General features: G+C 68.2%; 47 protein-coding genes (2 of these 47 only partly in view). 31 read left to right on the forward strand and 16 right to left on the reverse strand.

All coding sequences use genetic code 11. The features are described 5' to 3' along the window. Positions 1-250 carry the 3' end of a methyltransferase gene (locus AB0M24_RS21175; RefSeq protein WP_363770099.1) on the forward strand. It extends 752 nt beyond the left edge of the window, so only the last 250 of its 1,002 coding nucleotides appear in the window; the start codon falls outside the window, past its left edge; its stop codon occupies positions 248-250. 57 nt (positions 251-307) lie between these two features. After that, complete coding sequence (locus AB0M24_RS21180) at positions 308-1,177, forward strand: aminoglycoside phosphotransferase family protein (RefSeq protein ID WP_363770102.1); 870 nt, start codon at positions 308-310, stop codon at positions 1,175-1,177. On the opposite strand, the gene AB0M24_RS21185 is transcribed toward AB0M24_RS21180, so the two are convergent. Then, positions 1,154-2,038, reverse strand: a complete 885-nt coding sequence (locus AB0M24_RS21185) for a helix-turn-helix transcriptional regulator (RefSeq protein WP_363770105.1) — start codon at positions 2,036-2,038, stop codon at positions 1,154-1,156. The two genes, AB0M24_RS21180 and AB0M24_RS21185, sit on opposite strands and share 24 nt — an antisense overlap. On the opposite strand from AB0M24_RS21185, the gene AB0M24_RS21190 reads away from it, so the two are divergent. The 9 genes from AB0M24_RS21190 to AB0M24_RS21230 all read left to right on the forward strand — a co-directional run bounded on the left by AB0M24_RS21190 (position 2,037) and on the right by AB0M24_RS21230 (position 19,177). Further along, positions 2,037-2,789: a nuclear transport factor 2 family protein gene (locus tag AB0M24_RS21190; protein ID WP_363770108.1), complete on the forward strand. Its 753-nt coding sequence runs from the start codon at positions 2,037-2,039 to the stop codon at positions 2,787-2,789. The two genes, AB0M24_RS21185 and AB0M24_RS21190, sit on opposite strands and share 2 nt — an antisense overlap. A gap of 422 nt (positions 2,790-3,211) precedes the next feature. Continuing rightward, positions 3,212-3,499 carry a hypothetical protein gene (locus AB0M24_RS21195; RefSeq protein ID WP_363770111.1) on the forward strand — a complete coding sequence of 96 codons (288 nt, stop codon included), beginning with the start codon at positions 3,212-3,214 and terminating at the stop codon, positions 3,497-3,499. Positions 3,500-4,367: 868 nt separating this feature from the next. Beyond that, positions 4,368-10,868: an SDR family NAD(P)-dependent oxidoreductase gene (locus AB0M24_RS21200; RefSeq protein WP_363770263.1), complete on the forward strand. Its 6,501-nt coding sequence runs from the start codon at positions 4,368-4,370 to the stop codon at positions 10,866-10,868. After that, the gene (locus tag AB0M24_RS21205) at positions 10,856-14,533 is read left to right on the forward strand and encodes a beta-ketoacyl synthase N-terminal-like domain-containing protein (protein ID WP_363770115.1); all 3,678 of its coding nucleotides are present in this window, start codon (positions 10,856-10,858) and stop codon (positions 14,531-14,533) included. The genes AB0M24_RS21200 and AB0M24_RS21205 overlap by 13 nt, the downstream gene beginning before the upstream one ends. Beyond that, on the forward strand, positions 14,533-14,793 hold the full coding sequence (locus tag AB0M24_RS21210; RefSeq protein ID WP_045315192.1) for a phosphopantetheine-binding protein: 261 nt from the start codon (positions 14,533-14,535) through the stop codon (positions 14,791-14,793). The genes AB0M24_RS21205 and AB0M24_RS21210 overlap by 1 nt, the downstream gene beginning before the upstream one ends. After that, positions 14,786-15,553 carry an alpha/beta hydrolase gene (locus tag AB0M24_RS21215; RefSeq protein WP_363770118.1) on the forward strand — a complete coding sequence of 256 codons (768 nt, stop codon included), beginning with the start codon at positions 14,786-14,788 and terminating at the stop codon, positions 15,551-15,553. The genes AB0M24_RS21210 and AB0M24_RS21215 overlap by 8 nt, the downstream gene beginning before the upstream one ends. Beyond that, a complete protein-coding gene (locus AB0M24_RS21220; protein ID WP_363770121.1) occupies positions 15,550-16,677 on the forward strand; it encodes a nucleotide disphospho-sugar-binding domain-containing protein in 1,128 nt (375 codons plus the stop codon). Before AB0M24_RS21215 ends, AB0M24_RS21220 begins: the two co-directional genes overlap by 4 nt. Next, complete coding sequence (locus AB0M24_RS21225) at positions 16,674-18,407, forward strand: methyltransferase domain-containing protein (RefSeq protein WP_363770124.1); 1,734 nt, start codon at positions 16,674-16,676, stop codon at positions 18,405-18,407. Before AB0M24_RS21220 ends, AB0M24_RS21225 begins: the two co-directional genes overlap by 4 nt. Next, on the forward strand, positions 18,404-19,177 hold the full coding sequence (locus AB0M24_RS21230) for a hypothetical protein (RefSeq protein ID WP_363770127.1): 774 nt from the start codon (positions 18,404-18,406) through the stop codon (positions 19,175-19,177). Before AB0M24_RS21225 ends, AB0M24_RS21230 begins: the two co-directional genes overlap by 4 nt. Here AB0M24_RS21230 and AB0M24_RS21235 read toward each other — a convergent pair. Further along, positions 19,155-21,386 carry a glycoside hydrolase family 3 N-terminal domain-containing protein gene (locus AB0M24_RS21235; protein WP_363770130.1) on the reverse strand — a complete coding sequence of 744 codons (2,232 nt, stop codon included), beginning with the start codon at positions 21,384-21,386 and terminating at the stop codon, positions 19,155-19,157. The two genes, AB0M24_RS21230 and AB0M24_RS21235, sit on opposite strands and share 23 nt — an antisense overlap. Before the next feature lie 295 nt (positions 21,387-21,681). Further along, positions 21,682-22,191, reverse strand: a complete 510-nt coding sequence (locus AB0M24_RS21240; protein WP_363770133.1) for a hypothetical protein — start codon at positions 22,189-22,191, stop codon at positions 21,682-21,684. 64 nt (positions 22,192-22,255) lie between these two features. Here AB0M24_RS21240 and AB0M24_RS21245 point away from each other — a divergent pair, with 64 nt between their 5' ends. Further along, a complete protein-coding gene (locus AB0M24_RS21245; RefSeq protein WP_363770136.1) occupies positions 22,256-23,437 on the forward strand; it encodes an asparagine synthetase B in 1,182 nt (393 codons plus the stop codon). Here AB0M24_RS21245 and AB0M24_RS21250 read toward each other — a convergent pair. The 5 genes from AB0M24_RS21250 to AB0M24_RS21270 all read right to left on the reverse strand — a co-directional run bounded on the left by AB0M24_RS21250 (position 23,400) and on the right by AB0M24_RS21270 (position 29,769). Further along, positions 23,400-26,477, reverse strand: coding sequence for a S8 family serine peptidase (locus tag AB0M24_RS21250; RefSeq protein WP_363770139.1), 3,078 nt, complete (start codon positions 26,475-26,477; stop codon positions 23,400-23,402). The two genes, AB0M24_RS21245 and AB0M24_RS21250, sit on opposite strands and share 38 nt — an antisense overlap. A gap of 105 nt (positions 26,478-26,582) precedes the next feature. Further along, a complete protein-coding gene (locus tag AB0M24_RS21255; protein ID WP_363770143.1) occupies positions 26,583-27,983 on the reverse strand; it encodes a hypothetical protein in 1,401 nt (466 codons plus the stop codon). 4 nt (positions 27,984-27,987) lie between these two features. Further along, a complete protein-coding gene (locus tag AB0M24_RS21260; protein ID WP_363770146.1) occupies positions 27,988-28,464 on the reverse strand; it encodes a GNAT family N-acetyltransferase in 477 nt (158 codons plus the stop codon). Positions 28,465-28,474: 10 nt separating this feature from the next. After that, a complete protein-coding gene (locus AB0M24_RS21265; protein WP_363770150.1) occupies positions 28,475-29,092 on the reverse strand; it encodes a TetR/AcrR family transcriptional regulator in 618 nt (205 codons plus the stop codon). Between the two features lie 89 nt (positions 29,093-29,181). Next, a complete protein-coding gene (locus AB0M24_RS21270; protein ID WP_363770153.1) occupies positions 29,182-29,769 on the reverse strand; it encodes a D-alanyl-D-alanine carboxypeptidase family protein in 588 nt (195 codons plus the stop codon). A 276-nt stretch (positions 29,770-30,045) separates the two neighbouring features. Between AB0M24_RS21270 and AB0M24_RS21275 the strand changes: the two genes are divergently transcribed. The 4 genes from AB0M24_RS21275 (at position 30,046) to AB0M24_RS21290 (ending at position 34,287) form a co-directional block, all read left to right on the forward strand. Further along, a complete protein-coding gene (locus tag AB0M24_RS21275; RefSeq protein WP_363770156.1) occupies positions 30,046-30,408 on the forward strand; it encodes an SSI family serine proteinase inhibitor in 363 nt (120 codons plus the stop codon). Positions 30,409-30,527: 119 nt separating this feature from the next. Further along, positions 30,528-31,619: an ionic transporter y4hA gene (locus tag AB0M24_RS21280; protein ID WP_363770159.1), complete on the forward strand. Its 1,092-nt coding sequence runs from the start codon at positions 30,528-30,530 to the stop codon at positions 31,617-31,619. A gap of 67 nt (positions 31,620-31,686) precedes the next feature. Then, entirely contained in the window at positions 31,687-33,078 is a 1,392-nt protein-coding gene (locus AB0M24_RS21285) for an FAD-binding oxidoreductase (protein WP_363770162.1), read from the forward strand. 78 nt (positions 33,079-33,156) lie between these two features. Further along, positions 33,157-34,287 carry a lipase family protein gene (locus AB0M24_RS21290; RefSeq protein WP_363770165.1) on the forward strand — a complete coding sequence of 377 codons (1,131 nt, stop codon included), beginning with the start codon at positions 33,157-33,159 and terminating at the stop codon, positions 34,285-34,287. Here AB0M24_RS21290 and AB0M24_RS21295 read toward each other — a convergent pair. Beyond that, positions 34,271-34,669, reverse strand: coding sequence for a hypothetical protein (locus AB0M24_RS21295; RefSeq protein WP_363770168.1), 399 nt, complete (start codon positions 34,667-34,669; stop codon positions 34,271-34,273). The two genes, AB0M24_RS21290 and AB0M24_RS21295, sit on opposite strands and share 17 nt — an antisense overlap. Positions 34,670-34,722: 53 nt before the next feature. On the opposite strand from AB0M24_RS21295, the gene AB0M24_RS21300 reads away from it, so the two are divergent. After that, positions 34,723-35,280, forward strand: coding sequence for a TetR family transcriptional regulator (locus AB0M24_RS21300; RefSeq protein ID WP_363770171.1), 558 nt, complete (start codon positions 34,723-34,725; stop codon positions 35,278-35,280). On the opposite strand, the gene AB0M24_RS21305 is transcribed toward AB0M24_RS21300, so the two are convergent. Continuing rightward, positions 35,246-35,695 (reverse strand): DUF3291 domain-containing protein, encoded by a 450-nt coding sequence (locus AB0M24_RS21305; protein ID WP_363770174.1) that lies wholly within the window; start codon positions 35,693-35,695, stop codon positions 35,246-35,248. The two genes, AB0M24_RS21300 and AB0M24_RS21305, sit on opposite strands and share 35 nt — an antisense overlap. A gap of 25 nt (positions 35,696-35,720) precedes the next feature. Between AB0M24_RS21305 and AB0M24_RS21310 the strand changes: the two genes are divergently transcribed. Together AB0M24_RS21310 and AB0M24_RS21315 are read left to right on the forward strand one after the other, a co-directional pair. Further along, a complete protein-coding gene (locus AB0M24_RS21310) occupies positions 35,721-36,650 on the forward strand; it encodes a D-2-hydroxyacid dehydrogenase family protein (protein WP_363770177.1) in 930 nt (309 codons plus the stop codon). A gap of 33 nt (positions 36,651-36,683) precedes the next feature. Next, positions 36,684-37,136 carry an SRPBCC family protein gene (locus AB0M24_RS21315; RefSeq protein ID WP_363770180.1) on the forward strand — a complete coding sequence of 151 codons (453 nt, stop codon included), beginning with the start codon at positions 36,684-36,686 and terminating at the stop codon, positions 37,134-37,136. Here the strand turns inward: AB0M24_RS21315 and AB0M24_RS21320 are convergent. Next, positions 37,133-37,297: a hypothetical protein gene (locus tag AB0M24_RS21320; RefSeq protein WP_363770183.1), complete on the reverse strand. Its 165-nt coding sequence runs from the start codon at positions 37,295-37,297 to the stop codon at positions 37,133-37,135. The two genes, AB0M24_RS21315 and AB0M24_RS21320, sit on opposite strands and share 4 nt — an antisense overlap. 293 nt (positions 37,298-37,590) lie before the next feature. Here AB0M24_RS21320 and AB0M24_RS21325 point away from each other — a divergent pair, with 293 nt between their 5' ends. The 8 genes from AB0M24_RS21325 to AB0M24_RS21360 are packed head-to-tail and all read left to right on the forward strand — an operon-like array spanning position 37,591 to position 47,599. Next, positions 37,591-38,679, forward strand: coding sequence for a mandelate racemase/muconate lactonizing enzyme family protein (locus AB0M24_RS21325; RefSeq protein ID WP_363770186.1), 1,089 nt, complete (start codon positions 37,591-37,593; stop codon positions 38,677-38,679). A gap of 22 nt (positions 38,680-38,701) precedes the next feature. Beyond that, the gene (locus AB0M24_RS21330) at positions 38,702-40,657 is read left to right on the forward strand and encodes a CBM35 domain-containing protein (protein ID WP_363770189.1); all 1,956 of its coding nucleotides are present in this window, start codon (positions 38,702-38,704) and stop codon (positions 40,655-40,657) included. Between the two features lie 27 nt (positions 40,658-40,684). Further along, the gene (locus AB0M24_RS21335; protein ID WP_363770192.1) at positions 40,685-41,647 is read left to right on the forward strand and encodes a sugar ABC transporter permease; all 963 of its coding nucleotides are present in this window, start codon (positions 40,685-40,687) and stop codon (positions 41,645-41,647) included. A gap of 9 nt (positions 41,648-41,656) precedes the next feature. Next, the gene (locus AB0M24_RS21340) at positions 41,657-42,538 is read left to right on the forward strand and encodes a carbohydrate ABC transporter permease (protein WP_363770195.1); all 882 of its coding nucleotides are present in this window, start codon (positions 41,657-41,659) and stop codon (positions 42,536-42,538) included. Next, positions 42,535-44,691 (forward strand): glycoside hydrolase N-terminal domain-containing protein, encoded by a 2,157-nt coding sequence (locus AB0M24_RS21345; protein WP_363770198.1) that lies wholly within the window; start codon positions 42,535-42,537, stop codon positions 44,689-44,691. Before AB0M24_RS21340 ends, AB0M24_RS21345 begins: the two co-directional genes overlap by 4 nt. After that, positions 44,685-45,590: an acetylxylan esterase gene (locus tag AB0M24_RS21350; protein ID WP_363770201.1), complete on the forward strand. Its 906-nt coding sequence runs from the start codon at positions 44,685-44,687 to the stop codon at positions 45,588-45,590. The genes AB0M24_RS21345 and AB0M24_RS21350 overlap by 7 nt, the downstream gene beginning before the upstream one ends. Next, positions 45,587-46,927, forward strand: a complete 1,341-nt coding sequence (locus AB0M24_RS21355) for a sugar ABC transporter substrate-binding protein (protein WP_363770204.1) — start codon at positions 45,587-45,589, stop codon at positions 46,925-46,927. Before AB0M24_RS21350 ends, AB0M24_RS21355 begins: the two co-directional genes overlap by 4 nt. Positions 46,928-46,969: 42 nt before the next feature. Next, complete coding sequence (locus AB0M24_RS21360) at positions 46,970-47,599, forward strand: GntR family transcriptional regulator (RefSeq protein WP_363770207.1); 630 nt, start codon at positions 46,970-46,972, stop codon at positions 47,597-47,599. Positions 47,600-47,958: 359 nt separating this feature from the next. Here AB0M24_RS21360 and AB0M24_RS21365 read toward each other — a convergent pair whose 3' ends face one another. From AB0M24_RS21365 to AB0M24_RS21385, 5 genes are all read right to left on the reverse strand, one after another. Beyond that, the gene (locus tag AB0M24_RS21365; RefSeq protein WP_363770210.1) at positions 47,959-49,164 is read right to left on the reverse strand and encodes a DUF222 domain-containing protein; all 1,206 of its coding nucleotides are present in this window, start codon (positions 49,162-49,164) and stop codon (positions 47,959-47,961) included. A 456-nt stretch (positions 49,165-49,620) separates the two neighbouring features. Next, positions 49,621-51,240, reverse strand: coding sequence for a chaperonin GroEL (groL, locus tag AB0M24_RS21370; protein WP_059362828.1), 1,620 nt, complete (start codon positions 51,238-51,240; stop codon positions 49,621-49,623). Positions 51,241-51,459: 219 nt separating this feature from the next. Then, positions 51,460-52,677 (reverse strand): serine/threonine-protein kinase, encoded by a 1,218-nt coding sequence (locus tag AB0M24_RS21375; RefSeq protein WP_363770214.1) that lies wholly within the window; start codon positions 52,675-52,677, stop codon positions 51,460-51,462. 57 nt (positions 52,678-52,734) lie between these two features. Next, positions 52,735-52,938, reverse strand: a complete 204-nt coding sequence (locus tag AB0M24_RS21380; protein WP_065915056.1) for a cold-shock protein — start codon at positions 52,936-52,938, stop codon at positions 52,735-52,737. A 78-nt stretch (positions 52,939-53,016) separates the two neighbouring features. Further along, positions 53,017-53,658 carry an AIM24 family protein gene (locus AB0M24_RS21385; protein WP_363770266.1) on the reverse strand — a complete coding sequence of 214 codons (642 nt, stop codon included), beginning with the start codon at positions 53,656-53,658 and terminating at the stop codon, positions 53,017-53,019. Between the two features lie 82 nt (positions 53,659-53,740). Between AB0M24_RS21385 and glp the strand changes: the two genes are divergently transcribed. The 4 genes from glp to pssA all read left to right on the forward strand — a co-directional run. Beyond that, the gene (glp, locus tag AB0M24_RS21390; protein ID WP_363770218.1) at positions 53,741-54,934 is read left to right on the forward strand and encodes a gephyrin-like molybdotransferase Glp; all 1,194 of its coding nucleotides are present in this window, start codon (positions 53,741-53,743) and stop codon (positions 54,932-54,934) included. A 13-nt stretch (positions 54,935-54,947) separates the two neighbouring features. Further along, positions 54,948-56,357, forward strand: coding sequence for a M48 family metalloprotease (locus tag AB0M24_RS21395; protein WP_363770221.1), 1,410 nt, complete (start codon positions 54,948-54,950; stop codon positions 56,355-56,357). Between the two features lie 203 nt (positions 56,358-56,560). Beyond that, entirely contained in the window at positions 56,561-57,256 is a 696-nt protein-coding gene (locus AB0M24_RS21400) for a phosphatidylserine decarboxylase (RefSeq protein WP_363770224.1), read from the forward strand. Then, positions 57,253-57,671, forward strand: the 5' portion of a protein-coding gene (gene pssA / locus AB0M24_RS21405) for a CDP-diacylglycerol--serine O-phosphatidyltransferase (protein ID WP_363770269.1). The gene runs 550 nt beyond the window's last position; the window shows 419 of its 969 coding nt (coding positions 1-419); the start codon lies at positions 57,253-57,255; its stop codon lies beyond the right edge, outside the window. Before AB0M24_RS21400 ends, pssA begins: the two co-directional genes overlap by 4 nt.

Here is a 57,671-nt window from a genome sequence, read left to right on the forward strand (position 1 = left end):
CACGTGCGTGCGGATCCTGTCGCGCTGTGCTGAAGCCGGGAACGCCGGCGCCAGGGTGTTCGTGGTGGAGGCGTTGCGGTCCGGCGGACTCTCGTTCGTGCCGCTCATGGACCTGCAGATGTTCATGCTGGTCGGAGGCAAGGAACGCGACGAGGACGAGTTCGCCGCGCTGTTCTCCCGAGCGGGTCTGGACTACGTCGGCGCCCGTCCGACGGCCAGCGTCTTCCACGTGATCGAGGCCAGGAAATAAAGCGGTTGCCGCGTCCGGAGGCTCGGTGTTGCATGACACCGAGCCTCTGGGGGTGGAATGCAGGACGCGGTGTTCGCGACCGACGTGTCGCTTGTGGACGAACTGATCCGCACGCAGTTCCCGCACTGGCACGGTCTCCCGATCACACACGTCGAACACGGCGGCACAAGCCACGCGATCTACCGCCTCGGCGACGACCTGGCGGTCCGGCTGCCGAACCGCGGGTGGTCGATCGGTCAGGCCGAACGCGACTCGGAAATCCTCGCTCGTGTAGCCCAGCACCTCCCGATCGCCGTGCCGGAACCGGTGGGCCTGGGAGAACCCGGCTCCGGTTTCCCGAACCGCTGGTCCGTCGTGCGCTGGCTGTCCGGCTCGACCGCCACCGTGGACGAGGTCCGATCCGACACCCCTGTTCGCCTGGCGTCGTTGATCCACGCGTTGCAGAGCCTAGAGGTGACCGGCCAGCAATGGCGGCCCCATCGCGGCAACGCGGAACAGGAAAAGTACGACGACGACGTGCACCGGGGAATCGCTCAGCTGGGCGGCGATCCACGACTGACCGCGATCTGGCAGGAGGCACTCGACGCGCCACGCTGGGATCGCGCTCTCCGATGGCTGCACGCAGACCTGCACAGCGGCAACATGCTGTTCACCGACGGCACCCTGACCGGAGTGATCGACTGGGGCTGTGCCGGCATCGGCGACCCAGCGGGCGACCTGATGCCGGCATGGCTGTTCTTCGACGCCGCGGGCAGGCGCGCGTTCCAGCGTGAGCTGAACTTCGACGACGCGACGTGGGCCCGGGCACGCGGCTGGGCCCTGAACCTGGCGGTGGTCGGCCTGCCGTACTACCGCGACACCAACCCGGTGTTCGCGGCCATCTGCCAGCACACCCTCGACCAACTACTGTCGGAACACGCCGGGTGACATGCCGGCCTCACGGGTGAAGAACTTGGTGAAGTTCGTAGCCTCGCTGAACCCGAGCCGATGCCCGATCGCCGCCGACGACAGACCGGTGTGCACGAGCAACCGCTTGGCCTCCAACACAACCCGCGCGTCGATCAACGCTTTCGCCGACCGCCCAGTAGCTTCCTCGCAGATCCGGTTGAGGCTACGGGCCGAGTAACCAATCCGGGCGGCGTAATCAGCGGCGTTGCGGGTGCTGCTGAACGACCGCTCCAACTCCTGCTGAAACCGCTCAAAACGCGCGTCGCCGCGCCCAGCATCGTGCGCGTCCAGCCGGGCGATCCGAAGCAGCAACACACCCAGCAACTGCCTGAGCAAGTCGTCGGACTCGCCCCCGCGCTCGTACTCCTGCCGCAGATCCCGCGCGCTCCGGTCAAGCACTTTGCGCTCAGCCTCCGGAACGCGCCACAGAACCGGACCGAACGGGCTGAGCAACGGCCGGACACGGTCGAGCGGCGGCGGAAACGCAGGCGTGAACAACACCATGTGCGCGTTCAACGTCCCAGCCGGCAGGCGCAGCACCCTGCCGGGACTCACGTGCAAGAGCGTGCCAGGCCCGCACGGGTGATCCACGAAATCGACCATGGCGGTCCCATGCCCCGACGTAACCAGGAACAGCTGGTGAAAGTCGGTCCGGTGCACCTGCGCAAGGGTGTCCTGCCTCAGTCTGCGCCGGAGCTGGGCGAGGTCGAGCGCCTCGAGCCCCATCCGCGGGCGGTCGGGGTTGCTGAAGCCGAACTCGGCGAGCTGTCCACTTTTGACCATGGTGGAGCCGGATCCTACCTCGCCCGCGGACGGTTTCGGCGCGATCGTTGCCGCCATGGACAACAAAGAACTCGTTCTGAAGGCCACCGGCGAACTGTTCGGCGACAAGGATCCGTCCGCAGTGGACCGCTGGGTCGCCTCGAACTACCGCCAGCACAGCGCACTAATCGGTGACGGCCCCGAGGCGCTGCGCTCACTCATCGCGGGACTGCCCTCGGGCTTCCGCTACGAGCTGGCCCGCGTGATCGCCGACGGCGATCTCGTTGCCCTGCACGGCGTCTACCACGGCTTCGCGCCTGAGCCACTGGTGGCGTTCGACCTGTTCCGCGTGGAGGACGGCAAGCTCGCCGAACACTGGGACGCGCTGACACCACTTGTGCGGGAGACGGCCAGCGGACGTTCCCAGGTGGACGGTCAGGCACAACCTTCCTCCGTCGACACCTCGGTTTCCCGGTCGCTGGTCCTGGAGTTCGCGCAGCGGGTGCTGCAGGACGCCGACTACTCGGTGCTGACCGACTACATCTCGACCGAGACGTACCTGCAGCACAACCCCGAGGCGGCTGACGGCCTGACCGGGTTCGGCGCCGCGGCGGCTCGCTGGGCCGGGCAGGGCAAGCACCTCCTTTACAAGACCATTCACAAGGTCGTGGCCGAGGGCGACCTGGTGCTGCTGCAGTCGGAGGGCGAGTTCGGCGAGCCGGTGGCGTACTGGGACCTGTTCCGCGTCGCCGACGGCAAGATCGTCGAGCACTGGGACGTCCTGACACCGATTCCTGCCTCTCTGCCCCACGAGAACGGGCTGTTCTGATCGCGATCGCGTTGCTGCCGTTGCGCGCCTTCCTTATGCGGCGGTGAAGATGACCATGTTTCCGGGACATCTACCTGACGGCCTCAGGCGCGGATCCGGACGAATGTCACCCGTTCGAGTGGCGAGCTGGTGGTGTGTGGGCTCGTTCCCGCTGCACTGCCCGGCCAAGGAGCGCTGCGGGTGGAGGTGAGGCGCCGTCACCGCTGGACCCAGGTGACGGTGAAGCGTTGGCACCGCTGGACCCAGGTGACGGTGAAGCGTTGGCACCGCTGGACCCAGGTGGCAGTGAGGCGTTGGCATCGCTGGGCCCCAAGGACCGTAAGGTCCCAGCACGCTGGATCCCAGGTGGCAGTGAGGCGTCGGCACCGCTGGGCCCCAGGGGTCGTAAGGTGCCGACACCGCTGGGCCCCAGGTGACCGAAGGTGCAGGCATCGCTGGACCCTGAGCTGCTCGCTGTGCTCGGCGTGCTCCAGAGTGGAGAGCGCTCTCTGGTCGGCGTGCGGCTCGGCTTGCTGCTCGTCGGCGGTGGGAACGCGTTGCGCAGGCTCGACAGGTCGCTGTTGGCCAGCCACTTCTTTGGGCAGTCGTCGTTCGTGACGCATTCCGTTGTGCCGTATCGAGGGCTCGTGCCTGTGGGCACCTCACTGCCGTTGGACCTGTTGGGGGCCGTTGGCATGCGGGCTGTCGACGGGGGGCGGGCGTGGCGCTGAACTTCCTGCGCTCCCAGGCTGGTTCGTCAATCGTCGTGTTGGAGAGGGCGCTGTCGGGCGGCCACGATCATGGCCGCTCGTGATGGCTGGGCGACCCGGAACATCGCGGTTGACCGGCGCGAGACCAGGTTGCGGGCGGCGCGAGAAGAGGTTGTGGGCGGCGCGGGGTACGGCGCGACCGACGTGATCGACGTCGGCGTGGACGACCCGGTCGAAGTCGTGCGTGAGGTCTGTTGGGATTGCGCTCGCACGCGGCGGAACGTCGCGGCGTGGTCGCGGCGGAGCACGAGCAGCTCTCCTCCACGAGCAGTTCGCCGTGCGGCTGGAGGCGTTCGCGAGGGGTGAGGAGGCCGACGGCGGACTGCGGTCTGGAGTGCGCCTGGTGGGTGGCGGTGTGTCGCCAAGCTGTGGACTCCGTGGGCATGCGTGAGCTGTGGTGCGTCGGCAGGGGTGCGGGTCGAAACGCGATCACCTCGGTGCGTTGTAGGGCAAGCGGGTCGTGGGCGGACGGGGTGGTGAGGGATGCAGCACGTCCCGCACCGGGCAGGGCGGGTTGCCGTTCGATGAACTGATTGCGCGCCACCCTGTCGAGCTGATCAACGCGGCGGTGGCGGTGGCGGAGGCGGGGGAGCGGGCAAACCGGTGCTGCTGATGCCATAGCACGGCGCGCCATCCGCGAATTGGCGTAATGGGGCCCGCCATCTGGGGCCATTCGTCAGGTTACGTATATGAGAAAGTTTCATCACCCCCCTCGACGGCGCCAGTGGTTTGTGCGTACGGTGAGCCCCGCGTCGTACTGGCGAGTAGGTACCTAACTGAATTCCTTTCTCCCCACCCCCTGCACGGTGAGGAAGCGAGCGCAGTGAACATGCTGTCGGATCGAGATCGGGTGCTGTGTCTGAGTCCGTTCAGCGCCCCCAACCCGGCCCTCGTGGTCGCGGCCGGACGAGCGGGTGGGCTTGGCGTGCTCGACGCCGGGCCGCACCTCGCGCGTGACCTGAGCCGGGTGGCCGCGCGTCATGCCCGTGCGTTTGGCGTACGGCTGCACGGGCCGCTCCAAGCGGAATTGCCCGACGAGGTCGACACGGTTGTGGTCGATCTTGTTCGACATGTCCCGAACCTGGCTGAGCTGGGTGAACGGCGTGTGCTCGCCATGATCACCTCGGTGGCGGAGGCTGTTGAGGCGATCGAGTTCGGGGCCACCGGGTTGATCGCCAAGGGTGCCGAGGCGGGCGGCCGGGTGGGTGGTTCGCCCGCGTTCGTGTTGCTCCAGCAGGTGCTCGCGGTCACCGATCTGCCTGTCTGGGTGGCGGGATCGATCGGTCCGGACACGGCTGCCGCGGCTGTTGCCGGTGGGGCTCGCGGAGTGGTGCTGGAAGGGCAGCTCGCACTGGTCGCGGAGGTCCGGAAACATATTTCCGGTGAAATTGTGAACGTGCTGCGAGCGATGGACGGCGCTGACACCGTTGTGAACGACGGGTTGCGCGTACATGTTCGTCAGAACACGCTTGAAATTGGTCAGGAAGGCGCGTTCGCGGAATTCAATCGCGTCTCGTTTGGGACCGTCGGAGGCGTCGTCGGCGCGATTCAGCGGGCCATTCACGCCAATCTGGTACGGGCGGGCGAACTGCGCTCGATCCGGGCTGACGGACCGTTCTGCGACCGCGTTCCGGGGCTGTGTTACCCGATCGCGCAGGGGCCGATGACCCGCGTCAGCGACCAGCCGGCGTTCGCGCGGGCCGTGGCCGAGGGTGGGGCGCTGCCGTTCCTCGCGCTCGCGTTGATGGAGGGCTCGGCGGTCCGCGAGCTTCTCGAACAGACCGCGCAGAACCTCGGTGACCGGCCTTGGGGCGTCGGACTGCTCGGCTTCGCGCCCGCGGAGCTGCGTGAGAAACAGCTCGAAGCGGTGCTCGCGGTCAGGCCGCGGTACGCCATTGTCGCCGGGGGCACGCCGACGCAGGCACGTGAGCTGGAGGCCGCCGGGATCGAGGCGTTCCTGCACGTGCCGTCGCCCGCGCTGCTCAAACGGTTCCTCGACGAGGGTGCGCGCAAGTTCGTCTTCGAGGGCTCGGAGTGTGGCGGGCACACGGGTCCTCGATCCAGCTTCACGTTGTGGCAGCAGCAGATCGACGTCCTGCGCGGCCGCGAGAAGGACGTCACGGCGTTGTTCGCGGGCGGGATCCACGACGCCCGGTCGGCCGCGATGATCGACGCGATGACCGCGCCGCTGGCGGCGAACGGTGCGGCGATCGGCGTTCTCGTCGGCACCGCGTACCTGTTCACCGAGGAAGCCGTCACGCACGGCGCGATCCAGCCGGTGTTCCAGCAGGTCGCGCTGGAATGCGAGGAGACCGCTCTCCTGGAAACGTCGCCGGGTCACGCGGTCCGGTGCGCGCAGACGTCCTATGTGGACGCGTTCGAAGAGGCGCGGAAGAACCTCGAGGACCTGCCGAAGCAGGAGAGCTGGGAGAAGCTCGAACAGCTCAACCTCGGACGCCTCCGGCTCGCCAGCCGTGGTCTGGTCCGCACCGATGACGGACTGAAAGCGGTCGACGAGGACGAACAGCGCCGCGAAGGCATGTTCATGATCGGCCAGGTCGCCACGCTGCGGCACGAACGCACCACGATCGCCCAGTTGCACGCGGACATCGTGTCCGGGGTGCTGCCGGAAGCCTCTCAGGGCGGCACGACCGCGGAACCGCTGGACATCGCCATCGTCGGCATGGCCGCGATCATGCCGGGCGCGAAGGACGTGGCCGAGTTCTGGGCGAACATCCTGCGCGGCACGGACTCCGTCACCGAGATCCCTGAGGACCGCTGGTCGCCGGAGCGCTACGACAGCCCGTTCAAGTGGGGCGGCTTCATACCGCGCACGGCGTTCGACCCGCTCGCGTACGGCATCCCGCCAGCCTCGCTGACCTCGATCGAACCCGCGCAGCTGCTCGCGCTGGAGGTCTCGGCGCGCGCTCTCAAAGACGCCGGCTACGCGACGCGGGTGTTCGACCGGGAACGCGCCTCGGTGATCTTCGGGGCGGAAGCCGGCGCCGACCTCGCCAACGCCTACACGGTCCGCACCGCGTTGCCGGCACTGGGAATCCGCGACCTCGACGACCACCTGCCCAAGCTGACCGAGGACTCGTTCCCCGGCGTGCTCGGCAACGTGATCTCCGGCCGCGTCGCGAACCGGCTGGACCTCGGCGGTGCCAACTACACGGTCGACGCGGCCTGCGCGTCGAGCCTCGCCGCGTTGGACGTGGCGTGCAAGGAACTCGTCGGCCGCACCAGCGACATGGTGCTGTGCGGCGCGGTCGACCTGCACAACAGCGCGCACGACTACCAGATGTTCGCGTCGGTGAAGGCGTTGTCCGCCAAGGGACGTTGCGCCACGTTCGACTCCGCGGCGGACGGCATCGCGCTCGGTGAGGGCGTGGCGTGCGTGGTGCTCAAGCGGCTGGACGACGCGGAACGCGACGGCGACCGGGTCTACGCGGTGATCAAGGGCATCGGCGCGTCGAGCGACGGCCGCTCGATGGGCCTCACCGCACCACGTCCGGAAGGCCAGCAGCGAGCGTTGAAACGCGCCTACGCATCGGCAGGCCTGCCGGTTTCCGACGTCGGGCTGGTCGAGGCGCACGGCACCGGAACCGTTGTCGGCGACCGGACCGAGCTCAAGTCGCTCACCGAGATGTTCGCCGGGAACGAACCCGGCACCTGCACGATCGGCTCGGTGAAGTCGCAGATCGGCCACACCAAGTGCGCCGCGGGCCTCGCCGGCGTGATCAAGGCGGCGCTGGCCGTGCACACCGGGCTGCGGCCGGGAACGCTGCACGTCAAGCAGCCCAACGCCTTCTGGAACGCCGAGACCAGTCCGTTCGCGTTCGGTCACCGCACATGGAAGTCCGCTAACCGCGTCGCGGGCGTGAGCGCGTTCGGCTTCGGCGGCACGAACTTCCACACCGTGATTGCGGGCTACGACGGCGCCGACGAACCCTGGCACGGCCTCACCCAGTGGCCTGCCGAGCTGTTCCTCATCCGAGGCGATGATCAGGCAGCGGCACAACGAGAAGCCGCTCGTCTCGCCGCACTGGTCGACGACCGAACCCCGTTGCGTTCGCTCGCCGCCGCGTGTGGCCACGGAACGGTGCAGGCCGCGTTCGTGGTCAGCGATCACGACAGCCTGCGCAAGGCTCTCGCGGACGTCGAGGCGTGGCGTGCGGGCTCGGTGAAACTGCGCGAGGGAACGCGGCCACTGGTCGCGTTCCTCTATCCAGGTCAGGGCAGCCAGCGACCGGGTATGTTGCTCGATCTGGTCACAGCGTTCCCACGGCTGCAGGACTTCATCGACGCCCGGTACGAGAGCGTGATGTACCCACCGGCCGCGCTGACCGCCGACGACATCGCCCGTCAGCGCGCCGAGATCACCGACACGCGGATGGCTCAGCCGACGCTCGGCATCGCGGGCCTCATGGTCACGGCGCTGCTGGAATCCGTTGGTGTGAAGCCGGATCTGGCCGGTGGTCACAGCTACGGCGAACTGGTCGCACTCGCCGCCGCCGGTGTGTTCGAGCCCGCCGACCTGCTCGACCTCAGTGCTGCCCGGGCCGAGGCGATGCTGGAGGCGGTCGGAGAGGATCCCGGCACCATGGCCGCGGTGTCGGCGCCGCTCGCGGACGTCGAGGCGCTGCTGCCGTCGGATGTCGTGGTGGCCAACCACAACGCACCCGACCAGGTCGTGATCTCCGGACCGACCGAGGCTGTCCACAACGCCGTCGAGGTGTTGCGCACAGCCGGGCTGAGCGTGAAGAGCATCCCGGTCGCCGCCGCGTTCCACAGCCCGCTGATGGCGGGCGCGCGTGACCGGTTCGCGGCTCGGCTGCAGGCCATTTCCATCAATGAGATGCATATCCCGGTGTGGTCGAACGTCACCGCCGAGCCTCACACCGATGTCCGAGACGGCCTGTCGGCGCAGCTCGCGGGCCGGGTGCGGTTCGTGGACCAGATCGAGTCGATGTACGCGGCGGGCGCGCGGATCTTCGTCGAGGCCGGCCCCGGCGGCGTGCTGACGTCGTTGGTCGGCAAGACCCTCGGCGACCGCCCGCACCAGGCGTTGCGCTGCGACGACCACGTGACGTTCCTGCGCACGCTGGCGGAGCTCGCGGTCGCCGGCGTCGAGGTGGACGCCGCACCGCTGTTCGAGGACAGGGCCGAACCCGCCGCGGTCGTGCCGCCACGGCCGGGCTGGTACGTGGATGGAGGTCTCGTGCGGGACGCGAACGGCGACGCCCTACCCGGTGGGCTCAGGCCCGCCACCGAGTTCCCGACCCTGAAACTCGGGTCCGGCCTGGGGCGCGACGAGATCATCGAGAAGTTCCTGGACGGCATGCGCGATGCGGTGAGCGCCCAGCGCGACGTCCTGCTGAGCTACCTCGGCACCGCACCCGCCGCTCCGATCCCGGCTCCTGCCGCGCCGATGCGGGTGATCGAGCAGCCGACGTCGCCTGAGCCCCAGGTGGCGGACGTCGCGACGGTGGTGCTGCGCACGATCAGTGCCAGGACCGGCTATCCGATCGAGATGTTGCAGCCGGGCCTGGATCTGGAAGCGGATCTCTCGATCGACTCGATCAAGCGGACCGAGATCGTCGGCGAACTGGCCCAGGAGCTGGGTGCGACCGGCGGGATCGAGGAGCTGGCGCAGCTCAAGACGATCGAAGGGCTGGTCGGCTGGTTCGGGACGGTCACGAGTGCTCCGGTTGCGGTCGGGTCGAAGGACGTGCGGGCGGTGGTGCTGCAGACGATCAGCACCCGGACCGGCTATCCGATCGAGATGTTGCAACCGGGCCTCGACCTGGAAGCGGACCTGTCGATCGACTCGATCAAGCGCGCCGAGATCGTCGGTGAGCTGGCGTCGGAGTTGGGTGCGCTGGGCTCGGTGGACGAACTGGCGCAACTGAAGACCATCGACGGGATCGTCGGCTGGTTCGGCACGGCGCCTGCAAGTACTGCCAACTCGGAGTTGGTGGTACTTGCAGACGCCCCGAAGGCCGGGCGGCTGGTGCGGTTGGTGCCCCAGGTCGTGCCGTGCGAGCCCGCCGAGCCCGTCGACCTCACCGGCAAGACCGTCCTGATCATCGACGACAACGGCATCGGCCTCGAACTGGCCGACCTCATCGAGAAGCAGGCCACCCGCCCGCGGATCCAGCCGGCGTTCCCGGAGGACCTGACCGGCATCGACGTCGTGGTCAGGCTCGGCGGACGGCTCCCGGAGGCGTTCAGCGAGGTCAAAGCCTGTGTCACCAGCGGAACAGCGCTGGTCGTGGTGACCACGGGCGGCGGCACGTTCGGCTTCGACCACGCCCCGGACGAACTGCCGGCGGACATCGGTCTGCACGGCCTGATCCGCACGGCCGCCCTGGAGTACCCGGATCTCGTGGTGCGCGCGGTCGACGTCAACTCCAAGGAGAGCCACCGCGACATCGCCACGGCGTTGCTCGCGGAGATCGGCCCCGGCCCGGCGGTCGTCGGCTACCACGCGGGCAAGCGCCAGGTGATCGAGGCAATCGAAACCGAACTCGAGACCAGCACACTCAACCTGGACGCCGACAGCGTCGTGCTGCTGACCGGTGGCGCGCGAGGCATCACCGCGCTGGCCGCGACGGCAATTGCGGAACGCACCGGCTGCCACGTCGAACTGCTCGGCCGCACCCCGATCGCCTCCGAAGACCACCGGCTCACCCACGCCGCGACCGAGCCCGAACTGGTCAAGGCGTTGTTCGAGCTGGGCGAGAAGGACGACGTCCCGGCGAAGGCCCGCAAGGTCCTGGCCGAACGCGAAGTCCGCCAGACCATGGAACGGTTGCGCGCCAAGGCTTCGAGCGTCCGGTACCACGAGTGCGACGTCACCGACGCCGACGCGGTGAGCAAGGTGATCGAGGACGTCATGGCGCGGTTCGGGAAGATCGACGGCGTCATCCACGGCGCCGGAGTCCTGGACGACAAGCTGATCGAGGCCAAGACACAGCAGCAGTTCGACCGCGTCTGGGCAACGAAGGTCAACGGAGCCAAGGCGTTCAACGACGGCTTCCTCGTGCTGTTCGGCAGCGTCAGCGGGGTGTTCGGCAACCGCGGCCAGGCCGACTACTCGGCCGCGAACGACGCGCTGGACCGGATGGCCCGGTTCTGGGGCACGCACCGCAAGGTCGTCGCCGTCGACTGGGGTCCCTGGGCCGGCGCGGGCATGGCCGTGAACCTGGCCGACGAGTACGCGCGGCGCGGTATCCCGCTCATCGAGCCGCAGCAGGGTGTCGACGCGCTGCTGAACGAGATCGCCGGAGGAGCCGAAGTCCAGGTGGTCTACCGATGGGAGGCATAGCGATCGTCGGGATCGGCGCTGTTTTCCCCGGCGCTCCCGATGCCACGACGTTCTGGCGCAACATCGCCTCGGGCGTCGACGCGATCGGGCAGATCCCGGCCGGACGCTGGGACCCGGCGACCTACTACGACCAGGGCAGCACGTCGGGCGACAGGTTCTACTGCCGCAAGGGCGGTTTCGTCGACGACCTGGCGGAGTTCGACCCGACCAGGTTCGGCATCATGCCGTCCACAGTGGACGGCGCGGAGCCGGATCAGCTGCTCGCTCTCGCCACGGCGGCGGAAGCCATCGCGGACGCGGGTGGGGAAACCGCTCTCCCGTCCAGGGACCGGGTCGGCGTCGTCGTCGGGCGTGGCGGCTACCTGACGCCCGGCTGCGCGCGCCTGGACCAGCGGGTGCGGCTCGCGGACGAGGTGGTCTCGGTCGTCCGGGATCTGTTCCCGAACCTCGCGGGCCAGGATCTCAGCACGGTCCGCCAGGCGATCCGGGAGAAACTCGGACCGGAGCAGCCGGAAGCGTCGATCGGCCTGGTGCCGAACCTCGCCGCGTCCAGGATCGCCAACCGGTTCGACCTCAAGGGCACGTCGTACACGGTGGACGCGGCCTGCGCGTCCGGCCTGGTCGCGGTGGAGCACGCCGTCCGCGAGCTCCAGGAGGGCCGCGCGGACGCCATGCTCGCCGGAGCGGTGCACGTCTGCCACCACCCGACGCTGTGGAGCGTGTTCACCCAGCTCAGGGCACTCAGTCCCACCGAGCGCATCAAGCCGTTCGACGCAGCAGCGGACGGCACGCTGCTGTCCGAGGGTGTCGGCATGGTGCTGCTGAAGCGCCTGGAAGACGTCGGCGACGAGCGCGTCTACGCCGTGATCCGAGGCATCGGTACGGCCAGCGACGGCCGTGCGACCAGCATGATGACGCCCAACCCCGAGGGTCAGCTCCTCGCCGTGCGACGGGCCTGGGACAACGCCGGACTCGACCCGAGAACAGACGCGCCCGGCCTGATCGAAGCCCACGGCACCGCGACTCCTGCCGGTGACGCCGCGGAACTGGCCACGATGATCAACGCGTTCGGTGCCGAGGGCGACGAGATCGGCATCGGCACGGTGAAGTCGATGATCGGCCACGCAATGCCCGCCGCCGGAATGGCCGGATTGATCAAGGCCGCGCTCGCCCTGCACCACAACACCGTGCCGCCGACGCTCCACGTCGAGCAGCCACACTCAGCTTTGAAGGACACCAGGTTCACGCCGGTCAGGGAAGCTCGCGAGTGGACGGGCCCGCACCGCGCGGTCGTGAACGCGTTCGGCTTCGGCGGCATCAACGCGCATGCCGTGCTCGACGGCCACACGAAAGCCAAGCCGCGCAAACCTGTCATGACCTTCGCGGCCGACACCGCTGAGGAGCTGGCGCGGGCGCTCAAGGAACGCCGGACGTCCAGCGCTGACAGGGCGTTCCGGCTCGCCATCGGCAACCCGGACGACCGGAAGCTGAAGCTCGCCGAACGCGTGATCGCCCAGGGCAAGGCGTGGCCGGGCCGCCACGACATCTGGTTCGCGCACGAACCGCTGCTGACCAGCACGGATCAGGTCGCGTTCCTGTTCCCGGGTTTCGAGCGCGAGTTCAGCGGCGAGGTCGTCGACCACGCGATCGGCCTGCTGCAGGACGGCCGCAGGGAAGCCCGTGAGCTGATGGCGCTCGGCATCACTCCGGGCGCGCTGGCCGGGCACAGCATGGGCGAGTGGACCGCAATGGTCGTCGGCGGCATCTACCCGACGATCGACGAGTTCGTCTCCGCACTCGGCCCCGGCGCGGTGGCTGTCGTCGACATCGCCTACGCCGCACTGGGTTGCGACGCCGACACCGCCGGGAAGTACCTCACCGAGGGCGTCACGATCAGCCACGACAACTGCCCGCACCAGTCGGTGATCTGCGGCCCGATCGACCGGCTCGAACCGGTCATCGAGACCCTCAAGGCCAACGGTGTGATGGCACAGCTCATGCCGTTCCGCACCGGCTTCCACACTCCGGCACTGGCACCCTATCTGGGCCAGGCGAAGGAGATGCTCGACCGGCTGCCGGTCCGTACGTCGGACATCCCGGTGTGGTCGGCGAACTCACTCGAACCGATGCGCGCGGACGAGGTGCGCGAGCTGGTCCTGCGCCACCTGGTCGAGCCGGTGAAGTTCCGGCCTCTGCTGGAGCGGCTGCACGGAGCGGGCTTCCGCGCGTTCGTCCAAATCGGACAGGGCAGCCTGCCGGGGTTCGTCTCGGACACGCTGAACGACCGCCCGCACCTCGCCGTGAACGCCGACATCGCGCCGGAAGCGTTGTGGGCGTTCGGGCTCAAGCGCGGCACCGCCCACAAGGTGAAACTCAAGCTCGGTACGCCGAAGATCAAGCTGGACGCGCTGAGCTCCGAGCCCGTCCTGGTGGCCGACGACAGCCCGATGTCGGCCGCGGTCAACAAGCTCCTGGCCCACACCAACGCGGTCGCACGCGAGGTCGTCGGCGCGCTCAGGCCGAACGAAGCCGGGTTCACCCGCGAGTTCTCGCTCCGGACGATGCCGGAACTCGTGGACCACTCGGTGTTCCCGCAGGCACAGGGCTGGCCGGACCTCGCGGACGGTTTCCCGATCGTGCCCGCGACCGGCCTGCTGGAGGTGTTCGCCGACGCCGCGCGCAGGCTCACCGGCGGCACCGTGCACGGCTTCACCGACGTCAAGGCCAAGCGCTGGCTCACCGCACTGCCGGCGTCCACGGTGAAGATCACCGCTCGCGCCGAAGGCCCGGGCAGAGTGGCTGTGCGGGTCGGCGACTACGCCGAGGGCATCGTGCTGATGGCTCCGGTCAAGGCGGAACGCGTCGGCAAGGAGCTCGAAGGCGTCCGCGAGGCTCCTGTCAACGCCAAGGAGCTCTACGCGGACAACTGGATGTTCCACGGACCGGCGTTCGCGGGCGTCACGAAGATCGACTGCCTGGCGGACAACGGGATCGCGGGCGTGCTGACGCCGTTGCCCGCCCCAGGAGCGTTGCTCGACAGCGCCGGACAGCTGATCGGCCACTGGATGCAGGTCAGCCTCACCGTCGACCAGACGGTGCTGCCGACCGGGATCGAGCAGGTCTCGTTCCACGGCCCGGCACCGACCGGCGACGTCCACTGCACGGCGTGGATCCGTTCGGTGACCGCCCAGGAGATGGTCGCCGATGCCGAGCTCACCGTGAACGGCGAACTGTGGTGCCGGATCACGGGGTGGACGACCCGCCGGTTCACCACGGACGACCGGATCTGGCAGGTCAAGCTCAAGCCGGGCACCGAAATGCTGTCCACTGTGTCCGATTCTGGGGACGGTGAATGGCTGCGCGTCACGGAGAACTGGTCCGACAGCGCGACCAGGGACCTGATCATGCGCCGCTACCTGAACTCCACCGAGAGACTGCACTACGGCGGGCTGGACGTGCCCGCGCAACGCGACTGGCTGCTGCGCGTGATCGCGGTGAAGGACGCCGTGCGCGCCTGGCTGTGGAGCCGCGGCGCCGGACCGGTCTACCCGGCGGAGCTGACCGTGGACGCGACCGGCCGGGTGCGCGGCGCGTTCGCGGTACCGCAGATCGAAGTTGTTTCAGAACAAGGACGAGCCGCCGCCCGGCTGAGGACGGAGAACTGATGGACGAGGTGCTGGAGCAGGTCGCCAAGATGATCACCGAGGTGGTCGGGCCTGACTTCCTGCTGGGCGTGGAGATCACCCGCGACACCACGTTCAGCGACGACCTGGGACTGGAGTCCATCGAGTTCGTGGCGTTGGCGGACAAGCTCAACGCGCACTACGGCGTCGATCTCGTGGCGTTCTTGGCGGACATGGACATCGACGAGATCATGGCGATGTCCGTGGGCCGTCTCGTCGACCACATCACGGCGCGTGTCTGACGTTCACGCCCGAGGGTTGCGCTTCCACGTGCAGCGGCTCGGGCCAACCGATGCTCCGACCGTGGTGTTCGTGCACGGCCTGGTGATGGACAACCTGTCCAGCTTCTACTACACGCTCGCCGCGCCGCTGGCCAAGGCCGGGTTCGGCACGGTGCTGTTCGACCTGCGCGGACACGGGCTGTCCGAGCGGCCGCCCTCCGGTTACACGCCGGAGGAAAGCGCGTCGGACCTGGTCGCGGTGCTGGACGAGATCGGCGTGACCGAGCCGGTTTACCTGCTGGGCAACAGTTACGGCGGTGTGGTCGCGATGCACGCGGCCGTGCAGGCTCCGTCCCGCGTCGGTGGTGTCGTGCTGGTGGAGTCGGCGTGCGGGGGAGTGGTCGGTGACGCGTGGTTCGAGGACATCACGAACACGCTGACCGTCGCCGCTCTGGGCCTGGAGTTCGACCGCACGCAGGACCAGCTGATGGCGCTCGGCCAACGCAAGATCGCGCGGCTCGCCGTGAACGCTCATGCGTTGCTGAACGGGACGACGCTGATCGACGATCTCGGTTCGGGTGCCAAGCTCGACCTGACGCAGGTGCAGTGCCCGGTGCTCGGGGTGTTCGGTGCCGAGTCCGAGCTGATCGGAGCGGCGGCGGAGCTGCGGGAACGGATCCCGTCGTGCCGGCTGCACATCGTGTCCGGACTGGGCCACACGGTGTTGCGCGAGGCCACGGCCGAGCTGCTCGACGTGCTCATGGACTGGTTGCCGTCATGAGTCGCTTCCTGTTCGTGGTGCCGCCGCTGACCGGCCACATCAACCCGACCGCCTCGGTGGGCGGCGAGCTGCTGGCACGCGGGCACGACGTGGCGTGGGTCGGGCATCCGCGGACGCTCAAGCCGTTGCTGCCGGACCACGCGGTGGTGTTTCCCGCGATCGACGACCTGCTGGAAGCCGACATCCGGGCGAAGCGGGAGCGGTGGCTCGGGCTGCGCGGGATGGCCGTGCTCAAGTTCTTCTGGGAAGAGTTCCTGATCCCGCTCGGGCATGCGATGGTTCCCGGCGTTTCCCGGGCTGTGACGGCGTTCGAACCGGACATGATCGTCGCTGATCAGCAGGCGTTGGCGGGTCCGTTGGTGGCTCAGCACGCCTATCTGCCTTGGGCCACTTCGGCGAGCACGTCGGCCGAGCTGATCAATCCGCTGAGGACGATGCCGAAGGTCGACGCGTGGGTGCGCGACCTGTTGCACGACTTCGCGGGTGGGGACATCCGGTTCTCGGACCGGCTCGTGCTTGTCTACAGCTCGAAGGCGTTGCTGGCGGGGGAGTTCGGTGAGCAGGTCGCGCTGGTGGGGCCGGCACTGGCTCATCGCGTGGAGCGAGTCGACTTCCCGTGGGAAAAGCTCACAGGACAACGCCGTGTACTCGTGTCGTTGGGAACGTTGAACGGACCCGCCGGAGAGCGCTTTCTCAGCCAAGCTCTGGAAGCTGTAGCTGACCTGGACGTCCAGGTGGTCATGGTGGCCGAACCGCGCCCCGCCCCGCCCAACGTCCTCATGCTCCCGTCGGTGCCCCAGCTCGCGCTGATGCCCCACCTCGACGCGGTCGTCACGCACGGCGGCCACAACACGGTGTGCGAGGCGTTGGCGCACGGGTTGCCGCTGGTCGTGGCCCCGATCCGGGACGACCAGCCGACGGTCGCGGCCCAGGTCGTCCAAGCGGGCGCGGGAGTGCGGCTGACCTACTCGCGGGCACGAGCCGCGGATATTCGCAGTGCGCTGGAATCGGTGCTGGACGAGCCGGAGTACGCGGCCGCCGCCGAGCTGGTGCGGGAGTCGTTCTTGGCGGCTGGTGGCGCGACTGCCGCAGCCGACCGACTGGAGAAGGTGGTGGCCGGGTGATCCTCAGCGTGTTGGTGGTGCTGGTCGTCCTGTTGGACGTGCTGCGCCTGCGTTCCCGCGCGTCCAAGCTGCGAGTGCTCGCCACGGGCGCGGGTGAGCACTCGCTTCTCACCGCCACCGGAGTCCATCCCGAGGGTTCGTGGGAAACCGACGCCGACCTGGTCGACTTGATCCCGCGCGACCTGCCGACGGTTGCCGCTCTGGACCTGTTGGGAGCGTTTGATCCCGGCAAGTACCGCGACGACCAGTGGGCGCGCGGGATCAGCGCGTCGCAGGCGGTGCTGGTGCGGGAGCAGTTCGTCGAGGAGATCAACGCCGACGACCCGACCGAGTTCATCGCGTACGTGCGCCGGATCAAGGACAACGTGCGGGTGAAGGTCGACATCGCGGTGGCGCCGGGGCTGAAGGCCGGGCCGTACGACCTCGGGTACCGCGCGGCGACGCTGCGGCAGCTCGGGAAGCGGCCGTCGCTGTGGATCGCGGGCTCGGTGATCGGGTACGCGACGGTCGTCGTCGCCCTGGTCACGAACTGGCAGTGGGGGCTGGTCGCGCTGGCTGCCTACTGGGCGCACCCGCTGCTGGTGTTCGTCGGGACGCCGCTCCAGCCGAAAGACCTGTGGGTGCCGCGGTTCCTGCGCACGCCGTACCTGTGGCTGAAGACGTCCGGTGGCAAGAAGTCCACGGCGGAGAAGCGTCAGGCCGAGCACCTCAAGCAGGCCGCGCCCTGGTACGAGGAGAACCGCACCAGGAACTTCCACGAGGCGCGGCGCGACAACTGCCCGTCCTGCGGCAGCACGGATCTGCGGTTGTGGGTCACGGCAACGGACCTGGTGCAGCGCAAGCCCGGCACGTTCACGATGGACCGGTGCGTCCGATGTGGACACGTCTGGCAGAACCCGCGGCTGTCCGAAGAGGGGCTGGGCTTCTACTACCGCGACTTCTACGACGGTCTCGGCGAGACGTCGGCGGAAGCGGTGTTCTCCGGCAAGACGGACCCGTACTACGGCCGGGCGCGGATGGTCGAGCCGTTCACGAAGCCGGAGCGGTGGCTGGACGTCGGCTCGGGGCACGCGCACTTCTGTCTGGGAGCCAAGGAAGTCCTGCCGCAGACCACCTTCGACGGGCTCGACCAGGGTGCCGCGATCGAGGACGCCGCGCGGCTCGGCCGGATCGAGCAGGCGTACCGGGGCAGCTTCAAGGAGTTCGCGGGCGAGCTCAAGGGTCGCTACGACGTGATCAGCATGCACCACTACCTGGAGCACGTGCGGGATCCGTGGGAGGAGCTGGACATCGTCGCGGACGTGCTGCCCGACGGCGGCTATCTGCTGATCGAGCTGCCGGACCCGGAGTGGCGGCTCGGGCGGTTGTTCGGCAAGTACTGGATGCCGTGGTTCCAGCCGCAGCACCAGCACATGATGCCGATCGGCAACCTGGAACACGCGCTGGCCGACCGCGGACTGACCACAGTGGCCACCGAACGCGCCAAAGCCCACCTGTGCAACGACTTCACGTTGGCGGTGCTGCTGTTCCTCGGCAACGTCGCCCCGCGCACGCCCGCGCCGTGGCGTCCGGAACGGGTGCGGTTGCGCAGGACCAGGAGCTTCCTGGTGTGGTCGCTGGGCATTCCGGCGTTCTTCGTCGCGATGGCGCTCGACCAGACGGTGAACCGGTTCCTGGCGGCGCGCACCGGCAACGGCAACGCCTACCGGTTGCTGGCCCAAAAAGCATGATGGACATCGCGGATCGGCCTGAGATCGCGCCGGAGCTCAGGCTGGTGCCGCACGCGTTCCGGCAGACGTTCGGCAGGCCGGCTCAAGGCGTCTGGTACGCGCCAGGAGTCCTCAACCTGCTCGGCGGCGCGGTCAAGGTGCACGCCAAGTGGGGCGCGATCGTGGCGGGCGACAGGCGCGACGACGGCAGGCTCGAACTGGTGTCGGTGAACCGGCCGACCGAGCGTGCTTTGCTGCCGTCCGACGATGTTCCGGCGTGGGCGGCAGGACTGGAGGCGACGGGTGGCGCCGCGCTGATGTGCAGCGTTGATCTGCCGCAGGGGAGTGGTCTGTCCGCGGGAGAAGCCTTGAAGGCCGCGGTGCGCCTGGCGTTGCGCGACCTCGCCGGTGAGCAGCTCGACGAGCCGGCGGCGGACCCCGTCGATCTGCCCGGCCAGCGGTTGCTCGTCGTCGACACGCGGATCCGCCGGCCGGAACCGCAGGTGGAGCGGCCGTACGTGCCGCACACGGACGACCTCGGGGCGGCGTTGACGGCGTATCACCACGTCCAGAGCCCGGATCCCGAGCAGAACGCGGTGGTCTACGCGGCACTCGCAGCCGGCGCACGGGGTGCCAGCATGCTGATCGACTCACCGGGCAGGCCCGCTGTCGCGCTGGTCGACGCGGACCTCGTCCCGGCGGTCAAGAAAGCGATCACGAAGGCGGTGGACGTTCCTCCCCGCTACCTCACGATCGTTCCCGGCCCTTTCAGAACTGCGGCTTTACGGTGAACTCCGCCCGGCGCAGATCCTTCGAGCTCGGACCCACCAGGAGGACGAACTCACCGGGTTCGACCACGCGGCAGCCGTGCTGGTCGACGATCGTGCACGCCGACACCGGGAGCTCGAGCGAGACCTTCGCGGTCTCGCCGGGCGCGAGGTCGACCTGCTTGAACGTCTTGAGCTCCTTGTCCGCCCAGCTCACCGACGTGACGGCGTCGCTCACGTAGACCTGCACGGTCTCTCGGGAGGGCCGGGATCCGGTGTTGGTCAGCGTGATCGAGGCCCGCACGGTCTCGTCCGGACGCAGCACCGCCGTTTCCACGTGCAGGTCGCCGTACTCGACGGTCGTGTACGACAGGCCCTCGCCGAACGCGAACGCCGGTTCCTGCGTGAGGTCGGCGTAGCGCGAGCCGTGCTGGCCGCGGATCTGGTTGTAGTAGGTCGGCTGCTGGCCGGCGTGGGCGGCGAACGAGATCGGCAGACGGCCGCTGGGTTCGATCAGGCCGTGCAGCAGCTCGGCGATCGCGCGGCCGCCCTGCATGCCGGGGTTCGCGACCCACACCAGCGCGGCGGCGTTGCGGACCGAGTCCGGCAGCACCAAGGGCTTTGAAGCGAGCAGGACGACGATCAACGGCTTGCCGGTCTCCGCAAGCGCGTCCAGCAGGGCGATCTGGCCGCCGATCAGGTCGAGCGTGGCGGTGGAACGCCCCTCGCCGACGAGCTCGATGCGGTCACCGACAACTGCGACCACGTAATCGGCCGCATCCGCTGCCGCCACTGCCTCGGCGATGAGCTGAGCGTCAGGAGCGGACGCCTGGACGATGTGCGGGCGCGGCTGGCCGTCCGGGAACGTGTCGCCCTCGGGATCCGGCTCCAGCGTGAGGATGTCGGCACCACGGGCGTAGGTGACGTCCGGTGCCAGTTCTTTGAGCCCGTCCAGGATCGTGGTGATCATCTCGCGCGGCTGGCCGTTGGGCAGCCAGTCGGCCTGGCCGGACGAGCCCGCCCAGTCGCCGAGCTGGGTCTGCGGATCGTCGGCGAGCGGCCCGACGACGGCGATCTTGCCCTTCTGGAGAGGAAGCACGCCCTCGTTGCGCAGCAGCACGAGCGACCGGCGCGCGACCTGGAGGTTCAGCGCCACGTGGTCGTCGTGGTTGATCATGGTCTGCTGGCGCGCGGGGTCGGGCCTGCGCGGGTTCTCGAACAGGCCGAGGTCGAACTTGAGCGTCAGGATCCGCGTGACGGCCTGGTCGAGGTCCTTCTCGTCCAGGAGTCCTTCCTCGACGGCCTGCAGCGCGCCCTCGAAGAACTGAGGGGTCGTCATGATCATGTCGTTGCCCGCCTTGACCGCGGCCGCGGCGGCGTGGGCGTAGTCGGGCTGCAGCTTCTGCTCCCAGACCATGCGGCCGACGTTGTCCCAGTCGGTGATCAACGTGCCGGTGTAGCCCCACTCGCCGCGCAGGACCTCGTCGAGCAACCACGAGTTGACCGTGATCGGCACGCCGTCGGTGGTCTGGTAGCCGAGCATGAACGTCGCGCAGCCCGCTTTCGCGACCCGTTCGAACGGCGGCAGGAACCAGGAGCGCAGCTTGCGGCGGGACAGGTCGGCCTCGCTGGCGTCCCGGCCGCCCTGGGTCTCGGAGTAGCCGGCGAAGTGCTTGGCGGTGGCGAGGATTGCGGTGTCGTCGGTGAGCCCGTCGCCCTGGTAGCCGCGGACCATGGCGGCCGCGAGCTCGCCGATGAGCACGGGGTCCTCGCCGAACGTCTCGTCGACGCGGCCCCAGCGCAGGTCACGCGCGATGCACAGCACCGGTGAGAACGTCCAGTGCACACCGGTCGCGGACGCTTCTGTCGCGGTGACCCGTGCGACCTTCTCGACGAGCTCGGGGTCCCAGGTCGCGGCCATGCCCAGCTGCGTCGGGAAGATCGTGGCGCCTTCGTGGAACGAGTGGCCGTGGATGCAGTCCTCGGCGATGAGCAGCGGGACTTGGAGTCTTGTCCGCGTGGTGAGGTCGTGCGCGCGCAGCACCCGTTCCGGCGAGGTGTGCAGGATCGAGCCGACGTGCTTGCGCAGCACGTGGTCGTCCAGGTCCTCCCTCGAGTCCAGCTGCATCATCTGCCCGACCTTCTCCGGCAGTGTCATGCGGGCCAGGAGGTCGGTGACCCGCTGTGCGGTGGGCAGCGTGGCGTCGAGGTAGGGCACGTCGTCGCGATCCATGTGGTCTCCGAGAGGGCTCGTGCGGCGGCAGCGTTCGTGGGAGCGCTCTCACAGTTTCTAGCTGAAACCGGTTCCGCGCGAAACCGGTTTCAGGATTTCCGGTACAAACGAATCGGTTGAGATGGCCGCCAACTAGGCCGAACGCGACAAACCGGTTGCCCTTGTGGGCAACCGGTTTCAGTGTGTGGCGAGACCGTGACGCGGTGCTGTTTTTGGTCTAGACCGAAATTTCGCCTTGAGCGCCTGACGTGCGGCGGTGCCGGCCCTGTCGAGACGTGCCGCGAACCGGAGGCCCCTAACGAGCGGCCTTCGCACCGGCAGGCGAGATCGCGAACCGGCCGTCCACGCCGTTCCCCACCGCGTCACCCGGCCCCTCGTCGTCCACGTACCGGTACACCGGGTGCCCGCCGATCGTCACCTGCTCCAGCCCGTCCGGCCGCTTGAACGTCGAGAGCAGCTTCGGGTCCAGGTCAGGCGCCTCGATCTGACCACCCGCGGCCAGCAGCGGGATCCACACCAGCGTGCACTCGGCCTCCACGCACACGGACGACGGTGGGTTCGTGCCGTCCTTCTCGTGGAAGTAGAGCGTGTAGTGGTCGCGGTCGGCGACGACGGGGCCGACCGCGGCCGACTGTTCGACCCGCAGCTTCGCGATGTCACCGGGCAGCACGGGTGTCGGGCCGGCAACGGGACCGGCCGCGGCTTCCAGCTCCTCCAGCGACGCGGTCTCCTCGGGTTCCTCGGCGGGCTGCGCGGAACAGGCACCGAGGGCCAGGACCAGGGCGAGAACGGCGAATCGGCTCACATCCGAGGACTACGGACGCGGAACACTAGGCGTTCACACACCGGGAAGCCGGTTCACTTTGTCCATGGGTGGCATCACCGGATGGGTCAGCTTCGGCCAGGACCTCACCATCCGGCACGACGTGCTCGCGGCGATGACCGCGACGTTGCTGCCGCGCGGCCGTGACGCGGGTGGCCTGTGGACGTCGGAACACGCGGCGCTCGGCAACCGTCGGCACGCGGTCCAGGATCCGGCCAATGGCGCCCAGCCGATGTTCGCCGGGCACGCGACCATCACCTACGACGGCGAGGTCTACAACTTCCAGGAGCTGCGCGCGGATCTGAGCGCTCGAGGCCACCGGTTCACCACGCGCACCGACACCGAGGTCGTGCTGCGCGGCTACCTGGAGTGGGGGCTCGGCGTCGCGGAACGGCTCAACGGCATGTTCGCCTTCGCGTTGTGGGACGCCCGCGCGCAACGGCTCGTGCTCGTGCGCGACCGGCTCGGCGTGAAACCGTTGCACTACTACCCGATCGGCGGCGGGGTGCTGGTCGGCAGCGAGCCCAAGGCGATCTTCGCGCACCCGTCCACGTGCAGGGAGGTCGACGCGGACGGCATGCGCGAGATGGTCTTCCACACGCCCGGCCGCACTGTCTACAAAGGCCTGTACGAGGTGAGGCCCGGCACGATCCTCACGATCGACCGGACCGGAACACGCGAACACCACTTCTGGCGCCTGGAAACGGCGCCGCACCTCGACGATCCCGAGGAGACCGCGGCCGAGATCCGCCGGCTGCGGCAGGACACCGTGGCGCGCCAGCTCGTCGCGGACGTCCCGGTCGGCTGGCTCACGAAGCGCTCTGGAGATCTGTTGGAGCTGTTCCAAGCCGTGCCCGAACGGGTGGCGCTGCCGGTGGAAGGTGCCGACGACCTGTTCGAGGGAGCCCTCCCGACCTGCGACTTGCCGGACGAGGTCCTGGCAGCTCTCGACCTGGACACCTACCTCGCCGACAGCCACGCCACTGCCATCGGCGAGATCGCGCGGCTGCCGGGGGAGTCCGACGAGGACTGGGAACGGCGCAAGACCGCCTACTTGCACCTCACCCGGACCCTCCCGGCCGTGCTCGACCGCATCGACCGGGTGAGCGCGGCAGCCGGACTGGAGGTGCGGCTGCCGTTCACCGATCATCGGCTCGTCGAGTACCTCTACAACGCGCGGATCCCCAGCCTCACCTGGAGCTGTAGGACCGGATCACGGTCTGGCTGACCGAGTTGCCCGCCTGATCCCGCGCTTCGGCTCGCACCGACACGAAACCGGGCGCCGCGGGGTGCTGGATCAACGCGTGACCAGCGATGATCGGCACGGAACGCCAGGTCTTGCCGTCGTCGAACGACACCTCGACCTTCAGCTTCGTGATCCGCGACTTCGCCGGCTTCTCCACGTCGATCTTCAGGCAGTGCAACCGGCCCGCACGAGCCTCCTTGTCGGAGTCCGTGCGCACCACCAGCAACGGCAGCACGCCGTTCACACCAGGATCGTTGATCTTCCAGGTCGCGTCGACGGACGTGCCGAGCGTCGTCCACGGCACCGCCCGCGTGGCCTGCGTCCTCACCTCGTAGACACCGGCGTCGGGCGCGGTGAACGAGCCGTAGCCGGGATAGATCGTCGACCCGACCAGCTTGCCGTCCTTGGTGACCGTCGTGCTCGCGGCGAGCCGGGCGTTGACCGACTGGAGATACGTGTCGTTGCCCGCCGTGGACAGCACCGGGACGTAGAAGTTGAACTTGCCGTCCTTGCGCGACGCACCCCAGCCGATGTCGACGGGCCCGGTCGCCGGCCCGACGGGCGCGCGGTTCCACGACACGTCGTAGGTGCGGCGGTCGAACGTGCGGCGCAGCAACGTCTCCACGTCGTAGCGGTAGACCGGCTGAGTCTCCTGGTAGTAGAGCGTGTTGTTCCACGTAACCTCGCGGGACGCCCAGAAGTGTTCCTTGCGCCGCAACGGAAGCGGAGTCTGCCGCAGGAACGAGATGCCGCCGCCGGAACCGGGGAAGAACCCGAAGATGCCGCGCATGCCGACGCTGCCCGGAGCCTGCGAGGCGTAGTCGGCGCGGACCGTCGCGAAGTCGTTCCGCTTGGCCACGTAGTCGAGTTCGTCCGGGATCCCGTTCTTGTCCCAGAACATCGGCCGGTAGAGATCCTGGCCGCCGACCAGCGCGGGGGAGAGGTGGAACGTGTAGACGCGATCGGTGATCTTCCCGGTCGGCGTGGCGTAGAGCGGGGCGTTGGGATCGGCGACGTACGTGACGCCGGACTTGCCCACCGAGACGCCGAAGTCGTTCGACTCGCTGGTCGTCGTGACACCCTCGACCGCCGCGGTCACACGGGTCGCGTTCCTGGCGTCGAGTGCGACCGCCACGTCCTTGTCGAGCCGGACACCCGCCTTGGTGAGGATCGACCGCGCGCCCGGCACGCCGTTGACGTACGCGTCGCCGAGCGCGACCTGCACGTCGTAGGTGCCCTTGGGCAGCCGGTAGGAGAACTCGGGCCCGAAGCCCATGATCAGCCCGACCCCGTTGCCGGTGGACGTGTCGACGATGCTGCCGACGGTGAACCCGGTCTCGCCGGTGCGACCGACCGCCGTGACCTTGAGGCCGTAGCGCTCGCCCTCGACCGTGCCGCCGATCGCGGTGCTGAGCGACCTGGTGCCGTCGGACGCGACGACCCGTCCGGTGAACTCACCCTCCGCTCCCGGTGTGATCGTGACGTTGACGGACGCGGAGCCGTGCGCCGGAACCGCGACCTTCGTGGTGTCCACTGTGTACGGTGCGGGCACGGTGACGCCGAGCTCCAGGGCAGCGTCGCCGTCGTTGCGGTAGGTCAGCTTCTTGGTGATCGGGCCCGTGTGCGGCCACTTCATCAGCCCGAACGACAGGCTCGCCGGCGAGGACGTCAGGGTGGTGCTGACCGCTTTGCCGACGTCGAGACGTCCCGCGCCCTGGGCGAACACCGAGAGGGCGAGCGGCTTGCTCGCGGCCATCAGCGCGGTCTTGAGCTGCTCGGCCTTCCAGTCGGGGTGCTGCTGGGCCAGCACCGCCGCCGCGCCCGTGACGTGCGGCGTCGCCATCGACGTGCCGGAAGCGGTGGTGTAGTTGGCATCGACGGGCGTGCCCATCGACGTGCCCGCCGCCCGTGCCGCGATGATCGCACTGCCGGGCGCGGCGATGTCGGGCTTGATCGCGCCGTCACCCACGCGCGGACCACGGCTGGAGAACGAGCTCAGCGCGTCGGCCTTCGTGACGCTGCCGACGGTCAGCGCGGCGTCGGCGGCACCCGGCGACGCGACCGAACCGGCGGCCCCCGCGTTGCCCGCCGCGATCACGAACAGCGTGCCGGTCTGCGCTGTCAAGTTGTTGACCGCCTGCGACATCGGGTCCGTGCCGTCCGTCGCGCCGCCGCCGAGGCTCAGGTTCACGATCTTCGCGCCGCTGCTCGCGGCCCACTCCATGCCCTCGATGATCGCCGAGTTCGGGCAGCTGCCGGTCGCGTCGCACACCTTGCCGACGAGCAGTTTCGCGTCCGGGGCAACGCCCTTGTACTTGCCGCCGCTGGCCGCGCCCGACCCGGCGATGATGCTCGCGGTGTGCGAGCCGTGCCCGTGCTGGTCGATGCTCGGGCCGCCGCCGGTCAGGAAGTCCTTGTGCCCCACGACAACGCCCTGGAAGTCGGGGTGCGCGGCGTCGTAGCCCGAGTCCAGGTCGGCGACCGTCACGCCCTTGCCGGTGAACCCGGCCTGCCACGCGGCGGGCGCGCCGATCTGGGCGTTGCTCTCGTCGTCGATGAGCTTCGCGTTGGCGTCGAGCCAGATCTTCTTCACCGAGCTGGCGGTCATGATCTCGTCCGACGCAGTCACGGCGGTGGCGTTGATGCTGCTCAGGTAGCGGCCCTGGATCATCGGCCCGTCGTGGCTGACGATCAACGGCAGCTTCCTGCCCGCGAACCCCTGCCTGACCAGCTCCGTGACGTTGAACAGTCTGCGGTCGACCCGCCCGGACGCGACGTCGTCGATCGCGTCGACGGGCAGCACGAACACGTCACCGTTGTCCGTGAGTTTCGTGAACTCGACCTTCTCCCGGCCTTGCGCGGGCTTGATCTCGACGCCGTTCTCGTGCACGAACACCTGGTCGCCGGTGATCAGGGTGATGAGGTCGGGAGGTGCCGGTGACTGCTGCGGTTCCTGTGCTCGCGCCGGTGCGGGCAGGGTGAGTAGGGCGACCGCCGAGAGGGCGGCGACGAATCTGCGCATGGCTGTCCGTTCCCTGGCAGGGAGGCGGCGGACGAGACGACGCTAGCGATCTCCGCGTGCGCTTGTCACACAACTTGACTCGGGAGGACAACGGGACCGGAACGGTCACCAGAGGAAGATCAGCCGCAGGAACAGGACGATCAGCACGAACGCGGGGACGAGCAGCAACACCTTGCCGTACACCGAGAGCATGTGACTGTTGATCCGCAGTCCCATGGCCCGCTTGACGCCCAGTGCCGCCTGCATCGCCCTCGCCACGTAGAAGACGGCCGCGCCGTACTTGTTCTTGTCGCCGGGGAAGGGGCCCACCGGTTGCACGCGCGGGGCCCAGTCCTCTTCGAAGACAACGACGTTGGACGTCCACCTGCCGGGTTCCGCGGCGACCTCGACGCGGGCGTCCAGCCGGGCGGCGAGGTCGGGCCGTTCGCCGGGAACCAGCACGACGAGCTTGCCGGGTGGCTGCGTTCGCCGTGCCTGCTCGACCTCCCACCACACCCCGTCGCCGTCCCCGAGCCGCAACACGATCAGCTGCGACAGCTCCATCAGCTCGAGGACGCCCTTCTGCCAATCGTCGCCCGGCAGGTAGAACCGCGCCGCGCCGAGGTACGGCAGCTGCTCACCCGGTTCGCCGACCGCGACCACGGGCCCGAACGCGTTGAGCGCGCCGATGAGGTGCTCCTCGCGCGAGTGGATGCTCAGCAATCCCGCTGCCAGTGCACCCGGCAGCTCGTCGACGACCGCCGCCTCGGGGTCGTCGCCGAAACCCCGCAGGTACAGCACGGGTTTGCGCCAGTCCGCCTGCAGCGTCTGCTTCGCTCCCCGCGCTGATCTGGGCCTCGAGTACTTGAGCACGAAGTACGCGACGGGCAGCGCCGCGACCCCTGCCGCGAGCACGATTCCCCTGGCTGCCCAGGGCAGCTCGTCGGCGCGGGTGGCGGTGACGACGGCGAGGAAGCCGCCCACCATGAGCGTGTACCCGATCCCGCTCACCACCAGGAACACCGGCCGTCGCCACCGCGGCTGCGGCGGCACGAACCGGATGACCACGTCGACCACTTCGGCGTTCTGCCGGTGTCTGCGATGGCGCAGAACGAGGGCTGCCGCGGTGAGGATCGCGCCGATCACCAGCCACGGCCACGCGCGACCCCAGGACTGCGCCGACTCGTCGTCCAGCTTCTCGAGGTCTTCCGCGACCTTGGAGTCCAGGTCGTTGGAGTACCGGCGGGCGAAATCGAACTCGCCGTCCTCGACGGCGTCCGCGGCCAGGGAGACCGAGGTCCGCGACCGGCTGGACGACGGGGCGTGCTCGTCGAACCACCGCGAGATGGCCTGGGCCTGGGCCGCGTCCCCGCGATCGAGAGCGTGCCGGAACAGGGAGGCTTGGTCGGGCGCGTCGTGAAATGCCGCGGCCTCACGCAGGTCGGTGCCCGCCGCGATCGTCAGCAGCAACGCGACGTAGGTGACGACGGCCGCGGTCGCCGTGACGAACCGGTTCAGCGTGCGCACGTGGTCAGCTGCCCACGGCGCGCGGCACCGCGATCCGCAGGAGCGGCAGGATCCTTCCGGGAATGGATCCGGACGGCGTCTCTCCGATGCGTTCGGCGCCCATCCTGAGGTAGAAGCCCTCCGCGAACGGGTCGGCGTCGATGTCCAGGTGTTCGTGACCCAGGTCGAGCGCGGTGGCCAGCGCGTCCAGCCACAACACCCGGCCCAGCCCCGTTCCGATCGCGTCCGGCCTCACCCACATGTTGCCGAGCTCGCCGGCAGGAGGGGTTCCGTCGACGCTGTAGAAGCCGGTCACCACACCGTCGATCTCGGCGACCACGACGTGCCTGGCGGCGACGTCCGCCGGGTCGAAGGTCATCTCGTCCCGGCACGCCTCCATGAACGCGTCGTCGTAGCCCCAGAACGCCTTGGCCGCCATCGCCAGGTCGGTGAGCACGCCCGCCTCGTCCGGCCGGGCACGCCGCAGGTTCCGCGTTGTCACACCACGAACCCTACGGCCGGGTGATCGCCGCCAGCATCAGTTCGCGGATCTCCGTCGCGATCTCGTCCACCGCGAGTGGAGGCTCGTGCGCCTGCCACTCCCGCAACAGCCCCGTGATCGCCCCGACCAGGGCGATCGCCGTCAACCGGTACGACCGCTGTGGTGCCACCCCGGCCGTCGCCGCGCGCAGAGCCTCGGACTCGATGAACTCCGCCCACGTGTTCACCCACCGCACGTGCTGCTGCTCGATCTCCGCGTTCACCCCGACGGCTTCCACGTAGTTGAGGCGCGGCGCACGGGGATCGGCGGTCACGGTGCGCACGAAGACGTCGAGCAGGGTGGCGATGCGGCTGGAGACATCTGCGGTCTCCAGCCCCGCGAGCGCCGTGCGGACCTCGGCGAACGCCGTGGCGTTGATCAGGTCGTGCAGCTCGCGCAGCAGGTCCTCCTTCGAGGCGAACTCCTCGTAGAAGTTCCGCGTGGAGACCCCGGCCTCGGTGCACAACTCGGTGATGCGCGTCGCCGCGAAGCCCGTGGTGGTGAACAGCGCCAGGCCTGCCTGCAGCAACCGGGCGCGGCGCTCTGCTCTGCGCTGCTCGGGTGACACGCCGGCGTAGGCACGGGCCACGGGTGGCTCCAATCTGGTAACTCGGGTTGTCAGATTACGTCGGCGCAACCTCGCGCGCACCCCAGGCGTCTAGACCTTTGCACGGGGACTCAGCTGCCGGTCGCGCTCTTCTCGAGCGGTGGGCAGCCACCGGTGGTGTATCGGGTGTCGTACTCGAAATGCCACTGCTCGTTTTCGTAACGGCGGCACCAGCCGAGGGTGCTGCCGTTTTTCTCGACCCATTGTGCCGATTCGATCGGCTGGATGTCGACGGCATATCCGTGCACGTGCGCCGAACGGTCCGGCGGGTTCAGCACATAACGCGACGCCAGTTCTTCGGTGCCGAACTTCTCGACCGCCTCGTCGAACTCCTTCTGCTGTTGCTGACGGCTGCGCTTGCCGTCGTTCAGGCAGAGCTGAACGCCCTGCTGAGAGGCCTTGGAGCGCAAGGACTTCCAGGCCTGCAGCACCTCCGGGCGCATACCGTCGGGGGCCTCGTCCAGGTAGCGGGCATCGATCGCGCACTTCGGTCCGTCCGGTGGTCCCGGCACTTCCTCGAGAATCGCGAGCGCCTTTCCCGGGTGCCGGTCGAACACGAGCGTCAATCTGCCCAGGTAACCCAGCGCGGCGCCGGTGGAAACCACGAGTGTGACGATCAGCAACACGCCGAACACGACGCGTCTGGAGGTCTTGGACATGATTTCGATAATACGTGCGCGCGCAACGTGGTCTGTCAGCAACCCGTAACAGTCCGTCGGCGGCTGTGTCCCGGTGAACGTGGCCCGCAACACATCCATTTGGCCCAACGACACTTTTGGCGCAACCGGGAAATGTGATCGGTGAACGAGTGCTGGCCCCTTTTGCATCGACGAAACGTGGTGGCAACATCTGCGTCGGCCGAGAACCGGCCCGCTTTTGTGAAGGTCTCAGGAGGACCCGCTTTCATGTTCGGCCGCATTCTTGCGTCAGCAACTGTGTTCGTATCGCTTTTCGCCTTCGCCGGCACCGCCCAGGCAGCCCCGGCGGCACACAAGGCCACCGCGCTGGTGCTCTCCGTGCAGTACTCGGACGTCGAGGACAACGCCTTCAAGGCAACGGTCCTGACCTGCGAACGAGGCGACAACCACCCGCGCAGGGCCCTCGCCTGCGCGACGCTCGCCTCCGCTCGTGCGGACCTGCAGGCCATGCAGTCCGACAACCGCGCCTGCACGTTCGTCTACGCGCCGGTCGAGGTGACCATGTTCGGCTTCTGGCGCGGCGAGCCCGTGTCACAGGTGCAGACCTACCCGAACTCGTGCGTCATGCTGGCGCACACCGGTGCTGTGTTTGATTTCTAGGCACCGGCTATTAATGTGCAGCGGGGCGCGGCAGGGGCGCTCCGCTGCACATTTTATTACCCGAGAATGGGTGTTGCTCCGAATGGCGGGCCGGGCACGACACGTGCGAGGGTGTGATCATGGCCGCCACCTCCCGCTTCCCCCTGCTGTCCTGGACGACCATCGCTCCCGTGCTCGGCGTGCTGCTGCTGGCCGTGGCGTGGGGACGTGACCTCGCACCGGTGCTCGTCGCACTGGTCGCTGTCGTACTCGCCGTGACCGTCCTCGCCGCCGTGCACCACGCCGAGGTCGTCGCGCACCGGGTGGGGGAGCCGTTCGGATCGCTGGTCCTCGCGGTCGCGGTCACGATCATCGAGGTGGCCCTGATCGTCACGCTGATGGTGTCCGGCGGCCCGGAAGCATCGTCACTCGCGCGCGACACCGTGTTCGCCGCCGTCATGATCACCACGAACGGCATCGTCGGCATCGCCTTGCTGCTGGGCGCTCTGAAGCACGGCACCACGTTGTTCAACGCGGAAGGCAGCGGCGGCGCGCTCGCCACGGTGATCACGCTCGCCACCCTCACGCTGGTGCTGCCGACGTTCACCACCAGCACGCCCGGCCCCGAGTTCTCCGGCCCGCAGCTGGCGTTCGCCGCGCTCGCCTCCCTGGCCCTGTACGCGATGTTCGTGTTCACGCAGACCGTCCGGCACCGCGACTTCTTCCTCCCGGTGAACGAAGAGGGCGTGATCGAAGAGCATGCCGAGGCGCCGTCGAGCAAAGCCGCGCTGGCGTCGCTCGGCCTGCTGCTCGTTGCACTGGTCGCCGTGGTCGGCCTCGCGAAGATCGAGTCACCCGCGATCGAGGCCGGTGTGCGCGCGGCAGGGTTCCCCCAGTCGTTCGTCGGCGTCGTGATCGCACTGCTGGTGCTGCTGCCCGAGACGATCGCCGCCGCACGGGCCGCGTTGCGCGACCGCATCCAGACCAGCCTCAACCTCGGCTACGGCTCGGCGATCGCGAGCATCGGCCTCACCATCCCGACCATCGCGCTGGCCACGGTCTGGCTCGACGGTCCGCTGATGCTCGGCCTCGGCCCGATGCAGATGATCCTGCTGCTGCTCACGGTTCTGGTCAGCGTCCTCACCGTGGTGCCGGGCCGGGCGACTCGTCTCCAGGGTGGCGTGCACCTGGTGCTGCTGGCCGCGTTCCTGTTCCTCGCGGTGAACCCGTAGATCCGGAAACAGGACCGGTCCGCGGATCCGTTGTGTGCCGGTTTGTCCGACTCCTACGTTCGGTCACATGGTGCGACGCAGGGTGTTCCTCCAGTCATTGGCGCTCGGTCCCGCGTGGCTGTCCACAATGGACGTCCAGCTGATCAAGCCGGGTGACGCCGCCTACCGCGACGCCAAACTCGGCTACTTCACGCACTACGACGGCCAACGTCCCAGTGCGATCGCCAAGGTCGTGTCACCGGCGGACGTCCAGAGGTGCATCGAGATCGCGCGCCGGGACAAGAGCAAGATCACGGCCAGGTGCGGCGGCCACAGCTATCCCGGTTACTCCACAGCGGACGGCGCGCTCGTCGTCGACGTGCGCGGTCTCAACCGGATCGACGTCCGCGCGGACGGCACGGTCGAGGTCGGCGCGGGCGTCCTGCTGATGGACCTGTACGTGGCGCTGGCGAACGCGGGCCGCATGATGCCGGCGGGCACCTGCGCCACCGTCGGGATCTCCGGCCTGACGCTCGGCGGCGGCATCGGCGTGACCGCACGACAGTTCGGCCTCACCTGCGACCGCCTGGTCAGCGCGAAGATCGTCACGCCAGACGGCGTGCACCGCACGGTTTCCGCGACCGAGCACAGCGACCTGTTCTGGGCATTGCGCGGCGGTGGTGGCGGCAACTACGGCATCGTCACGTCGTTCGTGTTCCGCACCGAACCCGCCCGCACCCTCACGACCTTCACCCTCACCTTCCCGTCGGCGGCGCTCCCGTCCCTGCTCAGCGTGTGGCCGGACTGGCAGGGCAAAGCACCCGACGCCATGACGTCCACGGTCGGCGTCGGCAACGGTCCAAACCCGTACGTCGAGGTCAGCGGATGCTTCGTCGGCACCGGCGCGAAACCGTTGCTCGACGACCTCGTCCGCCGCGTCGGATCCCAGCCGACCGGGCGTCGCGAGCAGGAGCAGACGTTCCTCACCGCGATGGAACGGTTCGCGTGGTGCAAGAACAGCGACGGTTCGTGCAAGCCGAGCTGGAACGGAGGCGGCGGCTCCCAGGGGCGCGGCAGCTACGTCGCCACGTCGCGGATGCTCACCGGACCCGTCACCGATCCGCAGAAGCTCGCGGAGATCTTCAAGAGCACCCCCAACTCGTACAACATGATCGACGCGCTGGGTGGCGCGGTCGCGCGAGGGCCGGCTTCGGCGTTCCCGCACCGGTCCGCGCTCGCGAGCATCCAGGTCGAGGTCACCCTGGCGGCCGGGGAAGCCAACGCGCGCAAGGCGATGGGCGTCGCCCGTGACGAGCTCGGCAAGATGTTCGGTGCGTCGAGCTACGTCAACTACCTCGACCCGCAGATGCCGGACTGGGCCCGCACCTACTACGGCGCGTCGCTCACGCGTCTGCGGGAGGTCGCGCGCAAGTACGACCCGGATCGGGTCTTCGCGTTCCCTCAAGGTGTGAATCCATGAAGCCGAAGAGACTATTGCTCCCTTACGACGTTCGGCCCTACATTGCGGTAACGCCGGTTACCACAAAGGGGTCCAACGATGCAGCTCCGTGCCGTGCTCGCCGCCGTTCTCCTGTTATCAGCCCTGGTCACACCCGCTGCCGCGGCCGCACCGGGCGATCTGGTCAGCAGCAGGGAGGTGGTGTGGCATCCTGAGCCGCTCCGGCTCCTGCCCGCCCCGGTCAAGGCCTACGACATCCGCTACACCTCGACGTCCGCGACGGGCACGAGCACCGTCGTGTCCGGCATGGTGCTCGTCTCGCCGCTGCCGTGGACCAACGGCCCGCGCCCGATCGTCGCCTACGCGATGGGCACGCAGGGCATGGGCGACCAGTGCGCGCCGTCGCGGCAGCTGCAGAACGGCACCGAGGTCGAGATCGCGTTCCTCGCGCAGGCCATGTTCAACGGCTGGGCGGTCGCCGTCACCGACTACGAAGGCCTTGGCACGCCAGGGGATCACACCTACGCGGTGGCCCGCTCGGAAGGTCGCGCCCTGCTGGACGTGGCACAGGCGGCGGGGGAGATCCCCGGTCTGTCACCGGACGCCCCGGTCGGCGTTTTCGGTTACTCACAGGGCGGACAGGCCGCGTCGGCCGCCGCCGAGCAGTGGAAGTCCTACGCGCCTTCGCTGAACGTCGTCGGAGTCGCGGCCGGTGGCGTGCCGGCCGACCTGAACGCGGTCGCGAAGTTCAACGACGGCAACGCCGGTTCGGGTCTGGTGTTCGCGGCGGCGGCGGGGTATGCCGCGGCCTATCCCGAACTGCCGTTGTCGTCGGTGCTCAACGCGCGCGGCAAGCAGGTTCTCGACCAGATCCGGGGTGCCTGCGTCGCCGAGATCGCTCTGGTGGCACCGTTCACGCGCCTCAACTCGCTGACCACGCAACCGGACGTCATCCAGAACCCGTTGTGGCAGAACAGGTTGAAGGAGAACACGCTCGGCTCGGTGAAACCGGCCGCGCCCGTGTACCTCTACCACGGCACGGTCGACGAGCTCATCCCGTTCAGCGTGGGGCAGAAGCTGCGCTCGCAGTGGTGCTCGCTGGGCGCCGACGTGCAGTGGACGGCGTTGCCGCTGCTCGGGCACGTGAGTGCGGTCAGCGCATGGGGCTCGAACGCGCTGAACTGGCTCGGCGATCGCTTCGCCGGCAAGAGGACTAGCCCCAACTGCTGATCACCGCAGCGAAGAGGGCGGGGAAGAAGGTCACTCCGGCGAGCGTGGCGTGCACCGCCGTGAGTGGCCTTCTCAACGCCGCCATCATCGACTTGAGGTAGACGTTCTTCTCGGCGGCGGGGTTGCGCTTCTGCCAGCCCCTCACCCGCAGGCGGTCCCCGAAGGTGTTGTGCAGGAAGAGCACCGCGAACCCGAGCCACGCCAGCACAGGTGAGCCGACGGCCATGAAGCCGATCCAGAAACCGAGCCCGACCAGCGCGGTGACGAGGTGGTAGTAGGCGAGCGGAGGCACCTGTCTTCGTGCGTTGAGCAGGCGCAGCAGCATCACCAGTCCGATCACGGTGTTGAGGGTCCACGCGGCCAGGGCGATTGTCGCTGTCATGACCTGACGGTACTACGTTTATAGTGTCGAGTCACTACGTTTATAGTGGGGTCGTGACCTCGAACCGGGAACGAGTGTTGTCCGCCGCCGTCGAGCTGCTCGGCACCGAAGGGCTGCGCGGCCTGACCCACGCGCGGGTGGACGACCGCGCGGACCTGCCCAAGGGCTCGGCGTCGAACTACTTCCGCAGCCGCGCCGCCCTGCTCGACGGGGTGATGGAGTGGATGCTGCAGCTCGAGACCCCGACGGTCGAGGCGACGCTCAAGCCCGCGACGCCGGAGGACCTGATCGACGAGCTGTGCCGGCTCTACGAGTTCATGACCGGGCCGAACGTCGTCACCGTCAAGGCGCGCATGGTGCTGTGGGTGGAGGCGGCGACCAACCTTCGGGTGCGCGAGGCGTTGTTGCGTGGCCGGGCCACGATGACGTCGATGCTGATCCCGGCTCTGGCGAGTCTCGGGATGCGCGACCCGGTGGCCGTCTCCGACACGCTCGGGGCGTGCGTGCAAGGCCTGTTCCTGCAACAGTTCGCACGCGGCGAGGCCCTCGATCCCCGGCCACTGCTGGAGATCATCGTCAGAGGGGCTCTGGAAACCGCTTCCGGAACGTGAAGGCGTCCTGCGTCGGGCCGTCCCGCCTGACCTGGTCGAGTTTCGCTAGCCCTTCCTCGGTCGTCGGCTGATGTCCCTTCGGCACCCACCACATGACGTCCAGCGCGGTCGCCGGGTCGAACCACTTCTCGCTCAGCTTCACCGCTTCCAGGTGCAAGCCGCGGAAGGTGAACTCCCACAACGCTTCCACCGACTCCCACACGCTGAGGTTGAACGCCTCCAGCATCGCGTCGCGCCCCAGCCGTTCCAGGTCGGCCGTCATCCGTTCCGACGTCGGCCGCCACACGAACCCGGGAGCCTGCTGCGCGAGCGCGTTGATCGGGTCGACCCGGCGCGCGAACCCGCGCATCCGCCAGTGGTCGAACGAGAAGCGCCCGATCGTCAGGTTGGCCTGGGCCAGGTGAAATTCCCCCATGCGCCTACTCTGACATGATCGCCGCATGAGGTGCGTGGTGCTGGACGACTACCAGGGTGTGGCCCTCTCGAACGCCGACTGGTCGGGCCTCGACGTCGTGGTGCAGCGAGAGCACCTCGACGACCCGGCTTCGGTGCTGGCTGACGCCGAGTGCGTCGTGATCATGCGGGAGCGCACGCCGTTCACCGCTTCCTTGTTCTCTCGGCTGCCCCGGCTGCGTCTGCTGATCACCAGCGGCATGCGCAACGCCTCGATCGACCTCGAGGCTGCTCGCTCTGCTGGTGTCACGGTCTGCGGCACCGGTAGCGCGAAGACTCCGCCGACCGAGCTGACCTGGGCGTTGATCCTCGGTCTGGCCCGGCACATCGCGGTGGAGAACGCCGCGTTCCATTCCGGCGGGCCGTGGCAGAGCACCGTGGGCGTCGACCTCGCGGGCAAGACGCTCGGCCTGCTCGGCTTCGGCAACCTCGGTCGCGCGGTCGGCCGCATCGGCAAGGCGTTCGGCATGGACGTCGTGGCGTGGAGCCCCAATCTGAGCGTTGACCGGGTCGAGCCCGAGGGTGTGCGGTTGGCGTCCTCGTTGCACGACCTGTTCGGCCAGAGCGACTTCGCGTCCATCCACCTCGTGCTCAGCGACCGCAGCCGCGGCCTGGTCGACGCGGCCGCGCTGGCCTGCTTGAAGCCGTCCGCGTTCCTGGTCAACACCTCGCGGGCCGCGATCGTGGATTCTTTTGCGCTGCTTGAGGTTTTGAGGGATCGGCGCATTGCGGGTGCCGGTCTCGACGTGTTCGAGGTGGAGCCGCTGCCGTTGACCGACTCGTTGCGGGGACTGCCGAACGTCCTGGCCACCCCGCACCTCGGCTACGTGACCGAGACCAACTACCGCACCTACTTCCAGGAAGCCGTGGAGGACATCCACGCGTTCCTGCGGGGGACGCCTGTGCGCGAGCTCTAGCTTTGGTTACCTACTGGTAGTAAGTTCTGGCTCATGACGCCGGACGCCTCCGCGCACATCGAGGTCGCTGCCCCGCCGCAGCGCGTGTTCGACCTGGTCAGCGACCTGCGCAGGCTGGGCGGGGTGGCTGAGGAGTACTCCGGCGGCCGTTGGCTGCGTGGCTCCGGACCGTCCGTCGGCGCCCGGTTCCGCGGCCTCAACCGCCGCGGCTGGCGCATGTGGCCGACTGTTTCGACCATCACCGACTGCTCGGTCACGCGGTTCGCGTTCGACGTTCGCTCGCTCGGCATGATGGTGTCGCGCTGGCAGTACGACATCGAACCCACCGAGAACGGCTGCCGCGTCACCGAGTCCACGTGGGACCGGCGACCCGGCTGGTACAAGCCGATCACCGTGCTGGCGACCGGCGTCCGCGACCGCGCCGTCACGAACCAGGCCAACATCGAGGCGACGCTGGCCCGGCTCAAGCAGGCGGCCGAGAGCTAGAAGCGCCAGACGTTCACCTCAAGGCCGTTGTTCGCGGCCGACACTTGCGGGTTCCGCGCTGCCGCCCAGGTCGCGCCCGTCCCGGCCGACAGGGGCCGCGCCGCCACCACGCTCACCGAACGCCCCGGCTCCTGGATCGCGGTCTTCGCGTGCGCCGCCACAGCCTGGTCCCTCCACCATGCGGCCTGCCGGGCGCCGGACCGTCCGGCTGCTCACCAATGACAACCGGACAGAAACGCTCACATTTTCACTCACACTTCAACAGGCACCAACAGCAGCCACCACGCTCGTGAGCTGCAGACATCGGAGGACCGGAACTAGATCCGGTCGCACCAGCCCGTTGTAAACGCTCTCAGGGACGTGGGAGCGTGGCCAAACGACGGTTGACATCGTTGTAACGCCCGCGTTCAATGCCCGCAAATATCCTATAGGATCAGAGATCCGAGGAGTTGGCGTGGCAAAGGTCGTCAAGGCCGAGGCGTTCCAGGTCGACGTTCCCGTCGAGACCCTGCGCACGGACGCGGTCCAGCAGTTCGTCAAGCAGGAGACCGTTTTCGTCGAGATCACGACCGACGACGGCGCCACCGGACTGGGCTACGCCTACACGATCGGCACGGGCGGCAGCTCGGTCCTCGCTCTCCTGAAGGACCACCTGCTGCCCCGCCTCGAAGCACAGGACACGCGCCGCATCGAGCACGTCTGGCAGGACCTGTTCGCGAGCACGCGCGCCACCACGGTCGGCGCGATCACCTCGTTCGCGCTCGCCGCGATCGACACCGCGCTGTGGGACCTGCACTGCCGCAGGGCCGGGGAACCGTTGTGGCGCATGGCAGGCGGCCACAAGCGGGAAGTCCCGTTGTACGACACCGAAGGCGGCTGGCTGCACCTCAGCACCGAAGAGCTCGTCAAGGGCGCCAAGGAGACGGCGCAGCAAGGCTGGCAGGGCATCAAGATGAAGGTCGGCAAGCCCGACCTGTCCGAGGACGTCGAACGACTCGAAGCGGTGCGGGAAGCGGTCGGCGAGCGGTTCGCGATCATGGTGGACGCCAACCAGTCGATGACCGCCGCCGAGGCGATCCGCCGGGCCGAGGCGTACAAGAACGTCAACCTCACCTGGCTGGAAGAGCCGATGCCGGCCGACGACGTCAGCGGACACGTCAAACTCGCGCAACACACGACGATTCCCATCGCGGTGGGGGAGTCGCTGTACTCGGTCGGCCAGTTCCGCGAGTACCTCGAACGCGGTGCCGCCTCGATCATCCAGGTCGACGCGGCACGGATCGGCGGCATCACGCCGTTCCTCAAGGTCGCGCACACCGCGGAGGCGTTCAACGCCGACGTCTGCCCGCACTTCCTGATGGAGCTGCACGTCAGTCTCGCCGCCGCACTGCCCAACGGCAGGTACGTGGAGCACATCCCGCAGCTGCGCGCCATCACCAAGGGCGAGATCACGATCCACAACGGACACGCGATCGCGCCCGACACGCCAGGTCTCGGCATCGACTGGGACCGCGACGCGATGGAAGACCTCCGGGTCGCCTGAAACGAATCACAAAGGAGTGGTCTTGAGAGCGTTAGGTGTCGTTGCCGGCCTGCTCGCGTCGCTGATCGCGGTCCCCGCAGCAGCCCAGGCACCGGAAGCCCAGCAACAGCAACAGAAGATCGCGCAGAAGCCCTACATGGGCTGGAGCAGCTGGAGCCTGCAGGCGACCAACTACCCCGGCGTGAACCCGGACGGGCCCGCCAGCTGGCTGAACGAGAAGAACGTCCTTCAGCAAGCCGACGTCCTCGCGGCGAAGTTCAAGCAGCACGGCTACAACCACATCAACGTCGACGCGGGCTGGCTCGGATCGTTCGACGAGTACGGCCGCCCGGTCGCGGACCCGAAGAAGTTCCCGCGCGGCATGAAGTGGCTCGGCGACCACGTGCACGGCAAGGGCCTCAAGTACGGCTCCTACCTCGCGGTCGGCCTGGACCTCAAGGCGTACAACGACGGCAAGACGCCGATCTACAACGCCCCCGGCTGCACCACCAAGGACATCGTCTACCCGGACCTGCGCAAGACCAACGGGTGGGAGATGGCCTACAAGATGAACTTCGACAACCCGTGCTCGCAGAAGTACATCGACTCGATCGCCCAGGTGATCGCGGGCTACGGCGTCGACTTCCTCAAGCTCGACGGCGTCGGCCCCGGCAGCTTCAAGGGCGGCGAGCGGTTCGACAACACCAGTGACGTCAAGGCGTGGAACACCGCGCTCAAGAACACCGGCCGTCCCATCGAGTTCCTCATCTCGTGGGCGCTGAGCCACCGCCAGGCCGACGTGTGGAAGTCCAACACCAACGGCTGGCGCGTCGACACCGACGTCGAGTGCTACTGCCCGACGCTCGTCACCTGGAACAACTCGGTGAAGCAGCGCTGGAACGACGTCGTGCAGTGGATCGACGACGCGGGCCCCGGCCGCTGGAACAACCTCGACAGTCTCAACGTCGGCAACGGCGAGATGGACGGCATCACCGAGGCCGAGCGGCAGAGCTACATGACGCTGTGGGCGATCTCGAACTCCCCGCTGTACCTGGGCGACGACCTCACCAAGATCGACGACTACGGCTACAAGCTGCTCACCAACGACGAGGTCATCGGCATCAACCAGGCCGGCATCCCCGCCCGCCCGGTCGACCAGCGCTCCGACCAGCAGGTCTGGTACGCCCGCAACGCCGACGGCAGCTTCACCGTGGCACTGTTCAACCTCGGCGCCACGCCCGCCAAGGTCACCGCGGACTTCGCGCAGCTCGGCATCAACGGCAACGCCAAGGTCCGCGATGTCTGGGCCCGCAAGGACATCGGCCAGGCCAACGGCTCGTTCAGCGCCGACCTTCCGGTGCACGGCACGAAGCTGCTGAAGATCACCCCGCGCAGCGCCGTCTCCCCGACCGTCGTCGAGGGCACCGGCGCCACGCCGACCAGCGTCTCGCTGAAGTGGCAGGGCAAGACCGGCGTCCGCTACGACGTCTACGCGGGCAACAAGAAGGTCGCCACCACCACTTCGACGAACGCGACCGTCACCGGCCTCACCCCGGCGACGAGCTACGAGTTCACCGTGGTGCAGAACGGCAACCGCTCGAAGCCGGTTTCCTATGTGACGCCGAAGGAATCCGTCACCTACGAAGCGGAGAAGGGCAGCACCGGTGGCGGCGCGACCGTCTACGGCTGCGAGTGCTCCGGCGGCAACAAGGTCGGGTACATCGGCGGTAGCGGCATTCTCACCATGCCTACGGTGAACGTGCCGAAGGAAGGCACCTACCTGGTCGAGCTGTCCTATGTGGACGCGAGCTCAAGCCGCACCGGCATCGTCACCGTCAACGGCACCAGCTTCAAGCTCCCCGTCGCCGGCGCGAACGACGACAACTGGGGCCTGGCGCAGAAGATGACCGTCCCGATCTACCTGCTGGCCGGCAACAACACGATTCGCTTCGGCAACCCCGACGACTCCGTGTTCGACGTCGACAGCATCCGCATCTAACACCCACCCAGAACAGGAGGCGTCGTGGTGACAACCGTGCAAGACTCCAGCGCCCATGTCGTGCGTGGACCAGCCACCACGGCGCCTCCACCCACAGTCCGCCGCCGCAAAGGCCCCGCTTCCCGCCGCAACGACACGTGGGTCGCGTGGATGCTCGTCGCGCCCGCCATCCTCGGGTTCGGCGTGTTCTTCGCCTACCCGATGCTGCGCGGCGTCTACCTCAGCTTCACCGAGTTCCACATCCTCACCCCGCCGGTGTTCACGGGTCTCGCGAACATCCAGGAGCTGATCAACGACGGCCGGTTCTGGCACTCACTGGGCGTCACGGCCTACTTCGTGGTGCTGACAACAGTTCTCGGCGTCGGAATCTCGCTGCTCACCGCGGTCGTGCTGCACCGCCTCAACGTCAACACCACGGTCCGCGGGCTGATGATCCTGCCGTTCCTCATCTCCGGCGTCGTCACGGCGCTGGTGTGGACGTGGATGCTCGACCCGCAGCTCGGCATCGTGAACCAGCTCATCACCTGGATCTTCGGCGAGCCGATCAAGTTCTTCGGCTCCGACACGTGGGCGGTGCCGACGCTGGCCGCGCTGAACGTGTGGAAGTCCATGGGTTACAACGCGGTGCTCATCTTCGCGGGCCTGCAGACGATTCCCGCGTCGATCTACGAGGCGGGCCGGATCGACGGCGCCTCGGAGTGGCAGATGTTCCGCTCGCTCACGCTGCCGTTGCTGCGGCCGATCCTGGTGATGGTCGTGATCCTCAACGTGATCAGCGCGACCCAGATCTTCGACATCGTCCAGGTCAGCACCAAGGGCGGTCCGGCGGACGCGTCGCTCGTGCTGCAGATGTACATCTACGACAAGGCTTTCGGCCAGTTCGACTTCGGCTACGCCGCCACCATGTCGCTCGCCCTGTTCCTGCTGCTCGTCGCCGTGACCTTCACGCAGATGCGGATGGCGCGCGCCAGCGAGTCCGACACCAACTGAGGAGCTTCGATGACGTTCTCCATGAAGCTCGGCAGGGGTGTGGCGTGGGCCTACATCATCGCCATCCTGCTGGTCACGATCTTCCCGTTCTACTGGATCCTGCGAACCGCGCTGTCCAACAACTTCGCGATGTCCACGGACCCGTCCTCGCTGCTGCCGGTGCACTTCACGTGGGGCCCGTTCAAGCGCGCTCTCGGTCTCGCCACGCCCGCTGAGGCCGCGGCCGAGAACGGGTCTGGCGCCAAGATCGACCTGGCGCTGGCGTTGTGGAACTCCATTGTGTACGCGGGAATTCTCACGTTGTGCACCGTCTTGTTCTCCGCGTTGGCCGCCTACGCGTTCGCCCGGCTGCGGTGGAAGGGCCGGGATCTGGTGTTCGGGATCTTGCTGACAGCGCTGATGGTGCCGTCGGTGTTCACGCTGCTGCCGAACTTCGTGCTGATGAAGGACCTGGGGCTGCTCAACACGTTCGGCGGCATGATCCTGCCGGGCGCGTTCTTCTCCGCCTTCAACATCTTCTTCCTGCGGCAGTTCATGCTCGGTCTCTCGAACGAGGTCGAGGAGGCCGCGATCATCGACGGCGCCGGGCCGTTGCGCGTGTGCTTCCGAATAGTCCTGCCGATGAGCGTCGCGCCGATGGCCACGTTGACGCTGCTGCAGTTCATCTCCACCTGGAACGACTACTTCTGGCCGTTGCTCGTCACCAACGACGAGTCGGTTCGCCCGCTCACGCTCGCGCTGGCGGTGTTCAAGCAGTCCTCACCGCAGGCGTCGCTCGACTGGGCAGGACTGATGGCGGCGACGCTGGTCGCGGCGCTGCCCATGCTGCTGCTGTTCGTGGTGTTCGGGCGGCGGCTGGTCAACTCCATCGGCTTCACGGGGATCAAGTGAAACTGCATTGGCCGTCTGAAGCGGCGGAGTGGACCGAGGCGTTGCCCGTCGGCAACGGACGCCTTGGCGCGATGGTGTTCGGCGGGGCCGGCCGGTCCCGCGTGCAGGTCAACGACGCGACCGTGTGGTCGGGAACCGCTGACGGCCCTTCGAAAGCGCTCGCCGACGTGCTGGCTGCCGGAGCTGGTCCTGAACGGCTGGCCGAGGTGCGTTCGGCGATCTTCTCCGGCGATCTGGAGCGCGCTACCGACCTGCTGATGTCGTTCGAAGGCCCGTACAGCCAGACATACCTGCCGTACGTGGACCTGTGGATCACGCTGCCTGAGGGCGAGTCGCACGGCCGCACGCTGGACCTCAACACGGGTGTGGTGAGTGAGCGGTTGACGATCGACGGCGCAGAGGTGGTCCGGCGCGTTTGGGCCTCGGAAACCTCGCTGTGCGTGGAGATCACCGGTGCTGAGCCGCTCGACGTCGAGCTGACCACGCCGTTTCGCGAGGTCTCGCGGGACGGGTTGTTCCTCGTGGTCGACATCCCCGTCGACTCCGCTCCCCGCCACGAACCGCAGGTGGACGCGCCGGTCTACGGCACCGGCGAGCGCGGTACGGTCACCTGCAAGATCACGACCGGCGAACGCTGGCTGCTGACCTTGACCAGCTCGACGACCACCGAGTCGCAGTGGCATGGCAAGCGGCACGGCAACCACATGACGCTGATGGACGCCTGCGACGTGCGGTTCGGCGACCTGCCCGAGGTCGTCGACGTGCCGGAGCTGTTGCAGGGCAAGGACGAGCAGCTGACGGCGTCGGTGCTGTTCGCGTTCGGCCGGTACCTGCTGGTCTCCTCGTCTCGTCCGGGTGCGCCGCCCGCGAACCTGCAGGGCATCTGGAACGGCGAGCTGCGGCCCGCGTGGTCGTCGAACTACACGATCAACATCAACACCCAGATGAACTACTGGGCGGCCGAGGTCACCGGGCTCGCCGAGTGCCACGAACCGTTGCTGGAGCTGCTGGACAAACTGTCCGTGACCGGGGCCGAGGTGGCGCGCTCGTTGTACGGGGCGCGCGGCTGGGTCGCGCATCACAACACCGACGCGTGGGGCTGGTCGCTGCCGGTCGGCATGGGCCACGGCGCGGTGTCGTGGGCGTTGTGGCAGATGGGCGGCGCGTGGCTCGTCCAGCACGCTTGGGACCACTACGACTTCGCCCGCACCTGGTCCACTTTGGAGCGTGCGTGGCCGTTGCTGCGCGGCTGTGCGGAGTTCTGCCTCGACTGGCTGGTCGAGGGGCCGGACGGCTACCTCGACACGTGCCCGTCGACGTCGCCGGAGAACTGGTTCCTCGTCGATGGCAAGCCTCAGGCGCTGACGTGGTCGGTGACCATGGACGTGATGCTGGTCCGTGCGGTGTTCGAGCGGACTCTGGCGCTGGCACTGGCATCGGGCCGCACCGACCCGGTGCTCGCGGAGATCTCGGCCGCGCTGCCTCGCCTGCGCCCGGTCCCGGTGTTCGACGGTCGGCTGGGGGAGTGGGTCTCCGATCTTCCCGAGGAAGATTCGACGCACCGGCACATGTCGCACATGGTGTCCGTCTACCCGCTCGGCCAGATCGTCGCGGGCACTGAGCTCGGTGACGCCGCCGTCGCCACGATGGACCGCCGCGGCAACGGCGCGATGGGCTGGTCGTGGGCCTGGAAGATGGCTCTGCGGGCCCGTTTGGGCGACGGCGAGACCGTGCGGTCGCTGCTTTCCGAGGCCTCGCAGGCGTTCACGGGTGACCGGCACCGCGACGCGCCGTTCGACGGCTCCGAGTGGGGTGGCCTGCTGCCGAACCTGTTCAGCACGCACCCGCCGTTCCAGATCGACGGCAACTACGGCTTCACCGCCGCTCTGGCCGAGGTCGTGGTGCAGAGCCATACCGGCGTGATCGACGTCCTGCCCGCGTTGCCTTCTGGCTGGTCACGCGGGTCGGCTCGCGGTCTGCGCTGCCGTGGCGGGCTCGCGGTGGATGTCTGGTGGGATTCCGGTGACGTGCTGGTGCGGGTGCGGCGGTTGTCCGGGGACGCCTCGCAGTTCGTGCCGGTGAGCATCGGCGGAGAGGTCACCGAGGTCGTCGTGAGCGACGTCGTGGACGTGCGCGGGAGGATTTCGTGCTGACTGACCTGGGGCTGGACGACCTGTGGGACTACCGCAGCTCCTACGTGCGGCCTGATGACTTCGACTCGTTCTGGGACTCGACCCTGGCCGAGGCGCGTTCGTTCGAGCTGAAGGTCGAGGCGGTCCCGGTCGAGACGCCGTTGCAGACCCTGGACGTCTACGACGTGACGTTCTCGGGCTTCGGCGGCGACCGGATTCGCGCATGGCTGCGCACTCCTCGCGGCGCCTCCGGGTTGCCTGCCGTGGTGCAGTACCACGGCTACGGCAGCAACCGGGGGAGCGCGGTCGAGAACCTGACGTGGGCCAGCGCAGGTTTCGCGCATCTGCAGTTCGAGGTGCGGGACCAGCGCGGCGGTGCCGGTTTCATGACGCGCGGGATCGCCGACCGCTCCACCTACTTCTACCGCCGCGTCTTCGTCGATGCTGTTCGCGCGGTGGATGCCGTGCGGGCATTGGGTTCTTCTGACGTGGCCGTGATCGGCAACAGCCAGGGTGGTGGAATCGCTTTGGCCGTGGCTGGTTTGGTGCCTGACCTGGCCGCGGTGCACGCCCAAGCGCCGTTCTTGTGCGACTTCCGGCGCGCGTTGAACGTCTGCGGCCGCCCGCCGTTCACCGAGCTCACGACCTACATCGCCGAGAACCGCCGTTCCGACATCTTCCCGACACTGTCCTATTTCGACGGTGTGGGGTTCGCCGCTCGAGCAGTCGCCCCCGCCTGGTTCTCGATCGGCCTGATGGACGACATCGTGCCGCCGTCCACCGTGTTCGGCGCCTACCACGCCTACGCCGGACCCCGTCAGATCCAGGTCTGGGAGCACAGCGCCCACGAGGCGGGCGGCTCCGACGACCTCGACATCGCTCTAGACGCCTTCCGTTCCCGTCTCTTGGAGAAAGCATGAGAATCGCCGCCGCTTCTCTGGCAGCAGCCCTGGTCCTCGCCGGCTGCTCGTCAGGTTCCGACTCCGGCTCCGGCACCACCGTCAACTGGTGGACCTGGGACGACAAGCAGGCAGTCGCCTACGGCGAGTGCGAGAAGGCGTTCGAGGCCGCGAACCCCGGCACGGACGTCAAGATCACCCGCTACAACGTCGACGACTACTTCACCAAGCTCACCGCGGGCTTCGTGGCGGGCACCGCGCCCGACGCGTTCCAGAACTCGGTGCAGTTCCTCCAGGCCTACGCCGGGCAGCACCAGCTGATGCCCATGGACGACCTCATCGCGAAGTCCTCTGTGGACCTGAAGAAGTACTCGGTCGGCGTCGACACCTGGAAGTTCACCGACGGCAAGCAGTACGCGTTGCCGCTGGACTGGGCCGCCGCCGGCATCTACTACCGCAAGGACTCGCTGCAGAAGGCCGGCATCACGGAGGACCAGGTCGCCAAGATGATCTGGAACCCGGACGACGGCGGCACGTTCGAGAAGATCGTTGCTCGGTTGACGATCGACAAGAACGGCAAGCGCGGCGACGAGCCCGGCTTCGACAAGAACGCCATCGCCACCTACGGCGTCGGCGCCATCGCGGGCCGCAGCTTCATCGGCGAGACCACGTGGGCGCCGCTGGTGTCGACCTTGGGCTGGAAGTTCGGCGACAAGGACCAGTGGCCCACGAAGTTCAACTACACCGACCCGCGCTTCGTGAAGACGATGAAGTGGGTGACGTCGCTGACCGAGAAGGGCTACTCGCCCAAGCTCGGCACGTTCACCACCGGCAACCAGTCGACGATCTCCGACATCGACCTGGTCGGCTCGGACAAGACCGCCATGACCATCGGTGGTTCCTGGTCCGCACCGTCGTTCGGCAAGATCCCCGGCGTCCCCGTCGGCATCGCCCCGACTCCTCTGGGCCCTGAGGGCAAGCGCTCGGTTCTGTCGAACTCCAACGGCAACAACATCTGGGCTGGTACGAAGAACCCCGACCTGACCTGGAAGTGGGTCAGCTACATGGGCAGCGAGGAGTGCCAGACCAAGGCGGGCGCCTCGGGCACGTTCTTCCCGTCGATTCCCGCCGCCATGGACAACACCGTGACGTCGATGAAGTCCCAGGGCGTCGACCTGTCCGTCTACAACCAGTACGTGAAGGACGGCGTGCTCTACCCGTCCACCGCCTACGCCAACGGCTCCGCGGTGCAGTCGGCCGAACAGCCCCTCTTCGAGGCCTACTTCGGCGGGCAGCGCTCCGACGACGTGTTCGCCGAGATGGAACGCGTCTCGCAGGAGATACTGGCCAAGAACTGAACAGGAGCCCCAGGAGTGGTGTTGCGGATACCGACCAGGCGCGTGCTAGCGGACGATGTCTACGAGCAGATCCGCGCCCTGATCATGAGCGACGGCATGGAACCGGGCGCGCGCGTCAACATCGACGAGATCGCGCGTCGGCTGGACGTGTCCCCAACCCCGGTCCGCGAAGCCCTGGCACGTCTCGAATCCGAGGAACTGGTCAGCAGGCTCCCGTTGCGCGGCTACCGCGTGACGGACCTGCTGAACCGCAAACAGGTCGACGATCTGTATTCCCTGCGACTGCTGCTGGAGCCGCCTTCCGCGGCTCTGGCGGCGGCGCGCATGACACCGGAGAACGTGCGGCTGATCTCCGAGGAGCTCGCTACCTGTCCTGCCGCTCCCGCCGATGACGCTTACGACGACTACAAGAACCTGACCGCGCACGACCAGCGGCTGCACGAGCTCATCCTGCGGATCGCCGGCAACGAGGCCGTGCTGCAGTCGTTTTCGAAGACCCACTGCCATCTGCACCTGTTCCGGCTGAACTTCCAGCAGCCGTTCGGGGTGCAGACGATCACCGAGCACCGGGCGATCGTGGACGCGCTGGTGGCTGGGGACTCGTTGGGAGCCAGTGCGGCGATGACCGCACACCTGGAGGTCGCGCGGTCTCGGCTGCTGGACCGGATGTAGTTCCAGCGTGGTTGGGTTCAGGACATGACGGGCTTTGGTTTCGTCATCGCCGCTGGCGCGTCGATTGCGATTGGGGCTTGACTTCGGGTCCCTTGCGAGGCGCTTGTTCGGGCGGAAAAGGTCGGATGCTCCGCACCCGCCCGATCCGAAAAGGGTAGCACCTCGCACCCAAAGTCAAGCCCCAATCGCTTCGCGTGCGTGGTTGCGTTTGTGCTTTTGGGCGGCGGTCGATACCGGTTTCCCGCGTTGTTGTGCTCTCGTTCGGCTCGGCTTCGCCATCGCCGCTTGCCTTCGGCTTTGCGGGAGTGCCACGCGTGCCGCGCGGGACGTTGTCCGCTCGTGGTTCGGCGAACGACGGTTTAGGCGGCAGCGTGAATTAGGTTGCGTCTGGGTTTTCGTTCTGGGTCCAGCCATGGCGGTGGATAGAACGTCGGTATGCCGTGGACGAGTTTTACTTCCCACTCGCTTTGGTGGATGAGCCTGTGGTGATGGCGGCAGAGCAGGACGGCGTTGTCGACCGATGTGTCGCCGCCGTCGGCCCAGTAGCGAACATGGTGGGCATCGCAGTGCCGGGGTGGTCTTGAGCATCCCGGGAAAGCGCAGCCTCGGTCTCTGGCGACGAGGATTCTGCGGATTCCGGCGGGGAAGGTGCGGGTCTTGCGGCCGATGTCCATCGGCTGCGACTGGCCGCCCAGGATCATCGGGATGATGCCCGCGTTGCAGGCGAGCTGGCGGACCTGGTCGGCCGGGATCCGCTCACCGTTGTCCAGCAGAGCCTGGCCGGTCTGGTTGGCGAGGTCGTCGTAGCTCATCGTGAGAGTCAGGGTGACCGGCTCGCCGCCGTGCTCCGGCAACTGGTCGGCGCGCACCATCAGGTTGACCAGCTCCGCGAACGCCTCACCTTCGCGTTCGGAGCGGTCGCGCTGGTCAGGGCCTTCGCCGGTGTCCGGGCGGGGCTTGGCCAACGGATCCAGGGCGGCCTCGTAGGCCGCACCGGTGACCTTGTCCAGCAGGGCGCGGATCTCCAGCATGCCGTCCTTGCGCCAGCGCTTGTGGTGCTGGTTGACCAGCCGCTCCGGCTGGGGCTCGCCCGGCTCGGGGTCGTCCTGGTAGAGGCCGTAGGCCAGGCCTTTGCCGAAGTCGCGCACCTCGAGGGGCGCGTGCTCGCGGGCGGCGTCCACGACGAGGTTCTCGACCTCGGCGGGCAGGTGCTTCATCGCCTTGGCGATCTCCGCGACATGCGCGATCGACAACGCACCCTCAGCGGCGGCCTCGGCGGTCAGCGGGAGTTCGGGGGCGAGTTCGCTGCCAGTCGGAGTGATCGTGCTGCTCAACAATCCGGCGTTAGCGACCATTTGCCTGGCGGTGTTGCGATCGCAGCGAATCGCAGCCTGCAACACATACGCCACATCCTTATAGCCAAGCTCGGGCCCGGCACCGCGCCGTTCCAACTCGGCGATTTCCTGCAGTTGCAGAAACAACTCCGCCCGCATCCTCTTCTCCCGACTGACGACACGGCTAAGCAGCGCGTCAGTCGAGAGGAGTTGGACAGGGGTTTCGCTCACGTGTTCGACTATACCGCAAGATCACAACCAGATAACGCGAAAAACAAAACACCATCGTGTGAACCGCCCAAACAAACACCCCCGCGAAGCCGAAGGCAAGCGGCGATGGCGAAGCCGAGCCGAATGAGAGCAAAACAACGAGAGGAACCGGTAATGACCGCCACCCAACCACAAAACGCAACCACGCACGCAAAGCGATTGGGGCTTGACTTCGGGTGCGAGGTGCTACCCTTTTCGGATCGGGCGGGTGCGGAGCATCCGACCTTTTCCGCCCGAACAAGCGCCTCGCAAGGGACCCGAAGTCAAGCCCCAATCGCAATCGTCGCGAAGCGGCGATGACGAAACCAAAGCTCGTAAGGTCTTTGAACCCGCGCGCCCACGCTGGAACCGCAACCCAAAACACCAAAAAACCCGGCCCGCCGAAGGCGAGCCGGGTTTTCAGTCAAACAAGGACTATCAGAAGTCCATGCCACCAGCGTCAGGCGCGGCCGGAGCAGCGTTCTTCTCCGGCTTGTCCGCGACGACAGCCTCGGTCGTCAGGAACAGCGCGGCGATGGACGCGGCGTTCTGCAGCGCGGAACGCGTGACCTTGGCCGGGTCGATGATGCCCGCGGCGACCAGGTCCTTGTACTCGCCGGTCGCGGCGTCCAGGCCCTCGCCCGCGGGCAGGGACTTGACGCGCTCGACGACGACGCCACCCTCGAGACCGGCGTTGACCGCGATCTGCTTGAGCGGGGCCTCGACGGCGACCTTGACGATGTTGGCGCCAGTGGCCTCGTCGCCCGTGAGACGCAGACCCGCGAAGGCAGCCTCGGCGGCCTGCAGCAGCGCGACGCCACCACCGGCGACGATGCCCTCTTCGACGGCGGCCTTCGCGTTGCGAACGGCGTCCTCGATGCGGTGCTTGCGCTCCTTGAGCTCGACCTCGGTGGCCGCGCCCGCCTTGATGACGGCGACGCCGCCGGCGAGCTTCGCGAGGCGCTCCTGGAGCTTCTCGCGGTCGTAGTCGGAGTCCGACTTCTCGATCTCGGCGCGGATCTGGTTGACGCGACCCTGGATCTGGTCGGCGTCGCCCGAGCCCTCGACGATGGTCGTCTCGTCCTTGGTGACGACGACCTTGCGGGCCTTGCCCAGCAGCGAGATGTCGGCGTTCTCCAGCTTCAGGCCGACGTCCTCGGTGATGACCTGGCCACCGGTGAGGGTGGCGATGTCCTGGAGGATGGCCTTGCGGCGGTCACCGAAGCCCGGGGCCTTGACGGCGACGGACTTGAAGGTGCCACGGATCTTGTTCACGACCAGGGTCGCGAGAGCCTCGCCCTCGACGTCCTCGGAGATGATCAGCAGCGGCTTGCCGGACTGCATGACCTTCTCGAGCAGCGGGAGCAGGTCCTTGACCGTGGAGATCTTGGAGCCGAACAGCAGGATGTACGGGTCCTCGAGGACCGCTTCCTGACGCTCGGGGTCGGTCACGAAGTAACCGGAGATGTAGCCCTTGTCGAAGCGCATGCCTTCGGTGAGCTCGAGCTCGAGACCGAGGGTGTTGCTCTCCTCGACGGTGATGACGCCTTCCTTGCCGACCTTGTCCATCGCCTCGGCGATGAGCTCGCCGATCGTGGGGTCAGCGGCGGAGATGGACGCGGTAGCAGCGATCTGCTCCTTCGTCTCGATCTCCTTGGCGGCCTTCAGCAGCTGCTCGGCGACGGCCTCGACGGCCTGCTCGATGCCGCGCTTGAGGCCGAGCGGGTTGGCGCCGGCGGCGACGTTGCGGAGGCCCTCGCGCACCAGCGCCTGGGCGAGAACGGTCGCGGTCGTGGTGCCGTCACCAGCGACGTCGTCCGTCTTCTTCGCAACTTCCTTGACGAGCTCGGCCCCGATCTTCTCCCACGGGTCCTCGAGCTCGATCTCCTTCGCGATGGAGACGCCGTCGTTCGTGATCGTCGGCGCACCCCACTTCTTCTCGAGCACGACGTTGCGGCCCTTCGGGCCGAGCGTCACCTTGACGGCGTCAGCGAGGGTGTTCATACCCCGCTCGAGACCGCGGCGGGCGTCCTCGTCGAACGCAATCATCTTGGCCATTGCGGTGTGTTCCTCCGCCTTTGTGGATTCTGGGCCACTGCGGGCCGGCAAAGCCCACAGCGGAACACGGTGCAGTGGCCAGGTTCGGTGCCCGCGACGGACGACCCCCGCGAAGGGGCCTCACCTTCCCAGCCTCACTGCTTTGGCACTCGACGGAGCCGAGTGCTAGTTCGTGTTTAGCACTCGGGCACGGCGAGTGCAAGCGAACCCAGGGCCAACTCAGCGGGACGTGCGCACCGGCACAGACGTGGGCAGCGGCTTCTTCGAGGTCGACTGGTCCTCGAGGTTCAGCGTGGGCGAGGAGTTCGTCTTCGGCTGGCGCGCGGGCTCGTCACCGGGCGACAGGATGATCACCACGATGATGATCACGATGATCGCCGCGGCGGCCGCGATGACCGGCGCGAACCACGCCGGGCGCTCCTTCTTCGAAGAGGACGTGAACGCACTCGCGCCCACCTGGTTCGGCGGGCGCAGCCGGACCGGGTCCTGGAGCGGCTGCTGCTGGTAGCCACCCTGGTACGGGCCCTGCTGCACGGGGTTCGGCCCGGACACCGGCGACTGCACCGGGATCGAGCCGGACGCGGGCCCGACCTGAGCGGGGCCCGAGACGCCCGCGAGCGCCACCCGTGCGGCCGCGATCAGCTCGGCGCAGTTCGCGAACCGCTGCGACGGGTCCTTCGAGGTGCCCTTGCGGATCACCTCGTCGATGGCCGGCGGCAGACCCACGAGCTGCGACAGCGCGGGCACCTGCTGGCCGAGGTGGCCGGCGATGACCTCCTGCACGCCGCCCTGGAACGGCGGACGGCCGCTCAAACAAGCGAACAACATGCAGGCCAGCGCGTACTGGTCGGTGCGGCCGTCGACGGGTTCGCCGCGCAGGTGCTCCGGCGCCGCGTACGTCGGCGAGCCGAGGAAATCACCCGTTCGTGTGCGGTGGCCGGTGGCGCCGCGCCGGGTCAGGCCGAAGTCGGCGACGTAGACGTGCTCGCGCACGCCCTCCTTCGTCGTGACCAGCACGTTGGCCGGCTTCACGTCGAGGTGCACGAGGCCCTTGCCGTGCAGCATGTCGAGCGCTTCCGCGACCTGTCCGAGCAGCCTCAACGTGCGCTCGGGAGTGAGCGGCCCCTCCTTGACGTGACCGGAGAGGTCCTGGCCGTCGACCAGCCGCATCGCGATGTAGAGCAGGCCGTCGACCTCGTCGAAGTCGTACAGCGGCACGATGTTCGCGTGGTCGATGGCGGAGGTGTTGCGCGCCTCGTCGACGAACCGCTCGCGAAACTCCGCGTCGGGCGCCAGGTGCTCACCGATGACCTTGAGCGCGACTTTCCGGCCAAGTCTCACGTCAGTGGCCTTGTAGGTCACGCTCATGCCGCCGCGGCCGAGCACACCGTCGATCCGGTAGTGCGCGATCCGCCGTCCGCTCAGGTCCTCAGACACGCGAGGCAGCCTAACGCGCGCTCAGATCAAGCTGCCGTGGGTTGGTCAAAGAGTGACTTACGCCTTGCGCACGTCCGAGGCCTGGCTGCGTCCGTCCCGTCCGGCCTGCACCTCGAACTCCACCCGGTCGCCCTCGGAGAGGGTCCGGAAGCCTTCCATCTGGATCGCCGAGTAGTGCACGAACACGTCGGGCCCGCCGTCGGTTGCGATGAAGCCGTATCCCTTTTCGGAGTTGAACCACTTGACGGTACCGAGAGCCAAGGCGTCCTCCTTCAGATCACGCAAACGCAGAACGCAACGCTAAAAGAGAAAAACTCACTCGGATACCTCCTTACGGAGTCATGAACGAGAGCTGACTCCGTTGGCGCGCAACCAGGTGGTGAGCCGCCGCGGTCCGCGCGTCTGGGTGAGCACGGCACCTGGACCTGCAAAGTCGAACACCAGACCCTCACCGGTCTGAATGGATTGCGCGGCATCGGGTACTGACGGTCGAAGCCGACATTGCACTGTGTCAGCGAACGCCATCACGTGATCGCTCGCGATCGTCACGGCCTCGCCCACCTCCAGCGTCACGAGGTCCAGCGCGCCATAGCACGCGAGGACGACGCCGCCCTGTCCGTGCGCGTAGTTCAGGAACCCTTCGAGGCCACCGAACAGCGCCTGCAACGGCGGCGCCTCCGGGTTCATCGCCACGGTGCTGCTCGACGCGATCCACCCGAGCCGCGAGACGATCCAGCCGTGCGTGCCGTCGAGCTCGACGAGGTGCAGATCGCTCGGCAGCGCGGGCGCCGCGTCGACCCAGCCGCCCTCCGCGCCCGCCGTGCACAGCGCCACCGCTTTGGTGCCCGCGCCCTTGACTTCGACGGAGAGCCCGAAACTCGTCGCCATCAGGGTCAACGGGTCGACCAGCACCATTTCGCCGGGAGCGAGCACGAGTCTCGCCACGCCGAACGTCGGTGTGTGCCGGGTCCGGACCTGCACGAACAACACCTCCGGGGAAGAACTGGTCCAAGCGATCGTCACAGTCGCACTTCTTGGCACCACGTCTTGGCAGTATGCAGTCGTGTCCCCCACCACTGTCGCCGAACACCGCCAGCGCGTCGCGGAGCTCGTCGGGCTGATGCCCGTGCTGCAGCTCCCACTCGACGAGTGCCTCGGGCTGGTGCTCGCCGCCGACGTCATCGCGCCCGTCTCGCTGCCGCCGTTCGACAACTCCGCGATGGACGGGTACGCCGTCCGCGCCGCCGACCTGGCCCAGGTTCCGGTTCAGCTGCGCGTCGCCGACGACATCCCCGCGGGCCGCGTCGAGCTGAACCCGCTCGAACCGGGCACCGTGCAGCGGATCATGACGGGCGCGCCGGTGCCGCCGGGCGCGGACGCGGTGGTCCAGGTCGAGTGGACCGACGGCGGCACCGAGACCGTCACGATCAACCAGGCCGTGAGCGCCGGCGCGAACATCAGGACCGCCGGTGACGACGTGCTGAAGGGCGACGCGGTGCTGGTCGCCGGCACGGTGCTGCGCCCGTCCACGCTCGGGCTCGCGTCCGCGCTCGGACACCCCGAGCTGCCGGTGCGCCGCCGTCCGCGCGTGCTGGTCCTGTCCACCGGTTCCGAACTGGTCGAACCCGGCAAGCCGCTGCAGCACGGCCAGATCTACGAGTCGAACGGCATGATGCTCGCCTCCTCGGTCCGCGAGGCGGGTGGCATCGCCGTGCAGCTGCGGTTCGTGCCGGACGACGTGGAGGCCTTCCACCGCGCGCTGGCGCCGTACCTGGGCTCGGTCGACGTGATCGTGACGTCCGGCGGGGTCAGCGCGGGCGCGTACGAGGTGGTCAAGGACGCCCTGGCGAGCCACGACGTGCGGTTCACCAAGGTCGCGATGCAGCCGGGCGGGCCGCAGGGCTCCGGTGTCTACGAGGGCCTGCCGGTGCTGACGCTGCCGGGCAACCCGGTGAGCGCGCAGGTGTCGTTCGAGGTGTTCGTCCGCCCCGCGCTGCTCGCCTCGATGGGTCACATCCAGCCCGAACGGCAGACCGCGCGGGCAACCGTGTCGTCGCCCCTGACGTCTCCAGCGGGAAAGACGCAGTTCCGGCGCGGCCTGTACGACCCGTCGTCCGGCCAGGTCGTGACGCCGGTCGGCGGTCCGGGCTCGCACCTGCTGTCGGCGCTCGCGCTGTCGAACTGCCTGATCGAGGTGCCGGAGGACGTGACGGAGCTGGCCGCGGGCGCCGAGGTCACCGTCAGATATCTGCAGTAGAAGGGCTCGGGGGATGCGCGCGGTACTGGCTCTGGTGATGCTCGCCGGGTTCTTCGTGCTCGCCGTGGCGCTCGCGGGCGGCCTCACGGCGATCGCGATCTGGCGGTTCACGATCGGCGACGTCGAGGGCGGCGCCTGGATGCTCGTGGTCGCGGTGGCGTTGGGCGGGCCGGCGCTGTGGGCGACCGTGCGGGCGATCTTCGCGCGCCCGGAGCCGAGCGGGTTCGCGCTGTCCCGCGACACGCATCAGGACCTGTGGCGGCACGTCGACGAGCTGGCCGGGCTCGCCGGCACCCGCGCGCCGGACGACATCCGGCTGATCGACGGCGCGAACGCGAGCGTGTGGGAACGCCGCGGCGTGCGCTACCTGGAGCTCGGGCTGCCGCTCGTGGCCGGGTTGAGCGTGGGCGAGCTGCGATCGGTGCTGGCCCACGAGCTCGGGCACTACGGCGGCGGCCACACCCAGCTCTCGGCGATGACCTACCGGGCAAAGCTCGCGCTGCAGCTGTCGATGAGCCAGGACCGCGTGTTCGGGCTCCTCAGCGCGTGGGCGCACCTCTACGCGTTGGTCGCCGCGTCCGAGAGCCGTGACCACGAGCGGTTCGCCGACGAGGTGGCCGTGGCGGCGGCGGGTCGCGATGCGGCGCAACGGGCGTTGCTGCGCATCGGGCCAGTGGGCGAGGCGTGGGCCGACTACCTGACGTCTTATGTGTCGCTGGCAGTCATGGCGGGGCGCACGCCGCCGTTGCTCGAAGGCTTCCGCTCCTACCTGAAACACCCGCGGCGCGTGCACGAGCTGCGCAATCTGGAACGGGTGCTGGCGGAGCGCGAACCGACGTCGGTGTTCGACAGCCATCCGCCGGTGCGCGAACGGGTGGCCGCGATGGCCTTGGTGACCAGCTCTTCGAGCCCGATCGACGAACGGCCGGGCTGGACGCTGCTGACGGGCGTGTCCTCGGAGGCGGCGGCACGGCTGCTGGACGTGCACGGACCGTTGACGACGTGGGAGGACCTCGTTCCGTTGAGCGGCCCTGCGCAGGTGCGCCGCTATGCGGAGGCTTTGCGGCACGCGGGCCGGGTGAGCAAGGTCGGCTCGTCGTTGTCGGACGTGCTGGCGGCGTTGGAGCGCGGCGAACTGCTCAGGCTCACCGGCAAGCCCGTCGACGCCTCACTGACCGACGAGCAGGTGCAGGAGGCAGCCGTCGAGACCGTGACGGAACTGCTGGCCTTCGCCGTCGCCGACCAGCTCGTCACCGCTAACCGCGCTGTGCTGGAACTCAACTGGGGCGGACTGTTCGTGCTGCGCCTGCCCGACGGAGCTGCGGTCTACGTCGACGACCTCGTGGCCCCCGCTGTGCGTGACGCTAACCGCGTCCCCGAAGTGCGAGACAAGTTGCAAGTCCTTGGCGTCAACGGACTGTGACGGAACGCTCACCCACCGACGTTGTTCACCCCATGTGACGGGGATTACACTGCCCGCAGGTGCCGGTGGGCCCGTGCATTCGTCGGGGGATGCACGGGCGCACCGGCCACTTGCATTCGTGGCAGTGCTGCTGGGCGGTTTGGTGTCTTGGCGTAGCGTGATGCCGCCCGACATCCACGGAAGCTACGGAACCCACAGACACGATGAGCAGCGAGAAGCCCGTCTCTCACTTCCTCGAACTCGCCCGCGGCATGGTGCCGCCGATGCACCCGGCAGGACGCCCGTTCGTCGCCGGCGCGGCGATCGCGACACTCCTCGTCCGGCTGCGCTTCAAGCGGCTGGGCGTCGTCCTCGGCCTGGTCACGGCGTGGGTGGCGTGGTTCTTCCGCGAGCCGAAGCGCGTGACGCCGGCCCGCCCGAACATCGCGGTGGCCCCGGCCGACGGCACGGTCTCGCACGTGGTCGACGCCGTCCCGCCCGCCGAGCTCGGCCTGGGCGACCAGCCGATGACCCGCGTGAGCGTGTTCCTCTCGGTCTTCGACGTGCACGTGCAGCGCATCCCGGCCGAGGGCGAGATCGTCCAGGTCTCGTACCACCCCGGCAAGTTCCTCTCGGCCGACCTCGACAAGGCCTCCGAGGAGAACGAGCGCAACACCGTGTGGATGCGCACCGTCGACGGCCACGACCTGATCTTCGTGCAGATCGCCGGCCTGGTCGCGCGCCGCATCGTGTGCGAGGTCTCCGAAGGCGAGAAGGTCGCCGCCGGCCAGACCTACGGCCTGATCCGCTTCGGCTCGCGCGTGGACACCTACGTCCCGCGCGGCAGCCGCGTCCTGGTCGAGGCCGGCCAGCGCACCATCGGCGGGGAGACCGTCCTCGCTGAGCTCCCGGAGGCCTGATGGCGCCCAGCGGGCCCGGCGTTCGCCTCCTGCCGAACGCCATCACGGTCCTCGCGATGTGCTCGGGCCTGTCCGCAGTGCACTTCGCGAACATCGGCATGTGGGGCGCGGCCATCGCGGCCATCGGTGCCGCGGCCATCTTCGACGGCCTCGACGGACGCATCGCGCGCCTGCTCGACGCCACCTCGAAGATGGGCGCGGAGCTGGACTCGCTGGCCGACGCCATCTCGTTCGGTGTGGCACCGGCGCTGGTGATCTACCTCTGGAAGTTCGAGGGCAACCGCGCCGGCTGGGTCATCGCCCTGATCTTCGCTGTGTGCATGGTGGTCCGCCTGGCCCGCTTCAACACGTTGCTGGAGAAGGAACAACCGCCGTTCGCGAAGGAGTTCTTCGTAGGCGTACCGGCTCCGGCAGG

It is taken from the genome of Lentzea sp. NPDC051838 (assembly GCF_040681245.1).
In the GTDB taxonomy this organism is placed as follows: Bacteria; Actinomycetota; Actinomycetes; order Mycobacteriales; family Pseudonocardiaceae; genus Lentzea.

Bases quoted from the DNA above. Each gene is read 5' to 3' on its own strand.
- AB0M24_RS21270 (WP_363770153.1), bottom strand. From the start codon at position 29,769: ATGTCCAAGACCTCCAGACGCGTCGTGTTCGGCGTGTTGCTGATCGTC.
- AB0M24_RS21290 (WP_363770165.1), top strand. From the start codon at position 33,157: ATGCAGCTCCGTGCCGTGCTCGCCGCCGTTCTCCTGTTATCAGCCCTG.
- AB0M24_RS21395 (WP_363770221.1), top strand. From the start codon at position 54,948: ATGCGCGCGGTACTGGCTCTGGTGATGCTCGCCGGGTTCTTCGTGCTC.
- AB0M24_RS21190 (WP_363770108.1), top strand. From the start codon at position 2,037: ATGGACAACAAAGAACTCGTTCTGAAGGCCACCGGCGAACTGTTCGGC.
- AB0M24_RS21220 (WP_363770121.1), top strand. From the start codon at position 15,550: ATGAGTCGCTTCCTGTTCGTGGTGCCGCCGCTGACCGGCCACATCAAC.
- groL (WP_059362828.1), bottom strand. From the start codon at position 51,240: ATGGCCAAGATGATTGCGTTCGACGAGGACGCCCGCCGCGGTCTCGAG.
- AB0M24_RS21355 (WP_363770204.1), top strand. From the start codon at position 45,587: ATGAGAATCGCCGCCGCTTCTCTGGCAGCAGCCCTGGTCCTCGCCGGC.
- AB0M24_RS21280 (WP_363770159.1), top strand. From the start codon at position 30,528: ATGGCCGCCACCTCCCGCTTCCCCCTGCTGTCCTGGACGACCATCGCT.
- AB0M24_RS21340 (WP_363770195.1), top strand. From the start codon at position 41,657: ATGACGTTCTCCATGAAGCTCGGCAGGGGTGTGGCGTGGGCCTACATC.
- AB0M24_RS21205 (WP_363770115.1), top strand. From the start codon at position 10,856: ATGGGAGGCATAGCGATCGTCGGGATCGGCGCTGTTTTCCCCGGCGCT.
- AB0M24_RS21185 (WP_363770105.1), bottom strand. From the start codon at position 2,038: ATGGCGGCAACGATCGCGCCGAAACCGTCCGCGGGCGAGGTAGGATCC.
- AB0M24_RS21295 (WP_363770168.1), bottom strand. From the start codon at position 34,669: ATGACAGCGACAATCGCCCTGGCCGCGTGGACCCTCAACACCGTGATC.
- AB0M24_RS21245 (WP_363770136.1), top strand. From the start codon at position 22,256: ATGGGTGGCATCACCGGATGGGTCAGCTTCGGCCAGGACCTCACCATC.
- AB0M24_RS21310 (WP_363770177.1), top strand. From the start codon at position 35,721: ATGAGGTGCGTGGTGCTGGACGACTACCAGGGTGTGGCCCTCTCGAAC.
- AB0M24_RS21200 (WP_363770263.1), top strand. From the start codon at position 4,368: ATGCTGTCGGATCGAGATCGGGTGCTGTGTCTGAGTCCGTTCAGCGCC.
- AB0M24_RS21315 (WP_363770180.1), top strand. From the start codon at position 36,684: ATGACGCCGGACGCCTCCGCGCACATCGAGGTCGCTGCCCCGCCGCAG.
- AB0M24_RS21210 (WP_045315192.1), top strand. From the start codon at position 14,533: ATGGACGAGGTGCTGGAGCAGGTCGCCAAGATGATCACCGAGGTGGTC.
- AB0M24_RS21285 (WP_363770162.1), top strand. From the start codon at position 31,687: ATGGTGCGACGCAGGGTGTTCCTCCAGTCATTGGCGCTCGGTCCCGCG.
- AB0M24_RS21230 (WP_363770127.1), top strand. From the start codon at position 18,404: ATGATGGACATCGCGGATCGGCCTGAGATCGCGCCGGAGCTCAGGCTG.
- AB0M24_RS21235 (WP_363770130.1), bottom strand. From the start codon at position 21,386: ATGGATCGCGACGACGTGCCCTACCTCGACGCCACGCTGCCCACCGCA.
- AB0M24_RS21400 (WP_363770224.1), top strand. From the start codon at position 56,561: ATGAGCAGCGAGAAGCCCGTCTCTCACTTCCTCGAACTCGCCCGCGGC.
- AB0M24_RS21180 (WP_363770102.1), top strand. From the start codon at position 308: ATGCAGGACGCGGTGTTCGCGACCGACGTGTCGCTTGTGGACGAACTG.
- AB0M24_RS21305 (WP_363770174.1), bottom strand. From the start codon at position 35,695: ATGGGGGAATTTCACCTGGCCCAGGCCAACCTGACGATCGGGCGCTTC.
- AB0M24_RS21250 (WP_363770139.1), bottom strand. From the start codon at position 26,477: ATGCGCAGATTCGTCGCCGCCCTCTCGGCGGTCGCCCTACTCACCCTG.